The 57671-nt window shown below is 32.2% G+C and carries 52 protein-coding genes (2 of these 52 running past the window's edge); 28 read left to right on the forward strand and 24 right to left on the reverse strand.

Features of this window, described 5'->3' with window-relative positions; genetic code table 11:
- The 8 genes from DK442_RS22195 to DK442_RS22230 form a co-directional block, all read left to right on the forward strand.
- On the forward strand, positions 1-461 hold the 3' portion of the coding sequence (locus DK442_RS22195; RefSeq protein WP_109438107.1) for an LptF/LptG family permease. 610 nt of this gene lie to the left of the window's left edge; only the last 461 of its 1071 coding nucleotides appear in the window; its start codon lies off the left edge, out of view; its stop codon occupies positions 459-461.
- Entirely contained in the window at positions 448-1380 is a 933-nt protein-coding gene (locus DK442_RS22200) for a DMT family transporter (protein ID WP_109438108.1), read from the forward strand. Before DK442_RS22195 ends, DK442_RS22200 begins: the two co-directional genes overlap by 14 nt.
- A gap of 52 nt (positions 1381-1432) precedes the next feature.
- The gene (locus DK442_RS22205; RefSeq protein WP_109438109.1) at positions 1433-2386 is read left to right on the forward strand and encodes an acetyl-CoA carboxylase carboxyltransferase subunit alpha; all 954 of its coding nucleotides are present in this window, start codon (positions 1433-1435) and stop codon (positions 2384-2386) included.
- Positions 2387-2554: 168 nt separating this feature from the next.
- The gene (dnaB, locus tag DK442_RS22210; protein ID WP_109438110.1) at positions 2555-4099 is read left to right on the forward strand and encodes a replicative DNA helicase; all 1545 of its coding nucleotides are present in this window, start codon (positions 2555-2557) and stop codon (positions 4097-4099) included.
- Between the two features lie 118 nt (positions 4100-4217).
- Positions 4218-5402: an asparagine synthetase B gene (locus DK442_RS22215; RefSeq protein ID WP_109438270.1), complete on the forward strand. Its 1185-nt coding sequence runs from the start codon at positions 4218-4220 to the stop codon at positions 5400-5402.
- Between the two features lie 108 nt (positions 5403-5510).
- The gene (locus tag DK442_RS22220; RefSeq protein ID WP_160114298.1) at positions 5511-6512 is read left to right on the forward strand and encodes a DKNYY domain-containing protein; all 1002 of its coding nucleotides are present in this window, start codon (positions 5511-5513) and stop codon (positions 6510-6512) included.
- Between the two features lie 83 nt (positions 6513-6595).
- A complete protein-coding gene (locus DK442_RS22225) occupies positions 6596-7408 on the forward strand; it encodes a hypothetical protein (RefSeq protein WP_109438112.1) in 813 nt (270 codons plus the stop codon).
- 292 nt (positions 7409-7700) lie between these two features.
- Complete coding sequence (locus DK442_RS22230; protein ID WP_109438113.1) at positions 7701-8822, forward strand: alanine--glyoxylate aminotransferase family protein; 1122 nt, start codon at positions 7701-7703, stop codon at positions 8820-8822.
- Positions 8823-8900: 78 nt separating this feature from the next.
- Here the strand turns inward: DK442_RS22230 and DK442_RS22235 are convergent, their stop codons facing one another.
- On the reverse strand, positions 8901-10196 hold the full coding sequence (locus tag DK442_RS22235; protein WP_109438114.1) for an amidohydrolase family protein: 1296 nt from the start codon (positions 10194-10196) through the stop codon (positions 8901-8903).
- Between the two features lie 50 nt (positions 10197-10246).
- Positions 10247-13234, reverse strand: a complete 2988-nt coding sequence (locus tag DK442_RS22240) for an amidohydrolase family protein (RefSeq protein WP_109438115.1) — start codon at positions 13232-13234, stop codon at positions 10247-10249.
- Between the two features lie 152 nt (positions 13235-13386).
- Between DK442_RS22240 and DK442_RS22245 the strand changes: the two genes are divergently transcribed.
- The gene (locus DK442_RS22245) at positions 13387-14085 is read left to right on the forward strand and encodes a hypothetical protein (RefSeq protein ID WP_109438116.1); all 699 of its coding nucleotides are present in this window, start codon (positions 13387-13389) and stop codon (positions 14083-14085) included.
- 2 nt (positions 14086-14087) lie between these two features.
- On the opposite strand, the gene DK442_RS22250 is transcribed toward DK442_RS22245, so the two are convergent.
- The gene (locus tag DK442_RS22250; RefSeq protein WP_109438117.1) at positions 14088-15152 is read right to left on the reverse strand and encodes a DUF3810 domain-containing protein; all 1065 of its coding nucleotides are present in this window, start codon (positions 15150-15152) and stop codon (positions 14088-14090) included.
- Positions 15153-15285: 133 nt separating this feature from the next.
- On the opposite strand from DK442_RS22250, the gene DK442_RS22255 reads away from it, so the two are divergent.
- Positions 15286-16746 carry an aminoacyl-histidine dipeptidase gene (locus DK442_RS22255; RefSeq protein ID WP_109438118.1) on the forward strand — a complete coding sequence of 487 codons (1461 nt, stop codon included), beginning with the start codon at positions 15286-15288 and terminating at the stop codon, positions 16744-16746.
- An 84-nt stretch (positions 16747-16830) separates the two neighbouring features.
- Here the strand turns inward: DK442_RS22255 and DK442_RS22260 are convergent, their stop codons facing one another.
- From DK442_RS22260 to DK442_RS22270, 3 genes are read right to left on the reverse strand one after another with little or no spacing between them, the layout of a single operon-like run.
- Positions 16831-17967, reverse strand: a complete 1137-nt coding sequence (locus DK442_RS22260; RefSeq protein ID WP_109438119.1) for a peptidylprolyl isomerase — start codon at positions 17965-17967, stop codon at positions 16831-16833.
- Positions 17968-17979: 12 nt separating this feature from the next.
- Positions 17980-18531 carry a gliding motility-associated peptidyl-prolyl isomerase GldI gene (gene gldI, locus DK442_RS22265; RefSeq protein ID WP_109438120.1) on the reverse strand — a complete coding sequence of 184 codons (552 nt, stop codon included), beginning with the start codon at positions 18529-18531 and terminating at the stop codon, positions 17980-17982.
- On the reverse strand, positions 18528-19550 hold the full coding sequence (locus tag DK442_RS22270; RefSeq protein ID WP_109438121.1) for a bifunctional oligoribonuclease/PAP phosphatase NrnA: 1023 nt from the start codon (positions 19548-19550) through the stop codon (positions 18528-18530). Before DK442_RS22270 ends, gldI begins: the two co-directional genes overlap by 4 nt.
- Before the next feature lie 79 nt (positions 19551-19629).
- Between DK442_RS22270 and DK442_RS22275 the strand changes: the two genes are divergently transcribed.
- Both DK442_RS22275 and DK442_RS22280 read left to right on the forward strand, forming a co-directional pair.
- The gene (locus tag DK442_RS22275) at positions 19630-20661 is read left to right on the forward strand and encodes an alkaline phosphatase D family protein (protein WP_109438122.1); all 1032 of its coding nucleotides are present in this window, start codon (positions 19630-19632) and stop codon (positions 20659-20661) included.
- A gap of 172 nt (positions 20662-20833) precedes the next feature.
- Complete coding sequence (locus tag DK442_RS22280) at positions 20834-21253, forward strand: nucleoside-diphosphate kinase (protein WP_109438123.1); 420 nt, start codon at positions 20834-20836, stop codon at positions 21251-21253.
- Positions 21254-21359: 106 nt separating this feature from the next.
- On the opposite strand, the gene DK442_RS22285 is transcribed toward DK442_RS22280, so the two are convergent.
- From DK442_RS22285 to DK442_RS22295, 3 genes are all read right to left on the reverse strand, one after another.
- Positions 21360-23915, reverse strand: coding sequence for a TonB-dependent receptor plug domain-containing protein (locus DK442_RS22285; RefSeq protein WP_109438124.1), 2556 nt, complete (start codon positions 23913-23915; stop codon positions 21360-21362).
- Between the two features lie 4 nt (positions 23916-23919).
- Complete coding sequence (locus DK442_RS22290) at positions 23920-24834, reverse strand: FecR family protein (RefSeq protein WP_109438125.1); 915 nt, start codon at positions 24832-24834, stop codon at positions 23920-23922.
- A gap of 139 nt (positions 24835-24973) precedes the next feature.
- Positions 24974-25495, reverse strand: a complete 522-nt coding sequence (locus tag DK442_RS22295) for an RNA polymerase sigma factor (protein WP_109438126.1) — start codon at positions 25493-25495, stop codon at positions 24974-24976.
- Positions 25496-25657: 162 nt separating this feature from the next.
- Between DK442_RS22295 and DK442_RS22300 the strand changes: the two genes are divergently transcribed.
- The 4 genes from DK442_RS22300 to DK442_RS22315 all read left to right on the forward strand — a co-directional run bounded on the left by DK442_RS22300 (position 25658) and on the right by DK442_RS22315 (position 30462).
- Positions 25658-26809: a hypothetical protein gene (locus DK442_RS22300; protein WP_109438127.1), complete on the forward strand. Its 1152-nt coding sequence runs from the start codon at positions 25658-25660 to the stop codon at positions 26807-26809.
- 239 nt (positions 26810-27048) lie between these two features.
- Entirely contained in the window at positions 27049-28209 is a 1161-nt protein-coding gene (locus DK442_RS22305; RefSeq protein ID WP_109438128.1) for a hypothetical protein, read from the forward strand.
- Positions 28210-28445: 236 nt separating this feature from the next.
- Positions 28446-29876 (forward strand): hypothetical protein, encoded by a 1431-nt coding sequence (locus DK442_RS22310; RefSeq protein ID WP_160114299.1) that lies wholly within the window; start codon positions 28446-28448, stop codon positions 29874-29876.
- Between the two features lie 193 nt (positions 29877-30069).
- Positions 30070-30462 carry an acyl-CoA thioesterase gene (locus tag DK442_RS22315; protein WP_109438130.1) on the forward strand — a complete coding sequence of 131 codons (393 nt, stop codon included), beginning with the start codon at positions 30070-30072 and terminating at the stop codon, positions 30460-30462.
- Here the strand turns inward: DK442_RS22315 and DK442_RS22320 are convergent.
- Genes DK442_RS22320 through DK442_RS22330 form a run of 3 tightly spaced genes read right to left on the reverse strand, consistent with a single transcriptional unit; the run spans position 30448 to position 32282 of the window.
- A complete protein-coding gene (locus DK442_RS22320) occupies positions 30448-30744 on the reverse strand; it encodes a DUF721 domain-containing protein (protein WP_109438131.1) in 297 nt (98 codons plus the stop codon). The two genes, DK442_RS22315 and DK442_RS22320, sit on opposite strands and share 15 nt — an antisense overlap.
- The gene (locus DK442_RS22325; protein ID WP_109438132.1) at positions 30744-31169 is read right to left on the reverse strand and encodes a lipocalin family protein; all 426 of its coding nucleotides are present in this window, start codon (positions 31167-31169) and stop codon (positions 30744-30746) included. Before DK442_RS22325 ends, DK442_RS22320 begins: the two co-directional genes overlap by 1 nt.
- A gap of 9 nt (positions 31170-31178) precedes the next feature.
- Complete coding sequence (locus DK442_RS22330; RefSeq protein ID WP_109438133.1) at positions 31179-32282, reverse strand: DNA replication/repair protein RecF; 1104 nt, start codon at positions 32280-32282, stop codon at positions 31179-31181.
- Positions 32283-32418: 136 nt separating this feature from the next.
- On the opposite strand from DK442_RS22330, the gene DK442_RS22335 reads away from it, so the two are divergent.
- The 10 genes from DK442_RS22335 (at position 32419) to DK442_RS22380 (ending at position 41802) form a co-directional block, all read left to right on the forward strand.
- A complete protein-coding gene (locus DK442_RS22335) occupies positions 32419-33189 on the forward strand; it encodes a tetratricopeptide repeat protein (RefSeq protein WP_109438134.1) in 771 nt (256 codons plus the stop codon).
- 62 nt (positions 33190-33251) lie between these two features.
- Positions 33252-33755 carry a 6,7-dimethyl-8-ribityllumazine synthase gene (gene ribH, locus DK442_RS22340; RefSeq protein ID WP_109438135.1) on the forward strand — a complete coding sequence of 168 codons (504 nt, stop codon included), beginning with the start codon at positions 33252-33254 and terminating at the stop codon, positions 33753-33755.
- A gap of 125 nt (positions 33756-33880) precedes the next feature.
- Positions 33881-34177, forward strand: coding sequence for a hypothetical protein (locus DK442_RS22345; RefSeq protein WP_109438271.1), 297 nt, complete (start codon positions 33881-33883; stop codon positions 34175-34177).
- On the forward strand, positions 34178-36067 hold the full coding sequence (gene mutL, locus DK442_RS22350) for a DNA mismatch repair endonuclease MutL (RefSeq protein WP_109438136.1): 1890 nt from the start codon (positions 34178-34180) through the stop codon (positions 36065-36067).
- A gap of 7 nt (positions 36068-36074) precedes the next feature.
- On the forward strand, positions 36075-36827 hold the full coding sequence (locus DK442_RS22355; RefSeq protein ID WP_109438137.1) for a rhomboid family intramembrane serine protease: 753 nt from the start codon (positions 36075-36077) through the stop codon (positions 36825-36827).
- Position 36828: 1 nt separating this feature from the next.
- Positions 36829-37707 (forward strand): rhomboid family intramembrane serine protease, encoded by an 879-nt coding sequence (locus DK442_RS22360; RefSeq protein ID WP_109438138.1) that lies wholly within the window; start codon positions 36829-36831, stop codon positions 37705-37707.
- Between the two features lie 2 nt (positions 37708-37709).
- Entirely contained in the window at positions 37710-38726 is a 1017-nt protein-coding gene (locus tag DK442_RS22365; protein ID WP_109438139.1) for an endonuclease/exonuclease/phosphatase family protein, read from the forward strand.
- Positions 38727-38767: 41 nt separating this feature from the next.
- Complete coding sequence (locus tag DK442_RS22370) at positions 38768-40081, forward strand: ATP-binding protein (RefSeq protein WP_109438140.1); 1314 nt, start codon at positions 38768-38770, stop codon at positions 40079-40081.
- On the forward strand, positions 40082-41311 hold the full coding sequence (locus DK442_RS22375; protein WP_109438141.1) for a tetratricopeptide repeat protein: 1230 nt from the start codon (positions 40082-40084) through the stop codon (positions 41309-41311).
- 281 nt (positions 41312-41592) lie between these two features.
- A complete protein-coding gene (locus tag DK442_RS22380; RefSeq protein WP_109438142.1) occupies positions 41593-41802 on the forward strand; it encodes a hypothetical protein in 210 nt (69 codons plus the stop codon).
- Between the two features lie 109 nt (positions 41803-41911).
- On the opposite strand, the gene DK442_RS22385 is transcribed toward DK442_RS22380, so the two are convergent.
- From DK442_RS22385 to DK442_RS22425, 9 genes are all read right to left on the reverse strand, one after another.
- Positions 41912-42691, reverse strand: a complete 780-nt coding sequence (locus DK442_RS22385; protein ID WP_109438143.1) for a M949_RS01915 family surface polysaccharide biosynthesis protein — start codon at positions 42689-42691, stop codon at positions 41912-41914.
- Positions 42692-42780: 89 nt separating this feature from the next.
- The gene (locus DK442_RS22390; protein ID WP_109438144.1) at positions 42781-43089 is read right to left on the reverse strand and encodes a DUF6122 family protein; all 309 of its coding nucleotides are present in this window, start codon (positions 43087-43089) and stop codon (positions 42781-42783) included.
- Positions 43082-43711: a WbqC family protein gene (locus DK442_RS22395; RefSeq protein ID WP_235011010.1), complete on the reverse strand. Its 630-nt coding sequence runs from the start codon at positions 43709-43711 to the stop codon at positions 43082-43084. The genes DK442_RS22390 and DK442_RS22395 overlap by 8 nt, the downstream gene beginning before the upstream one ends.
- A gap of 16 nt (positions 43712-43727) precedes the next feature.
- Positions 43728-45296, reverse strand: a complete 1569-nt coding sequence (gene lepB, locus DK442_RS22400) for a signal peptidase I (protein WP_109438146.1) — start codon at positions 45294-45296, stop codon at positions 43728-43730.
- Between the two features lie 54 nt (positions 45297-45350).
- A complete protein-coding gene (gene dapB, locus DK442_RS22405; protein WP_109438147.1) occupies positions 45351-46049 on the reverse strand; it encodes a 4-hydroxy-tetrahydrodipicolinate reductase in 699 nt (232 codons plus the stop codon).
- A 50-nt stretch (positions 46050-46099) separates the two neighbouring features.
- Positions 46100-46690 (reverse strand): DUF5683 domain-containing protein, encoded by a 591-nt coding sequence (locus tag DK442_RS22410; protein ID WP_235011011.1) that lies wholly within the window; start codon positions 46688-46690, stop codon positions 46100-46102.
- The gene (locus tag DK442_RS22415) at positions 46680-47597 is read right to left on the reverse strand and encodes a ParB/RepB/Spo0J family partition protein (protein ID WP_109438148.1); all 918 of its coding nucleotides are present in this window, start codon (positions 47595-47597) and stop codon (positions 46680-46682) included. The genes DK442_RS22410 and DK442_RS22415 overlap by 11 nt, the downstream gene beginning before the upstream one ends.
- Before the next feature lie 6 nt (positions 47598-47603).
- Complete coding sequence (locus tag DK442_RS22420; RefSeq protein ID WP_109438149.1) at positions 47604-48368, reverse strand: ParA family protein; 765 nt, start codon at positions 48366-48368, stop codon at positions 47604-47606.
- A 138-nt stretch (positions 48369-48506) separates the two neighbouring features.
- Positions 48507-49388 carry an SDR family oxidoreductase gene (locus DK442_RS22425; RefSeq protein WP_109438150.1) on the reverse strand — a complete coding sequence of 294 codons (882 nt, stop codon included), beginning with the start codon at positions 49386-49388 and terminating at the stop codon, positions 48507-48509.
- Positions 49389-49685: 297 nt separating this feature from the next.
- On the opposite strand from DK442_RS22425, the gene DK442_RS22430 reads away from it, so the two are divergent.
- Together DK442_RS22430 and DK442_RS22435 are read left to right on the forward strand one after the other, a co-directional pair.
- Positions 49686-51437 (forward strand): carboxypeptidase-like regulatory domain-containing protein, encoded by a 1752-nt coding sequence (locus DK442_RS22430; protein WP_160114300.1) that lies wholly within the window; start codon positions 49686-49688, stop codon positions 51435-51437.
- A gap of 657 nt (positions 51438-52094) precedes the next feature.
- On the forward strand, positions 52095-53738 hold the full coding sequence (locus DK442_RS22435; protein ID WP_160114301.1) for a carboxypeptidase-like regulatory domain-containing protein: 1644 nt from the start codon (positions 52095-52097) through the stop codon (positions 53736-53738).
- 53 nt (positions 53739-53791) lie between these two features.
- Here the strand turns inward: DK442_RS22435 and scpA are convergent, their stop codons facing one another.
- From scpA to DK442_RS22450, 3 genes are all read right to left on the reverse strand, one after another.
- Entirely contained in the window at positions 53792-55921 is a 2130-nt protein-coding gene (scpA, locus tag DK442_RS22440; protein WP_109438153.1) for a methylmalonyl-CoA mutase, read from the reverse strand.
- 122 nt (positions 55922-56043) lie between these two features.
- Complete coding sequence (locus DK442_RS22445; protein ID WP_143917924.1) at positions 56044-56673, reverse strand: hypothetical protein; 630 nt, start codon at positions 56671-56673, stop codon at positions 56044-56046.
- A gap of 85 nt (positions 56674-56758) precedes the next feature.
- Positions 56759-57671, reverse strand: partial view of a methylmalonyl-CoA mutase subunit beta gene (locus tag DK442_RS22450; protein ID WP_109438155.1) — the 3' portion only. The gene runs 455 nt beyond the window's last position; the window shows 913 of its 1368 coding nt (coding positions 456-1368); its start codon lies off the right edge, out of view; its stop codon occupies positions 56759-56761.

The raw sequence follows: 57671 nt of genomic DNA on the forward strand, positions 1-57671 counted from the left end.
ATTATGTAAAACGAAGAGTTTTAAAAGATAGAGATATTATCGAGAAAGGTAAGACAAAAGATACAGTCTTACCTTTTAATATTGATGAATTTACATCCGTCTCTTACGTCGCTGAAACTCTTAATTATGCAGAACTTAGTAAGTTTATAGAGAAAGAAAGTAAAAGAGGATCTTCTGACATTAATAGATATAAGGTAGTTGCATATAAAAGATGGAGTTTGCCGATATCAGCATTTATCCTAACCATTATTGGAGTAGCAGTTTCATCTATGAAAAGAAGAGGAGGTATGGGGGTGAACCTTGCTGTAGGTATTTCTTTGGCTTTTGTTTTTATATTTTTTGATAAAGTTTTGGGGACCCTTGCTAATCAGTCTGATTTTCCACCTATTGTAGCGGTCTGGTTTCCCAATATATCCTTCGGAATTTTAGCTATATATTTATTATACAATGCCAAACGCTAAATTTAAAAATTATCTGCATTTACATTTTATAGTATTTGTTTGGGGATTTACCGCAATACTTGGCGAGTTATTATCAATTGAAGCATTGCCACTAGTTTGGTATAGAATGTTATTAGCATCTGGATTTATTCTTGGGTACATCTACTTTAAGAAAATATCGTTAACCATCTCAAGGAAATTGTTTTTTATCCTTTTTTTTGCTGGTATTGTTATTGCGTTACACTGGATTACCTTTTTTGCAGCAATCAAGGTTTCTAATGTTTCTATTACTTTAGCAATGCTATCTACAGGTGCGTTCTTTACATCAATCCTAGAGCCAATCTTTTATAAGAGAAAAGTGATTTGGTATGAAGTACTTTTTGGAGTACTTGTAATTACAGGTTTGTATATTATTTTTCAAGTAGAAGGGGATTATCTTTTAGGAATCATATATGCATTGTGTTCCGCATTTTTATCTTCTGTTTTTTCTTTAATGAATGGAAAAATAGCCCAACAATATAATCCTTCAATGATTTCTTTTTATGAGTTATTAAGTGGTGTAGGGGTAATTACACTTTATTTATTGGGATTAACAATTTTTGGAACATCTACAGAAGGTTTTACAGTTTCTTTTTTTCAACTATCTACTTCTGATTGGGTGTATATGTTGATACTGGCATCTGTTTGTACAGCATATGCTTTTATAGGTTCTGTGAAGGTAATGAAGTATTTAAGTCCTTATACGGTAATGTTAACAATCAACTTAGAACCTGTTTATGGTATACTATTAGCATTTTTAATTTTTGGTGAAACAGAAAAGATGAACCCCCAGTTTTACTACGGAGCAATCATTATTTTGTCTACAGTTGTTTTGAATGGAATATTCAAAAATGCTAAAAAAAGAAAAAGACAGACAACTTTAGGTAACATTACGAAGTAAAGTTTTTATATTTGTCCGCTAACCCTAGTTAATATAAATTATATTCTTAGTTATGGAATATTTAGAATTTGAACTCCCCATTAAAGAGCTTGAAGAACAATTCGAGAAGGCTTGCGCCATAGGTGAAGAGAGTGAAGTTGATGTAACAGACACCTGTAAGCAGATTGAAAAAAAACTGAAAGAAACCAAAAAAGAAATATATAAGAACCTTACTCCATGGCAAAGGGTTCAATTATCTAGACATCCTTCTAGACCTTATACCTTGGATTATATCGATGCAATTTGTGGAGAATCTTTCTTAGAACTGCATGGAGATCGAACTGTTCGTGATGATAAAGCGATGATTGGAGGTTTAGGAAAAATAGGAAACCAAAGTTTTATGTTTATTGGTCAGCAAAAAGGCTATAATACAAAAACAAGACAGTATCGTAATTTTGGAATGGCAAATCCAGAAGGATATCGCAAGGCACTCCGTTTAATGAAAAGTGCAGAGAAATTTAATATCCCTGTAGTTAGTTTTATTGACACACCAGGAGCTTATCCTGGATTAGAAGCAGAAGAACGTGGACAAGGAGAAGCTATTGCTCGCAATATATTAGAAATGACTAGGCTTAAAGTTCCCGTAATTGTAATTATTATTGGTGAAGGAGCAAGTGGAGGAGCATTAGGAATAGGAGTAGGTGATAAAGTACTAATGCTTGAGAATGCATGGTATTCTGTTATTTCACCAGAAAATTGTTCTTCTATTTTATGGAGAAGCTGGGACCAAAAAGAACAAGCTGCAGAAGCACTAAAACTTACTGCAAAAGATAGTGTTAAACTGAAAGTGGTGGATGAAATCGTTAAAGAACCATTAGGAGGAGCTCATAGCGATCGGGAAACTACCTTCAAAACAGTACGAGATAAAATTCTATCATCTTTTGAAGAATTAAAAAACTTATCACCAGAAGTATTGGTTGAAAATCGTATGGAAAAATATGCGAATATGGGAGTCTTTAAAGATTAACCCTTAAAGAATCACTTACTACATAAATCTGAAGTTGTAAGCTTCAGATTTTTTTATGCTTATTAACAATAATATAAACTTATTAACAGTTCTTTTGTTGAAGACCGGTGAACATTCGTATCTTTATATGTAGGTACATCTCTTTACAATTTTTTTACATTCGTAGTCATGGAAAAAGTACAGCAAGCTCAGCAAATAAATTACGGTCGGGGGAACGTAATATCGCTGGAGAAAGGAAAAATACCTCCTCAAGCAGTTGATTTAGAGGAAGTTGTGCTTGGAGCAATGATGATTGATAAAAAAGGGGTTGATGAAATTATTGATATTCTTAATCCAGATGTTTTTTATCGAGAAGCGCATCAATATATATTCGAGGCTATATTTAAACTCTTCGAAAACTCTGAGCCAATCGACTTATTAACGGTTTCTACCCAATTAAAAAAAGACTCAAAGCTAGAACTGGCAGGAGGAGACTATTATTTAATACAATTAACTCAAAAAGTAGCATCTTCTGCCCATATAGAGTTTCATGCTCGTATTATTCTCCAGAAATATATTCAACGTAGTTTGATTAAAATTTCAAATGAGATTATAGAAGAATCATATGATGAAACTACAGACGTTTTTGATCTTTTGGATATGGCAGAATCCAGATTATATGAAGTCACACAAGGAAACATAAAACGATCTACAGAAAGTGCTCAAAATCTTGTAATACAAGCAAAGAAAAAAATACAAGAGATATCAAACAAAGAAGGAATGAGTGGAGTTCCTTCTGGATTCGATAAGCTTGATAAATTAACTTCGGGTTGGCAACCAAGTGATTTAATTATTGTAGCTGCTCGTCCAGGTATGGGTAAAACCGCTTTAACCTTATCGATGGCTAGAAATATGGCCGTAGGAAGTAATATTCCTGTAGCTTTTTTCTCTTTAGAGATGTCTTCAGTACAATTGATTACACGTTTGATCTCTTCAGAAACAGGACTTTCTTCAGAAAAACTACGTACGGGTAAATTAGAAAAACATGAGTGGGAGCAACTTAACGTAAAAGTCAAAGATTTAGAAAAGGCTCCTTTGTTTATTGATGATACGCCTTCTTTATCAATTTTTGATCTTAGAGCTAAGGCGCGACGTCTGGCATCGCAACATGGTATTAGAATGATTGTAATTGACTACCTTCAACTAATGACAGCTGGAGGAAGCGGTAAGAATGGAAACAGGGAACAAGAGATTTCTACAATTTCTCGTAACTTGAAAGCTTTGGCAAAAGAATTAAATATTCCCGTAATAGCCTTATCTCAGCTATCACGTGCAGTAGAAACTCGTGGAGGGAGCAAACGACCACTACTTAGTGACCTGCGTGAATCTGGAGCAATAGAACAGGATGCAGATATTGTTGCTTTTATTTTTAGACCAGAATATTACAAAATTGATGAGTGGGATGATGAAGAAAGATCACCTACTCAAGGGCAAGGAGAGTTCATTGTTGCAAAACACCGTAATGGTGGTTTAGAAAATATTAGGTTAAAATTTATTGGTCACTTAGGTAAATTTGATAACTTAGATGACTTTAGTACTCCTTTCGAATTTCATTCTAAGATGAATGATGGTGGGGAAGAAGAACCTTTTAAAACAGGTAATCTTCCTAGTGCAGATGAAGCTTTTGGGAGTAGCATAAATGATTCTAATGATGATGATGAAGTACCTTTTTAAAATATTTGCGACTCAGAGATCTACTTTTATGATTAAAAGAAGGATGCAATCTTTTGTTGTTTTATTATTTTTATTTCTATTTACATTTCAATCCTATGCTTCTTATGTATTGATACCAATGGATGCAGAAAGCCAGCAAAATCATCTAAAAGCTTATGGGATTACCTATTGGACTTTAAGTAAAGATCTGAAAGTAAAATGGTTGTTAAATTATAGAGGTGGTTCTTTTCTCTTGCCTGATACCGAAAATATAAGAAAAGAATGTACTATCCGAGGAATCTCTTATGAGGTACTTAGTGATGGAGAAACAGAAGAGATTCTTGAAGAAATTAGTAGTCCTTCTCAGAATATGGAAGCTGTAGTATTAGAAAAAGCACCTAAGATAGCTGTGTATTCTCCAAAGGGAAATCAGCCATGGGATGATGCTGTAACTATGGTGTTAACGTTTGCTGAAATTCCTTATGAAACGATATACGATAAAGAAGTTCTAGAAGATAATCTAATATTATATGACTGGTTGCATCTGCATCATGAGGACTTTACAGGACAATATGGTAAATTTTATGCTTCTTATAGAGCTGCACCCTGGTATATTAGAGAAAAAGCTGCAGCAGAAAAACTAGCTTTGGATTTGGGATATCCAAAGGTATCACAAGAAAAACTAGCGGTAGCTTTAAAAATTAGAGACTACGTTGTTGGAGGAGGATTTATGTTTGCAATGTGTAGTGCTACTGATAGTTTTGAGATTGCTTTGGCAGCAGAAGGAGTAGATATTTGTGAGCCTATGTTTGATGGAGATCCTAGCGAACCCGGATATCAGTCTAAAATTGACTATAATAAAACGTTTGCATTTAAAAACTTTACATTAGAACGCAGCCCGAATGTCTATGAGTTTTCTTCTATTGATATGACCAGAAATCGTCGTATCTCTAAAACCACAGATTATTTCACTCTCATGGATTTTTCTGCAAAATGGGACCCAATCCCAACAATGCTTTGCCAAAATCATACAGCCCTAGTAAAAGGTTTTATGGGGCAAACCACTGCATATAATCCAAATGAGATTAAATCCAATGTTCTGGTATTGGGTGAAAATAAGACAAATTCAGAAGCTCGTTATATACACGGAATCAAAGGAAAAGGTTTTTTTACATTTTATGGAGGACATGATCCCGAGGATTATACACATAGGGTGGGAGATCCGAAAACAGAACTGGAGTTGCACCCTAATTCTCCAGGGTATCGATTGATTTTAAATAATGTACTCTTTCCTGCTGCAAAAAAGAAAAAGCAAAAAACCTAAGCCTCAAAGTACTTCACTTATATACATAATTTCACTGTTTATTGGGATAAACTTATGTATTGCTTTTTATAGCTTTGTTTTTGATTCATAATATTGATGAAAAAAGTTATGATAAAAAAAGTATTAATGACATTAGCAGTAATATTTGTAATTATTATTTCATTGGTTGGATATGGAATTTATAGATTTTTTAACCCATTTGGTGAATTGGTTAATGAAGAAGTATCAGACTCCTATTTTTATTCTAGGGATAAAGAGCATATAATATATAGTCCAATGGGAAATTGGTTTTCCCTTGGGAAACATGAAATGGATGTTGATCTTTCTACTTTTAAGGTTCTGGGAAGGGATTATGCAAAAGATCAGCAATATGCTTATTTTAAGTCTAGAGCAATTAATTTTCAAATAGATGTGCCTTCATTTAATGTAAAAGAAGGGTATGTTCCTCTGGATAAAAATCATGTTTATGTTCTTGTAGATGATCTCTATTATTTAGACGATTCTAGGGAAGGTTTTAAGATCCTAGAAGATGCAGATCCAAATACATATGTACAATTAAATTATAATTTTGCAAAGGATAAAAATTTTGTGTTTAGAAATAATGAAAAAATTAAAGAAGTAAATCATGAATCTTTTGAAGTGATTAACGACGAGTTTTGTAAAGATAATAATGGGGTTTATTTTTATAGGTATCAAAAACCGCTACGTATAATAAAGGAAGTAAACCTCTCCGAAGTCGTAGCGTTGACCAATTCTTGTATTCGAGATGATAAGTATATTTATATACATATAGGTAGAAGAAATTATGAAGAAGTTGATGAGGTTATTAATATTCCTTTTAAAGATGTCGAAACGATTAAGTTTTTTGAAGATCATGCTTTTATTAAAGTAGATGACAAAATTTATTATGAAGGAGTTATTTTAGAAGCAGCAGATGCTTTTTCTTTTGAAGAAATTGGTTATGGATATGCTAAAGATGTGAAATATGTTTTTTTTAATGGGAAGGTGATACCGGGTGCAGATTCAAAAACATTTAAATATAATGATATGAAGTATACTTTTTCTGATAAAAATAATACTTACAAAGCAGGAGAAGTTGTAAAGAAATAAAAACTGTGATGATATTTATTGTAAGGTTAAGTTGTTAATACGACTACATCTGCTAAAATTAACTCATATCATACAGTTTAATTATGAAAAAACTAATCCCACTATTACTTTTAATTGTTGCTTTTGTATCCTGTAAGCAGGAAGTAAAAACAGAACAAGAAACTGTTGTTTCAGAACCAGTAAAAGAAGAAACTATTCCAGATCGATCAGGTAATTTTCCTGAAGATATAGCTGCTGTCTTTACAGCCCATGGAGGTATTCAAGCTTTTGACCAAATGAATACTCTAATTTTTGAAATGGTAAAGCCAGAAGGAAACGAAAAACATACTACTGATCTTAAAACACGTCATGCCCGTATCGAAACTGATAAATTTGCTTTAGGATTTGATGGAAATGAAGCTTGGTTAGAACAAGAAGATTCTACATCCTTCAAAGGAAACCCTCGTTTTTATCATAACCTAATGTTCTATTTTTATGCCATGCCCTTTGTGTTAGGAGATGAGGGTATTTCTTATGAAAAAATAGAAGATCTTAAAGTAGAGGATGTTTCATATCCCGGGTATAAAATATCATATGGTGATGGTATTGGAGATTCTCCTAAAGATAATTATTTTGTGTATTATGATGAAGCATCTAAAAAAATGAAGTTTTTAGGATACACAGTTACTTTTTTTAGTAAAGAAAAAAGTGAGAAAATCAATTTAATTGAATACTCTGATTGGAATGATGTAAACGGGCTATTGTTGCCTAAAACTCTTAAGTGGAGAGTATTTGAGAACGGTGTAGTAGGAGAGGTAAGGAGTGAAAGAAATTTTGCAAATGCTAACGCAAGTAAAGAAAAGCCTTCTCCCTCATTATTTAAAAAACCTACTGTAGAAGAAAGTAAAACATTATAAAATAAAAGATTATTTTAAAAAAGATGAACCCGTTACTATAGTAACGGGTTCATCTTTTTTAAACAAAGAAGCTGACTTTTTTTGATAAAAATTCCATGCCTTTTTTAAGAATTATACAAAATACATCTAACTTTTTATTGCCAAAATATAAGATTAGTATTCTTCAATATGATTTTCACTAAAATCAAGTGCATTTCAAAATTTTGGGTTTATAGAATTAGCTAACTTTATATCCTTTATTCAACTTTGATTACGAAAACGATATAGTTGATAACAAGTAAAAATCTAAATCATGTATAGCGAACTTAACACCAGTAATAGAATTTTGATGGGTCCAGGACCTTCTGATGCGCATCCAAGAGTACTTAAAGCAATGTCAACTCCTTTAATAGGACATTTAGATCCACAGTTCGTGACTATTATGGATGAGGTAAAAACAATGGTGCAGGATACGTTTATAACAAAGAATCATTTATCTTTTGTGGTCTCAGCTCCCGGAAGCGCAGGGATGGAAACTTGTTTGGTGAATTTATTAGAACCAGGTGATGATGTTATCATATGCATTAATGGGGTTTTTGGTGGTAGGATGGCTGATATTGCAGAACGATGTGGAGCAATTGTACATAAAGTCGAAGTAGCTTGGGGAACCGTAATATCACCAGAAGACATTAGGAAAGTATTAGACAAGTGTCCAAAACCAAAATTGTTAGCTCTTGTGCATGCAGAAACATCAACAGGTGCCTTACAGCCGATTAAAGAAATTAGTGACCTGATTCATAATGCAGGAGGTTTATTAATGGTTGATGCGGTGACTTCGTATTGCGGTGTAGAACTAAGAGTTGATGATTGGGGTATTGACGCAATATATACAGGAACACAAAAATGTCTTAGTGCTCCTCCAGGACTATCCCCGGTTAGTTTTTCTGATAGAGCGGTTAAGGTACTGGAAAATAGAAAAACTAAGGTGCAAAGCTGGTTTTTAGATCTTAGTTTAGTTAAGAACTACTGGGGTGGTGAAAAACGGGCTTATCATCATACAGCGCCAGTTTCATCTGTATATGCACTGAGAGAATCTTTACGTATCGTTTTAGAAGAAGGTTTGGAAAACAGATGGAAAAGGCATCAGCGGGTTCATGAAGTGCTAAAAACTAAATTAGAAAAATTAGGCTTTAGATATTTGGTAGAAGAACAATATAGGCTGCCAAACCTTAATTCTGTATTCTTACCTGATGGAAATGATGAAAGCGTAATACGTTCTATATTATTGAATGATTATAATATTGAAGTAGGAGGTGGGTTAGGTGCTTTTTCCGGAAAAATATGGAGAATTGGTATTATGGGAGAGAGTTGTACCTTTAATCACGTCAATATGTTGATCAGCGCTCTTGAAGATATGAAAGAATTTAATGCTTAAAATTTAAAATACACCCCGTAGTTTAAAAGACTACGGGGTGTATTGTTTTGATTTTCTTAGATTTACTTAAAAAAGTTGTTACTTAGAATTGTATTTCTTACTATATCGTTTCCAAAGTTTGGTATGATGACTTTCTAAACTAATATCACGTCCTTGAATAAATGCTTTTTCTAATTGATTAGTGCGCATATCTAACGCGTCGCCTTTGCTAATAAATAGGGTAGCGTCTTTACCCACTTCTAGGGTTCCTGCAATGTCATCAATGCCAAGGATTTTTGCACTATTACCAGTAATGAGTTGTAGCGCTTTTTCTTTGTCTAATCCATGTGCGGCAACAGTTCCAGCTTGAAAAGGTAAATTTCGAGCATTGGCACGTTCCATCTGGCCACTATTTTGTATTGCAACTAATACACCAGCATCCATAAGTAATTTTGCATTTTTATATGGTTGATCATAATCATCATCTTCCATAGCAGGAACACTATGAGCTCTGGTACTAAGTACAGAAATATTATTCTGTTTTAATTGTGAAGCTACTTTATGCCCTTCATATGCTCCTACTAAAACTAGTTTTTTGATTTTGTTATTCTTTGCAAAGGAAATGACATCTAGAATACCTTTTTCTGTTTCTACATGCATAAATAACGTTTTAGTGCCATCAAAAAGACCTTTCATTGCATGATGAGGGAGGTTTATTGTTTCCTTATTAGATTGTATCGAGGCTTTAGCTTGCTGAACAAAATCTACTAACTGGGTTACTTGTTTTTCGTATTTTTTGTTTTCTTTAAACCCAGGGTCTTCACCAAGCCACCAACGTCCTCTTGTAAATGTATTTGGCCAATTGATATGAATCCCATCATCAATTTTGATAGCAGCATCTTCCCAATTCCATGCATCTAGTTGTACAATCGATGATGTTCCTGTGATTCTACCTCCTCTTGGGGTTACCTGAGCTATTAAAACACCATTTGGTCTCATGCTTTCTACAATTTTGCTTTCAGCATTATAAGCAATGATACTGCGAATGTGAGGGTTGTAATTTCCAATTTCACTATCATCATCTGTTGCGCGAACAGCACTTATTTCTACTAGCCCCAAAGTAGAGTTAGGGGCTATAAAACCGGGATAAACATGTTTTCCAGAAGCATCAATCACGGTCCCTTTTGAAGCAGAACTTCCTGATGAGCCAACTGCGGTAATCTTTCCATTTTCAAAAATAATTATACTGTTTTGGATCACTTCTCCATTACCGATATGAGCAGTGGCTCCAGTAATAGTAATGGCGGTTTTTTGATTTTTTGCAGGTGTTTGCTGAGCACTTATCTTTCCGTATGAGATGAGACAGAGTGCTATTATGGCAATTATATTTTTCATGTTTTTTATGATTATAGACTTTGGCAAGCTCGGTCTGATAAATGTTTTATTTAGTTAATAGTCTCCAAGGTTTCACATTCAAAATTTTGTTTTTCCTTTTTCTTGGCAGGCTGTGTTTTAAGCCCACTGTTTTTTGCTTTTAGCATCATCGTAGAAAGCTTGTTCTTTTCTTTTGTAATAGATTGTCTCATAGCTTTATCTTTTTCAAGATCAAAATAAATTGCTCCTTCAATTATAGTTTTTTCAGCTTTAGCATATATAGAAAGAGGATGATCGGTCCATAATACTAAATCAGCGTCTTTACCTACTTTAATACTACCTACTCTATCATCTATGCGTAATAGTTTTGCTGGATTTAAAGTCACAAATTTTAAGGCATCTTCTTCGCTAACTCCACCATATTTTACAGATTTTGCAGCTTCTTGATTAAGACGACGAGACATTTCACCATCATCACTGTTAATAGCAGTTATCACACCTTGTTTGTGCATAATAGCAGCGTTATATGGTATTGCATCATTAACTTCATATTTATATGCCCACCAATCAGAAAAAGTAGATCCACCTACACCATGAGCAGCCATTTTATCAGCAACTTTATATCCTTCAAGAATATGAGTGAATGTGTTAATTTTAAAGTTAAACTTTTCAGCAACTTTCATTAGCATGTTGATCTCACTTTGTACATAAGAATGACAACTAATAAAACGTTCGCTATTAAGAATTTCTACTATAGTCTCCATTTCTGTATCCTTACGATAAGGAACCCCACTTTTCTTTAGTTTTTCATATTCTTTTGCTCTAGAAAAGTAATCTACATATAACTGCTCAACTCCCATTCTTGACTGGGGAAAACGGCTAAAACTTTGCCAGTTACTTTGTTTAACATTTTCACCTAAAGCAAATTTGATAAACTTAGGAGCATTAGTGTAAATTAGATGATTTGCATCTTCACCCCATTTTAACTTTATAATGGCAGAACGTCCACCAATAGGGTTTGCAGAACCATGAAGTATCTGAATAGAAGTTACCCCACCGGCAAGATTTCTGTAAATGTTGATATCATCAGGGTCAACAACATCTTCTATGGTAACCTCTGCAGAAGAGTTATGCCCTGCTTCATTAATTGCAGCAGCAGCAATATGAGAATGCTCATCGATAATACCAGCAGTAAGATGCTTTCCTGTAGCATCGATTACTCTAGCATTTCCAGAATTTAGATTTTTACCTATCGCTGAGATTTTACCATTCTTGATGAGAACATCTGTAGTTTGCATGATCCCTTCTACCTCATTAGTCCATACAGTAGCATTTTTAAATAGTATAGTTTCAGATTTTGGTAATTGAGTGTTACCATAAGCTATATTAGGATATACCACTGGAAGAACTTCAGGAGCATCTTTTTTCTTAGCATCTTTTTTAACATCTTTTGTACCTGCAGTATCTTCTGTTTTCTTTTTAACCGAAAAAGAAGTTTGTGCTCCATTAGGAAGTATAGTTTTTCCACTCCAGAAATTTGAGTTGTCTCCGATTTTTGAAATGATTCTGGTATATTGGGTTTTTGTGGTGTCTGGATCAGTAAATGTTATAGTTACCCAATCATTTTTATAATTGATTTTAGTACCTAATTTAGTTTCTCCAAGCTTTAATTCAGCTTTAGGAGAAGAGGTTTTTCCCGAAATCAATAAATCATATGTTTTTCCAGAAACTGATAATTCATATTTTCCGTTAATATCAGTAATATTCATATCATTAATAATATTTTTATGTCCCTGTATCCAGTTTTCATATATAATATTATCCTTTGAAAACAATTCATCTTTTGAAATTAAAAAGTTGGCATACGCTCCTTTTTTAATACTTCCCAAAAGATTACTTTTTCCTAAGATTTCAGCGGGAATGGTGGTTAAAGCGGCAATAGCAGTTTTTTTATCTAAGCCATGCTCAATTGCCTTTGCTATTCTGGTTTTTAGATCAGCTATCTTCTTTAACTTATGTGTTGTCAAAGAAAATGTAATTCCGTTTTTAGATAAAACATATGGATTAGTTGGAGCTTGATTCCAATGACGCATATCACCCAAACTAACCAAATTAGCCATGAAAGGGTCAGATACATCATATGCTTCTGGAAAATCAAGTGGAATGATATATTTTGCATTAGTAGCTTTTACTTTATCTATACGAGCATATTCATCTCCACCACCCACTAATATATATTGTATATTAAACTGATCACCAACTTTATCTGCTCTAAAACCATTAATTCTGCTTCCAACGTCAAAAATTTGAGGAAGGTTTTTATTTCTGTTTAATGCCTCTAATGATAAATCTTTGTTATTAGCATTACCACCTGCATACCAATCAGCATCATAATACATTTGTCTAAGTAAAGCCATACTACCCATTAGAGAAGTGGGATACATTTGCTTGCTTTTATTGCTTTTAGAAAATGATAAAAATTGAGCTGATCGATCACTTAATAGACGTTCTCCTTCTGTTCCTTGATTGTTTAATGCTACTAATAATCCAGTTCCTCTCACTATACCATCTGGCATATGTGTATTTACAACACCAAATCCTTCTTTTATGAATTCGGTAGCTTTTTTTGTGTCATACTTAAAAAGAGTTAGAGCATTAGTTTCGGGACGTATATGGTCATTCCAATAATATCCTTCTCTAGAAGCTTCATATTGTGGATTTCCTCTAAATGGACTACCCCCTTTGCGTTTTGGTTTTTCGATACCAAAGTTGGTAAAAGGATCAATGAAAGAAGCGTAAATATGTTTTCCTTTTAGGTCAATAACAACACTGTTAGTGGGAATGGATAAGGAATTACCTACCTGTACAATCTTTCCTTTTTGGATAATCAGAATTCCATTTTTGATTTCTGTATCAGGTGTAGTGTGAATAATCGCATTTTTAAATACGGTGTAATTAGAATCTGTGGTATTAACTCCATCATTTTTAGGAAAATAATCTTGAGAATGAGAATTTAATATTCCACATGCTATTGCAAGTGATAATAGAAGTTTTTTCATGAGAGTTGCGTAAAGTGTATTGAATCGGTTTTAAAGATAATAGTTGAATCAAAAGGAGTTTGTTAATTAAGGTTTATTTAACAGTTGTAGGTATACTCTTTGATATCTATTTATTTTTTTATTGACTAAATTACCACATAAACATATCCATCATGAAAAATTATCTTTTTATTCTAGCGGCTTTTTTTTGTATTTTAATGAATGCACAACAAACACCTGCAAGCTCACCTGTTGAATTTAATCAAACAACTAATAAAATACTATTGAATCAATTTGTAAGAACAGCATTAAAAAATACTGTCTCTGAAGAATCCATTAATGGTAATAAGTATTATGAAGAAGATTACAGAGTAGCAAATATATTTGTTGATGATGTAGTAATCGGAGAATATCCAGTAAGGTATAATGGTTTTCATGATGAAATAGAAGTTATGGAAGGTAATAAAGTATCAGCTCTTTTACCTAAAAAAAATGTAAAAGTAGTTTTTGATGAGTACATTTATAAAACTTTAAATGATGATGTTGATGCCCGAAAAAAAAGCTATTTTATTGATTTTCAAAACGGTAAAAATGTGTCGTTGATTTTAAAGGCGAGGAAAAAGATTAAAAGGGCAGCTCAACCACATTCTGGTTTAGGAGGAAGTATTCCGGCAAATTTTTATGAAGACTACAAATATTATATAAAAGATAAAAGCGGAGATTTAACAAAGATAAAACTTAAAAAGAAGGAGGTTTTAGCTGTCTTAAAAGATAAAAAAACTGAAATAGAAAAATTTGCTTCTTCAAAAAAATTAAGTTTTAAAAAAAAGGAAGATTTGATTAAAATTATAGACTACTATAATACGTTGTAGTTTTATAATTTGGTCTTGTAATAATTAACTAATAAGGCTACTACATAGCTGTACGTGTCTAATCCATCAGGTTGATCGTTAGCTTTTAGATAACTGTCATAAGTACTTTTAAAGATAGGTTCAAGAGGATTTTCGTAGGATTCCCAAAATTGATTTACCTCTAGATAATTTTTTCGAATTCCCGGACGTAATTTTTCAATAAGACAAATGGCTTTTTCTTCGTTACGAAGATAGAGGTCATTTAAGCAAAACTTTAAAGCAAATGTAACTCCGCTATAATTAAAATAAGAATCATCATAGTTTATTGTGGTTAAGGCGGCTATAAAGTTAGCTTCATTTTCTTTTGCAAACCCCAATTGGTGAGCTTGCTCATGACAACTTGTTGTTGGAGCTTTATAGTTAAGAATTAATCCATTTATTTGTGCTTCATTAGTAATCGGATTTAGGTATCCACTAAAGCCCATGTAGGTAAGAGGAAGACTTAAAAGTGATGTTTTAATACTCTTAGGGTGATACTTTAATGTAGGGAATATGGTATTAAGTTGATCATAGGCAGGGACTGTTTTTTGAAAAACTTCGTCTTTGGTATATGGGATTCGTATTGGCAAAGAGTCGTTGGGTTCTAATTCTAAATGTAGAGAATTAGCTTGTGAAATCAATTTCTCAGAAACCTTAATAAGTTCCACTTCGGTATATTGATCATCAATTTTTAGTATTTCATGTAATGGCAGTCGATAATAATTCATGCCCCATAGGATATGAAAACTAGCATAAATGATAGATAAGGTAGCTCCAATATCGAATAGGACTTCTTTCCAAATTATTTTTTTTCTAAATACCTTTTTGAATAAAAATCGAATTAACAATACAATCAAAATACAATAGACTATATCTCCAAAAGAAAACGGAATCCAGCCAAATACATACCGTAGAATTTTAGAAGTATAAATAAAAATTCCATTACTGTAAAATTGTTCGATAACATCAGGGAAAAAAGAGAGTACTTTAACCAGAATGACCTGAATTGGCAGTAATATCGTGAGATATAGCTTTGTTTTAGATTGCATTGGGTAAATATATTTACAATTCTGAATTTAGGATAACGAATTAAGAGTTTTTTAGTATCAATTAGTTTAACTCATGAAACTTTGATTCTTAATTTTAAATTAAGAATTTCGCAATTCTAAATATAATACACATATGAATTCAGAAATAAGAGTCTTAGAACCCAAAAGACTTTGGAATAAATTTGCAGATCTTAATGAAGTACCAAGACCTTCAAAAAAAGAAGAGCGTGTAATCGCGTTTATGAAAGATTTTGGAGCATCTTTAGGATTGATAACCGAAGTTGATAAAGTTGGCAATGTCCTTATAAAGAAACCAGCTACAGCAGGGCTTGAGAATCGTAAGACTGTGGTAATGCAATCACATTTGGATATGGTTCATCAAAAGAATGCAGATACCGATTTTGACTTTGATACTCAAGGAATAGAAATGTATGTTGACGGAGATTGGGTACGTGCCAACGGAACAACACTTGGTGCTGATAATGGATTAGGAGTAGCAACAATTATGGCAATTCTTGAAGCAACAGATATTGCTCATCCTGCTCTTGAAGCACTTTTTACTATTGATGAAGAAACTGGTATGACAGGGGCTATGGGGTTAGAAGGCGGATGGTTACAAGGGGATATACTTTTAAATCTGGATACAGAAGAAGATGATGAAATCGGAGTAGGCTGTGCTGGTGGAATAGATGTAACTGCCAAAAGAACCTATAGAGAAGAACCTATAGAACAAGGTAAAAAAGCATATGTCATTTCGGTTACAGGGCTTAATGGTGGTCATTCTGGAATGGATATTCATAAAGGATTGGGAAATGCCAATAGAATAATGAATAGACTATTGTTTGATGGTTTTGAAAATTTCGGACTACAAATCAGTGAAATCAAAGGAGGAAGTTTGCGTAACGCTATACCTAGAGAGAGTTTTGCCAATATAGTTGTTGATACTGTTCAAGCTGAAGCTTTTGAGTTTGAGCTCAATGAATTGATAAAAACAATTAAGAATGAACTTAGTACAGTGGATCCAAATCTTAGTATAGAGATTAAGGAAACTAATCTGCCAGAAAAAGTAATGGAATTAGGAGTACAAGAAGGAATGTTAAAAGCGTTATATGCAGCGCATAATGGAGTGTATAAGATGAGTGCGTCGATTTCGGATTTAGTAGAAACCTCTAACAATATATCAAAAGTTACTATAGGAAATGGAGAAATGACTATTGAATGCCTAACCCGAAGTAGCGTAGAATCCTCTAAACAAGATTTGGTTAATAAATTAAGAGCAACTTTTGAATTGATAGGGTGTGAAGTAATTACTGGTGGTGATTATCCTGGTTGGGCACCTAATATGAATTCATCAATTCTAAAAGTATTAGATGAATTATATCAAAAATTAAACGGAGAAAAAGCGCATGTAGCTGCTTGTCACGCTGGTTTAGAATGTGGTATTTTGGGGCAAAATTACCCAAATATGGATATGATATCTTTTGGTCCGACAATTTTAGGAGCACATTCTCCAGACGAAAGAGCAAGCATTTCTTCTGTTCAGAAATATTGGAAGTTTGTTAAAGAAATTTTAGCAAATATTCCGTTGCAATAGATAATAAAAGTAATCGTTCTTTTAGTTACTAAAAAAGCGTCCTGATCAGGACGCTTTTTTTTATATTTCTTCTGTAACTATTTTTTATTTAGCTTCTTCTTTACCTTGGATATTCATAATTTCTAGTTCGAATATCAAATCAGTGTTTGGTGGAATTGTTCTTGCTCCTCTTTCTCCATATGCAAGGTGAGAGGGGATAAAAAGTACAGCTTTGTCTCCTACTTTCATTTTTTGAACTCCTTCTTTAAAACCAGGGATCATTTGAGCATCTGGTGAGTATGGTACTGGAATAGGAGCATATCCTCTAGGATCTGCTGCTCTCTGTTCGTTATATACACCTAATTCTTTAGCTGTCTCTGCAATATTAGTATCAAAAATTCTTCCATCTGTAAAAAAACCAGCGTAGTTTACACCAACGGTATCATCTGATTTTGGTTGTTCACCATCTCCTTGGTTTATAAAATGAATTTCTAAACCGCTTTCTAATTTTGTAGCTTTAGCTTTTAGCTCAACAAATTTTGCAGCAATAGCTTCGCCACGTTCTTTTGCTAATCTTTCTTTTTCAGCTTTTTCTTCTTCAAGAGCTTTTAATTTATCAGTAAATGCAGAATCTGTATCAAATGCCTTTGCGTCTGAACCTTTACGGATAATATTAACTTCTATCATTTTTAGTTCTTCTACTGGTTTGTCTCCTGCTGCGGTCTTAGTAATACCTATACTATCAACAATTTCTTGACCTAGTACAATTTCACCAAAAACAGTATGTTTTCCGTTTAACCATGGAGTTTCTTTTAATGTGATAAAAAACTGACTTCCGTTTGTTCCCGGACCAGAGTTTGCCATAGATAGAATTCCTTTTGATTTGTGAGAAAGTGAATCTACGATTTCATCAGGAAATTTGTATCCAGGACCACCAGTACCAGTACCTAAAGGATCTCCAGTTTGGATCATAAAATCCTTGATTACTCTATGAAATATAATTCCATTGTAATATTTTTTTCCTTTATAAGTGCTATCGACCATAGTGTTAGTACCTTCTGCCAAAGACACAAAGTTTGCAACCGTCATAGGAGTAACATCATGATATAATTTTGCTACCGTAGTTCCTTGATTGGTTATAATTTCTGCATAAATTCCATCTTGTAGATCTGGGTATTTTTCATTACAGCTATTAAGTGTTATTGCAATAATGGCTAGGAATAATAAATTTAATCTTTTCATTTTTGTTGGTAATTAATTTTCTGTTGTTGATTCTTTTGTAATTGTGTTAAGTGTTACTTCTGTTATTAACGGAATATTTGTGCCAATCTTATTATCATCACCATAATATCCATAAGCTTGATAAGAAGGGAAAAGAAAAGTAACCATTTCTCCTTGTTTCATGAGTTTTAAACCTTCTCTTAAACCAAGAAAAAGTTCTTCTTTATCAATACGATATGTTATAGTATCTAATTCTTGTTGTGTGTAAATTACATTGCCGTTTAAATCTGTTACATTATAATTAAATGTAACTATATCCCCAAATTTTGGAGTTGTACCTGATATAGTGTCTTTTTTAGTGTAAAAATACCAGAAACCGGTTTGTGATGCCAGATAATTATGAGCAGAGTCGTTATTAATTATTTTTTGAATTCGAGCTTCTTCCTTAGCTGCAAGTTCTTTATTACGACTTATAGATTCATCTATGAAAGACCCTGATTTAATATTTATAGGTCTCCTGGCTTCAGGTGTTTTACAAGATGATAAGAAGAAGACAAGACAAAGTATGTGAAGTACTAACCTCATTGATTTAGGACGTTTTTATAAGCAGGTAAGATACTAATAAATTTCTCAACAGTATCAGATAATGAAAGATTACTTCTTCCACCGGCAGCATTATGATGACCCCCTCCTTCAAAATGACTTCTTGAGAATTCATTTACAGAAAAATCTCCTTTAGAACGTAAAGAAATTTTAATGATTCCTTCTCCTTTGTTTTCAATAAAAATTAAGGCAAACTTAATATCTTTTATAGAGAGTCCTAAATTGACAAAACCTTCGGTATCTCCTTTTTTGAAATGATGATCATCTAATTCTTTTTGAGATAAAGTGATATAAGCAGTTTTGTATTCTGGAATAACTTTTAAATTGTTTAAAGCAACACCTTGTAATTGAATCCTGGATAAAGTATTCATATCGTAGATACTTTCATGAATACCAGTGTTATCAGCACCATGATCAATCAAATTTGCAATTACCTTGTGCGTGATACTTGTTGTTGATCTAAATCTAAAAGATCCCGTATCTGTCATTATTCCAACATAAATGCAAGTTGCAATTTCTGGAGTAATACGATCTAAATCATCAAGTTTTTCTATAAAGTGATAAATCATTTGACAGGTAGAACTCATCCCTGTATCACTATAGGTATATGCCGCGTAAGTATCGGGTTGTTGATGATGATCGATCATGATAAAAGTGGTTTTAGTTTTAGCCAAAACATTTTCCATGTCACCACTCCTGGATAAGTGATTAAAATCTAAAGTGAAAATAAGATCAGCTTCCTCAATTTTTGATATAGCTTTTTTAGTTTCACTATCGTATTTAAGAATTGTATCTTGTCCTGGAATCCATTTTAAAAAATCCGGATAATCATTAGGAGTAATAACAGTAACGTTATGATTACTTTCTAATGCAGTAAGATAATGATATAAGCCTAAACTAGAACCAACAGCATCACCATCTGGATTTTTATGAGTTACAATAACAATTTTTTTTGAAGAGGATAATAATCCTTTTATTTCGATTATTTCATTAGTATTCATAGGTCAGCGAAGATACAATAAATAATATTTTGGTAATATTAGAACTACTACTTTTATATGTACTTTATATGCTCTAATAATGAAAAGAAAATATACATACCTCGTATTGTATGTCGCTGTCGTACAGTTTTGTTTTAGTCAGAAAAAAATCGAAGTTAATAATACCGATTTTACTATTGCTTTTGGAAGTTGTAATAAACAAAACAATCCGCAACCTTTTTGGAATGAAATATTAAAAAACACCCCTAATGTGTTCATTTGGGGAGGAGATAATATCTATGCGGATTCTGAAGATGTATTAAAAATAAAAAATGATTATGCTCTTCAGAATAGTAATTCTGGGTATATGAAGCTAAAACAATCTGTACCAGTAATGGGAACATGGGATGATCATGATTATGGTAAAAATGATGCAGGAATAGAGTGGAGTAAGAAAAAAGAAAGTCAGCAGTTGTTTTTAGATTTTTTGGAAGTATCAAAAGATAGCCCCAGAAGAACACAGCGTGGAGTATACACGTCCCGAATATTTGAAATAGACAAAGGAAATATAAAGGTAATTGTTTTGGATACTCGATATTTTAGATCTCAGTTAAAGAAAAGTGCTAATGGTAATGGTCGCTATGAACCTTATGATAATAATGAGGGTACAATTTTGGGAGAAGAACAATGGAAATGGCTTGAAAAAGAATTAGAGAATAATTATTCTGATTTTGTTGTTATTGTCACCAGTATTCAGTTTTTGTCTTCTGAACATGGTTTTGAAACCTGGGGTAATTTTCCTCATGAAGTAGCACGTCTTAAAGAGATACTATTAAATAAGAAGGTTAGAAATGCAATTTTACTAAGTGGAGACAGACATATTTCTGAATTTTCGATAACTAAGATACCAAGTCTAAAATATCCATTAATAGATTTTACATCAAGTGGATTAACACATTCGTATTCTGCATATAGAGGAGAATCTAATAAATATAGAATAGGTAATGTTGTTTCTATTCCGAGTTTTGGAGTTCTAAAATTTGATTTTGATTCTTATGAAGTAACTATGCAAATTCGGGGAAAGAATAATGTTGTACTTCAAGAATTTAAGCAGCAATATCCCAAAGATTAATCTTTTTTTGTATAATCTTCAAGAAGGTTACATATTCCTAATAATAATTCTTGTTTTTGAAGCTTTTATATATATTTTTGCACAAAAATTAAAAAATCGGGTTGTAATATACCTAAATAATAATCTGAAATACTTTTAGATAAAGAAGTATATAGAAAGTAAAAAAAATACCATGGCAACAAACAGAACTTTTACGATGCTTAAACCGGATGCGGTAAGAAAAGGATACATCGGAGCAATTCTTGAGCAGATTAACGCTTCAGGATTTAGAATTGTAGCAATGAAATTAACACAACTTACTACTGACGATGCAAAAGCGTTTTATGCAGTACATAGCGAACGTCCTTTTTATGGTGAGCTTGTAGAATATATGACCAGCGGTCCTATTGTTGCTGCTATTTTAGAAAAAGAAAATGCAGTAGAAGATTTTAGAACTCTTATTGGAGCAACTAATCCAGAGGAAGCAGCAGAAGGTACTATACGTAAGAAATATGCAACTTCTATTAGTGAAAATGCAGTACACGGAAGTGATAGTGATGAAAATGCCGCTATCGAAGGAGCTTTTCATTTTTCTGGAAGAGAGCAATTCTAAAGATAAAATATTCAGAATTTTTTTAAAACCATTTCGTTTTCGGAATGGTTTTTTTGTTTATCATCTTCAAAAAATACGAAGTAATGTGATAAAAAATAATTTTTATTTACCAAAAGACTCTGAAGCTAATATTGGGTGTAATTCCTAGAGAAAGGATGTCAGAGTTTATGAATTGATTATTTAGAGAATTTGTTGTTCTAAATTCTCGGTTTAGCAAATTCTTCATATTATACAAATTAAGAATTGAAAGCCCAACACGATATTTGAAATTAGAATGTGATCTTAACTTAAAATCATAAATAGCAGAAAAATCTAACCTATGATATTCGGGTAATGTATTACTATTAATTTCTCCAAATTCTAAGATTACAATTTCACCACTATCGTCAACTCCAGATACATTAGTGAAAGACTTACCAGTATGCCATATCCAACCTAGAGAAAACTGAAAATTATTGATTTTGTAGAATTGAGACCATTTTACTGTATGTTCAATATTCCAATTACCAGGAAAAGATTCGTTATTGTTGATGTCCTCAAATGTATTGCGTGTATTAATATAGGAATAACTCACCCATGTTTTATAGTTTTTGAATCTCTTTTTAAGAAAAAGATCAATTCCAAAGACTCGACTTTCTCCTACATGATATGTGTTATCAATAGGATTAATAAACCCTGCGGTTAATGTTGTAATGTCCTCGATTTGTTTATAGTAACTATCAATGTCAATAAACCATTTATTTTTTCTAAAACTACTCCCGAATGTGTATTGATAACTTGTGACTATAGGAAATTGATCATCATTAGCTAATGTCCAAACCTGATTTTCTAAAGATAGATCACTGACCACAGATTCTTGTATCTGACTTGTTGCCTGACTACGGTATTCTGCACTGGTATTGATTTCCCAATTTTTGGTAATGTGTTTTTGTAGAAAAACTCTGGGTTCAATAAAGGTTTTATCTAGTTCTGCGTAAAAATTAAAACGTAATCCGGTAGAAATAAAAAAGTTTTTTGGGTTTTCGAGTTTATATTCAGCGTATGCGGCATGGGTATTTAAAAAACGATCATCCTGATCCAAGACTAATTCATAACTGGGAGTAGCAGTTACAAACGCGTATTTGATTGTATTGTTTGAAAACTGATATCCTCCCGAAACACTCTGGTAATCTGATATTTTGTAGTCCAATTCAAATTCTGCTCCAAAATCTGCGACATTATTTTTTTTACTTTCAATTTCTGTTATTGCACCTAGATCTCTGGTAATGAATTGATAATTTAATAGATATTTGGTATAATATCCACTTACATTTTGAGAAAGATTTTTCGAATATGATTGATTCCAGCTAAAGTTATATCCCTCATTTTCGGTAACGAGGTTATCATTAAATGACTCTACATCATCACTTCTTCTAAAATCCAAATCATTTTTACTGTAAATAGTATTGAATTCTATTTTGTGATCATCAGATGGTTTTATGATTAGATTTGCATTATAATCTGCATAGAAAAAATCATTAACTTCATCATTAAGCTCTACCGTTTCTGCAATTTTTGTATTCTGAAAAACGCGATCTGATAACTGTTTGTATGTAAAAGTTTCTAATACATCGGTATATGATCTTCTCCCAGATAACTGAAGAGATACTTTGTCTTTTATGATTGGTATATGCGCAACAGCATCTACGTTAATCATATTAAAACCAGCTCCGCCCGTAAAACGATTAGAAACTTCATTTTCAGACTTAATATCCACTACACCGGCGATTCGATCTCCATATTTTGCGCTAACACCACTTTTTGAAAAATTTACCTCTTTAGCAACATAGGGATTGAAAGCTGATAGCATACCAAAAAGATGTCCTTGATGATATGTTTTTATACCGTTCCATAACACTAGGTTTTGATTTGGAGTACTACCTCTTACAAAAAGACCAGAAGCTGTTTCAAAAGGGTTGTTAACTCCCGGGGTTAGTTGTATGCTCTGTAAAATATCAGGTTCAGTTCGACCAGGTAATACTTCAACATTGTCTAAGTCAATATTGATTATCTTTTTGTTTTGTGTAATTCCTTTAGCCAAATATTCCTGAATAAAAACTTCATCAAGAATTTCTTCCTGAGCTGCATGTATAAGGCGTATTTTGATACATTCTCCTGTTATAAATTGTTTGGTGTTTAAGACTCGTTGACGAAATCCGGGAGCACTAATCAAAATAACAGAATTAAACGATACTTCGTTCTTTTTAAAATATCCATTTTGGTCTGTTGTGATATTGGTGCGATCAGATTTAAAGAATATCCTAATATCTTTCAGAGGCTTGTTTTCTTCATCTAAAATATATCCACAAATTGAAAGCTTATCTTTTTGGTTGAAAGAACTAATAGTAACAAAGTTATTTCCTGTAATAGTAAATTGTAATTGTGTCTGTTTTTGTAGTTCTTGGGTAAGGTTTTCTATGGATATCTCTGGGTTAATGGTAATTGAAACTTTTTTGTTATCAATTAAGTTATCGATATAGGAAAATTTAAGATTGTAGAGATTTTCTATAATCGTAATGGTCTCTAATAGCGATTTGTTTTCTACAGTTATCCCTTTTGTTTCTTCCTGAGAAAAAACAGATATATACCATAAAAAAAAACATACACATAAAAGTCTTGTCATGCTATTACTTTTCTAATACCACGGTCTTGCCATCTTGCGATACGCTATACTCCATGCCTAAGGTACTAAAAACTGTTTTAAGAGCCACTTCCTTATTGTTATTAGGAAAAGTTCCTGTGTATATAGTTTTGAGATTTATGTTTTTTGTATTAATATCTAAATTATATTGTTCTTCTAACTCATCGAATACATACTTTATAGGTGTACTTCTAAATGAGCTTGTATTTGTAAGCCATGAAGGTTCATTAGACTCAAAAGTCCATTGTTCAGGATTACTATTATTTAAATTTCTATATCCTTTTCCTGCCGTAAGAATTTCTTCGTTTTTAAGATTGCTTACACTAACCTTACCTTCATAACAAGCAACTTCGAAGAAATTGTTTTGTGATTGTACATTAAATTGTGTTCCTAATACAGATACTTCTCCATTTTTGGTTGAAACAGTAAATTTACTTCCTTTTTTAACTTTGAAATATGCTTCTCCTTTTAATGTTACTGTTCTGTTTTCATTCCAGCTATCACTGTCAAAATTTGCAGTAGATTTAGCATTAAGAATCATTTCGGATCCATCAGGTAAAGTAACCGCTAATTGTTCTCCGTAATCAGATGAGAAAGAATCATTAGAGTTAAATAAAAATAACCCTAAAATAATTGCGATTGAAGCTGCTACGGCTGTGTATGGCCATAATTTTATAACTAAACCAGAGTTCTTATTCGTCGTGCTATTTCGTTTAGATTTTAAAGTGTGAAGTTCTTCTTCAACATCATAATCTTTTAGATCCAAAGCATCTGCACCCGCCATTATCTTTACATAATATTCATATTCAGGATGAGACTTAAATTCACGAAGTTCCTCTTCAGAAAGCTCTCCGCTAATCCATCTGGATAAGAAAATATCGTCTTTTTTATCGTCTAACATAACTTCGGTTATATATATGTGAACGTTTCATTTGCTAATTACCCTACCTTTTATTTGTAAAAAGATTGAATTTTTAATTTTTACTACCATAAAAAACTATTTTTAAGTATTTTATGTTGCGACATCTTTGTATTTAATATTAAATATTTCCTATTTTTTTTCGTAAGGCTAATAATGCCTTATGCATTAATTTCTCTATAGCTTTTACAGATACATCTGATAATTCTGCAATTTCTTTATAAGTCTTTTTGTCTATCCTACTCAAAAGAAATACTTCTCTTTGTCGTTCTGGTAAATCAGCGATCGCACTTTTTAGTTTCTCCATATATTCTTTTTCTAAGATGACAAATTCTGGAGATTCATGGTTAATATCGGTTTTACGCTGTACTATATAATCTTTGTACTTGAATTTTACTTTTTGATGACGTGTATTGCTAATGCCTAAGTTAGTAGCAATAGTATAGACATAACTTTTTGCTTTGTCAATAGGTACTTTAGAGCAATTATTCCACAGTTTGATAAATGCATCCTGAACGATATCTTCTGCTTGCTCCATATCTCCAAATTTATAATAGATATAGTTTCTCAAAGATTTAGAGTGGTTTTTAAAAAACCTGTCAAAAGCATTTTCGTTACATGTAGAATTTTTATTGTCAGACATTGGGGAGGTAAAATATATTTTTCAAATCTAGATTTTTTTTTCAAGCTATCAAAAATAAAAAAATTAAAGTATGCTAGGGTAGGGTGTTCTTTTTTTGAGTCGTTTCATTTTAGAGAAGTAGAAAAGGACTTCTAAAATTAATAACTCAAAAAATTACACACAATGAAAAAAATTGGTATTTGGTATTTTTTAATACTTTCACTTTTATTAGGGTTTACATCTTGTGATGATGAAACAGAAGATTTTGATAATGATCCAAAAGTAGAGATTGTTATCGACAATAAAGAAGGAAGCGCGGTCTATAGTTTTGAAGCTAAAACAACCGGTATTGATGATAATGCACAAGTGATTTGGTCTGTGGATGGAAAAGACATAGAAGGAGAAGATCAACAAAATATCATTAACCAAATCTTAGATTATTTATTTAAACCAGGAAAACATACAATCTGTGTTAGGGTAATAACAGAACAACGAACAATAGAAGCTTGTGCAGAGATTAATGTAGATGTGGATCAAAACAACCCATGTCCAGATTTATTTTTTAAAGCTAAGCGTTATCAAGGGCCGTTTACATATAAGTTTATAGCAGATTTTGAAGGAGTTGAAAATGCATCCTATGAATGGTCTGTTAATGGAGAATTGGTTCAGGAAGCTTCACAAAATGATAATCAATATCTTATTTATAATTTTGAGCAGGCTGGAGAATACGAGGTGTGTATCATGACCGAAACACCAGATTGTCCTCAAGGAGTGTCCTACTGTAAAGTCATTGAGGTAAAAGACGATAATAATGGATTATGCCCAGAGTTATCTTTTATTACTGAAGGGAATTTGTTGTTTGCTAATTTTCCTGAAATGGAAGAATTGGAAGCTTATGAATGGTTTGTAGATGGTCAATTAGTAGAAACTGAATCTCTTCAGAATCAAGATCGTGATGATTTACTTAATTTAGAATCTTACAATCCAGGAACATATACGGTTTGTATTAAAGCAGAAACACCAGATTGCCCTAATGGGATAGAATTTTGTAAAGAAGTTGTTATACCAGAACCTAAGCCAATAGATTGTTCTGTATTTGATTTGGTAAACTTTAAAGATAAAGCAGCTGTAGCAGGTGCTATATCTATTACAGATATTGATCCTAATTCTGTGGTTTGGACCATCGATGGCACAGTAATTACTCCAATAACACCTAGAGTTGCCCGACTTACGGATCATGTTACTCAACCGGGAAAATACGAGATTTGCTATAAAGCTGTTTCTCCAACATGTGGGACTCTCGAGAAATGTATCGAAATTGATTATAAAGGGTAATGTGTAGAAAATCATAGTGATTTTTCTATATAATATATTATTTATATAAAATCAAAAGAAGGTTATGTATATATATATGTAACCTTCTTTTTTATTGATTATCAATTAATTATATAGGTTTTGTCTGTTTTTTTTAATAAGGTGGTAGGGGAATTCCCCCTTGATGCGTTTCATAAATGTACGGCAAATAGAAAGCCAATTTTAAATTAATAATTGAATAACCCCTAAAATCAAATACAATGAAAAAACTTAGAATTTGGTATACATTGATGCTTTCGCTTTTATTGGGATTTATTTCTTGTGAACAAACAGAAGATTTTGATAACGAACCCAAAGTAGAGATTGTTATAGATAATCAGGAAGGGAGCGGAGTGTATAGCTTCGAAGCTAAAACCATAGGTATGAGTGATAATGCGCAAGTCATTTGGTCTGTGGATGGGAAAGAAATTGAAGGAGAAGATCAAGAAAATATTATCAATCAGATTTTGGATTATTTATTTAAGCCAGGTAGTCATACCATTTGTGTTAAAGTAATAACCGATCAACGAACAATAGAAGCTTGTACAGAAATAGAGGTTGAGGTTGATGAAAATGACCCTTGTCCAGACCTGTTTTTTAAGACTAGACAATATGAAAGGCCATCTACATATAAGTTTATTGCAGATTTTGATGGTGTAGAAGAAGCTTCTTATGAATGGTTTATTAATGGTGATTTAGTAAAAGATACTTCAGAGAATGGAAATAACTATTTGATTTGGAACTTCAAAGAAGCAGGAAGATATGAAGTATGTATGAAGACTGAGACTCCAGATTGTCCTCTAGGAACATCATATTGTAAAGTGATTGAAATTGAGGAATCTGATTTAGTGTGTCCAGAAGTTTCTTTTACAAAAGAAATGGAGCCAGGGACTTTTGGCACCTATACTTTTGAAGCGCAAATAGAAAGTAATGATGATGTGGCAGAAATTAAGTGGTATGTAAATGGTGATCTTGTAGAATCTCCTACAGACCCGCAAGTAGGAAATAGAACGCTATATTACCAGTTTGGTTCTGGAGCTCATGAAGTATGTCTTAAGGTAACTACTCAAAATTGTCCAGAAGGGATTAAATATTGCAAAGAAATTAGAGTAGGAGATTGTCCGGATCTTTTCTTTGAGCCAGAAAGAGATGGAGATAAGAATGCATATTATTTTTACCCTAGAGCTTTTGATGGTATAGATGATGTTGTTCTAGAATGGTTTGTCGATGAGCAATACGTAGGAAGATCTCCAGAGTTTCCACACAACAATCCGTATTATTATGAGTTTGATGGACCTGGTAGATACGAAGTGTGTTTAATGATCGAAACTCCAGAATGTCCAAATGGAACTTCATTCTGTAAAGTAATAGAATTTGAATAATAAAAATATATAATTAATTAAGTTGTTTAGGTTAGATTAATTAGGTTGATTTCCCTGAAAGTATGGCCATTACTTTCGGGGAATTTCATTATTGAATTCTACTTTTGAAGGTATAATCTTATATGTTTTTTTGATTGTGATTATATTTTTATACTTTCATGACCTATTGATTATCTTAAAAATAAGAGGTAGGGTAAATATGTTTTTAAACGTTGTATATATAAGAACCAGTCATATTGAATAAAATTTACACATATTATACTGTTTTTATACTAATGATAGCCTTATTGGTATCTTCATGTGTGAGCGATGATGGTTCCTTTCCTGAAGATCCTGGTAATGAAATTACATCAACCCCAGCAATCGTTACTATTCTTAATGATTTAAATGCTAAAGGAGATACTTTTTCAGAAGATCAACTATGCTTTAGATTTCAATATCCATTGACTTTGGGATATAATACAGATTCTAATATAAGAATTGATAGTTATCAAGGTTTATTGGATGTGATTTCAGGTCAAAGTTCTAATTTTAATATTACAGGAATTCAGTTTCCGGTCGAAATTATATACAACGGAAATACAACGACAAACGTTATAGGGAATGAGGCCGCCTTATTTGAGGTAATTCGAGAATGTCAATTAACTACATTTAGAGATATCTTCAATAAACTTTTTAAGCAATGCTTCAAGTTTGATTATCCAGTGATACTTAAGAACGGAAATAAGGAAGAAACTACTATTGATGGCGATGAAGGTTTTATTCGTTTTTTAAGTGCTCAAGGAGAAAATTATCAACCAGATTTTACATTCCCCGTAAATATTTTAGTCGTTCCAAATTTTGAAGCCAATAGGATATCAACCTATTATGAGTTCTATCAAATTTTGAATTCATGTGTAGGATGTCCGGATATTAGATTCGATATCGTACCATTACAGGATAATATATATCAGTTTACTCCAAATTTTGAAATAGGAAATGGATATGAATTGTCTTTTAAGGTAAATGAAGAGGTTATTCCTGATGTTATTATAGATGGAAACGTGTTTACAAGACAGTTTAGTCCGGGGACATATGAAGTTTGTATAAAAGCAATAACACCAGATTGTCTCGAAGGTAAGAGTGTTTGTAAAGAAATAATTGTAGAGCCAATTTGTCCGGATTTATTATTTGATTTTGTACAGCAACCCGGTAGTCTATCGTATAATTTTACGGCAGATTTTGTTGGGATAGATGACATATCTTATGATTGGATAATTGATAATGAAGTTATAGAAAGTGATGGAGGGGCTAATGGAGATAATATGTTTACTTTTGATTTTACTCCAGGAACTCATAAAGCATGTATAAAAGCTGAGACGCCATCATGCCCAAATGGGATCGAGCTTTGTAGAGACATTATAGTTTGTCCAGAATTATCTTTTACTTCAATGCAGCAGGGAGTAACAAGTACATATGACTTTGTCGCAAATTTTCCGGGAAAAGAAGATATATCATATCAATGGCTCATTAATGATAATATTCAGGAAGAAGATGGAGGAGCAGTAAATGGAGACAATGAATTTACATTCAATTTTACTCCGGGTACTTATGAAGTTTGTATTGTTACCGAAATTGAAGGATGTACAGATGGAGTGAGATTTTGTATGAGCATAAGTATCCCATAATTTTTTTCTAACTATCTTTTATTGGTTTGCAATATTATCTTATTATGATTATAGCAAAATATAAGGATTATAATTTTTAATTTGCTAACGTACGGCTTTTTCAATTTTTAAACTCATAATTCGTTTTAGAAGAGCTATAAAATGTGTCCTCTCAGGGATGTTTTTCATAATTTTGTTGAAAACAAAGAAGGCTATGAGGTACCATACAAGAAAAATTGTAAAACCAGGAGATTTAAATCCTAATGAGACGTTGTTTGGAGGTAGGTTATTAGAGTGGATAGATGAAGAAGCGGCATTATATGCTGTTATACAATTAGAAAGTAAGAGAGTAGTAACAAAGTTTATATCTGAAATCAATTTTGTTAGTTCTGCTGTACAAGGTGATATTGTCGAGATAGGAATGGATGTGGTAAAATTTGGAAACTCTTCTTTAATACTTAAATGTGAGGTAAGGAATAAGCTAACACGTAAAACGATAATTCAAGTCGAGAATATCACTATGGTCAATCTTGATGAAAACGGAAAGCCTAAGGCGCATGGTAAAACTAAAATAGAGTATGTAAAAGATAGATTATCTCATAACTAATTTTTTAATCAATATTTTACCTAATTCGGTATTAATATTATCGATTATTTTCTGTTTACCATAGCTCAATTCTTCTCTTAATACAGATGAAGTAAGTTCAACAAATAATGTTTCTCTTTCGAGTTTAATATTCCTGGTGTATTTGGTAATGGCAGGCCCCATGATTTTTTCCCAAACATCACGAACTTCAACTTTATCCAGACCTTTTTGTAGATTATTGTCAGAAACAAAGTTTTTTAAAACCTCTTCCAGGCTTTGATGTTCTTGATTGCGTTTTGCCATTATAATTTAATCTTCTGATATCGGTTGTAAAAGTAAACATTTCCCGTCTCATTTTGGATCACCATTTGGTTTTCTTTTACAGAAATAATCGTTTCTGTCCAAGTGGCTAATGAAGTTTTATAATGTATTCTTAGACTATCATTTTTGATTGCTAATGAGAATGTTTCACTATCCTTGGTGATGATGAATCCCCCATCAAGTTTAGGTTGTACTTTTTTGCGAATCCCTACAGAATCGTTCACTTCAAAAAAATCAATGCTTTGATTGAAATTATATTCTTTTTCACTACCATCTTTTAATTGCACTTTCTTGATTTCCCAATACCCATTAATGTGTTGGATGTTTTCTTTTGGATTTGTTGTTGTGCATGAAGCAACGATCCATAGAATGGTTAGCATTAATGTATATGTTAGACCTTTTTTCATATGATAAATTTAAAGGTTTTCAGGCTCATGATCTCCTAATTTGATGATCTTATAGGATTGTGATATTTTTTTTACTACTTCTTCAGTTCTATCAGCGTGCGTATCGCTTATAAATAATTGTCCAAAATTTTGATCATCTACTAATTTTATGATGTGCTCTACTCTTTTTTCATCGAGTTTGTCAAAAATATCGTCGAGAAGGAGCAAAGGATTTACTTTACTTTGCCTTTTAATAAAATCAAATTGAGCAAGTTTTAAAGCAATTAGAAATGATTTTTGTTGCCCCTGACTCCCAAATTTCTTGATCGGATATCCTTCAATTTCAAATAGTAAATCATCTTTGTGGATTCCTACACTAGTATATTGTAACATTCTATCTTTGTCAAGATTCTGCTGTAGAAGTGTTAGTAAACTTGTTTCAGAAAGTTTACTCTGGTAGGTTAAAGAAACTTTTTCATGTCCAGAGCTAATGGTATGGTATCTACTGATGAATATAGGAATAAAGATTTCAAGAAAAGCTGCTCTTTTTTCGTGTATAATAGAGCCGTATTCATTAAGTTGCTGATTGTACACTTCTAATGTAGTGGCATCAAATGTATTATTAACAGTAAAGTATTTTAATAAAGAATTACGTTGTGCGACTATTTTTGAATATTTTAATAATGCGGTAAGATATTTTTGATCACTTTGAGAAATTACGCCATCAATAAACTTACGTCTGGTATCACTTCCTTCTGTAATTAAATCTCGATCTGCAGGAGATATGATTACAAGAGGCAAAAAACCAATATGCTGACTAAAAGTGTCATATGTCTTTCCATTGCGCTTGATTACTTTTTTTTGTCCTCTTTTTGCGCTAATAACAACTTTCTCATCCCGTTCTTCTTTTGTATAAAGCCCGTCGATGACAAAAAAATCAGTATTATGTTTAATATTTTGACTTGTAATTGGATTAAAATAACTTTTACCAAAAGATAAATGATAAATAGCGTCGAGAACATTCGTTTTTCCGACTCCATTGTTTCCAACAAAACAGTTTATCTTGTCATCAAATTCAAAATTGATCGATTCAAAATTTTTATAATTGAGTAAAGAAAGCGATTTTAAAATCATAAAACACTGATCGTCAAGGAGTCTTAACTTTAATGAAATTCTTAGTTATCCGCTGCAAAATATTGAAAAATAATAAATAGTTGTGCTTTTAATTATGAATAAAAATTTTATTTTTGCCGTTCATTAAAGCAAACTTATGGCAACTTATAAGAAACGAGGACACAAACCAAAAAATAAAGCTGAAGAAGTTGAGCATGTTGAAGAGAATTCAACAACAGCAGAAGTATTTAATACTCTAGATGAAGGAGCTTCGAGAACCGAAGAATGGGTTGCGGCGAATCAAAAATATATACTTGGTACAGTTGGAGTAGTAGCACTTGTTATATTAGGGTATCTTGGATTTCAGAAATTTATTCAGGAGCCAAAAGAACAAGAAGCAGCAAATGAGATGTTTAAAGCTCAACAATATTTTGATAATGCTGTTAATGGTAACTCAACAGTGAGTGATTCGTTATATACTTTAGCTCTTAATGGAGGAGAAGGAAAATACGGTTTTCTAGAGATTATTGAGAATTATGGAAGTACAAACGCGGCTAATCTTGCGACGTACTATGCTGGATTTTCTTATTTAAATATGAATAAGTATCAAGAAGCAATTGATTATCTTGATAAGTTTAAAAGCGATGATGAGATGCTTGGACCTCTTGCTCTTGGAGGTATTGGTGATGCATTTTCTCAACTGGATCAAACAGAAGAAGCTTTAGGATATTATGAAAAAGCGGCGAAAGCAAAAACTAACGATTTTACAACTCCGAAGTTTTTATTAAAAGCAGCAATTACAGCAATATCTCTTAATAAACCACAAGTAGCAATACCATACTTAGAACGAATTAAGGAAGAATTTCCTAAAAGTGTAGAAGCTAATCAAGTTGATGTACATCTTGGTCAGGCTCAAGCAATGAAGTAATTTGTAGTTCAGGTTTTAAGGTATTTCCTTGGTCTGAATAACAAAAACTTTAAATCAACACCATGGCTACAGAAAATAAAAATTTATCACAATACGATAAAAACACAATCCCAAATGCGAAAGATTTTCGATTTGGGATTGTTGTTTCAGAGTGGAATGAAAATATTACTGAAGGACTATTTCAAGGAGCGTTTGATGCTTTTATTGATTGTGGAGCGATAAAAGAAAATATTGTACGTTGGAATGTGCCCGGTAGTTTCGAATTGATCTATGGTTGCAAGAAAATGCAAGAGTCTTTTGATATGCTTGACGCTGTTATAGCTATAGGATCTGTTATTCAGGGAGAAACCAAACATTTTGATTTTGTATGTGAAGGAGTTACTCAAGGTATCAAAGATTTAAATATTAATTCTGATATTCCAGTAATCTTCTGCGTTCTTACAGATAATACACTACAACAATCTATTGATAGATCAGGAGGGAAGCATGGTAACAAAGGAACAGAGGCGGCAATTGCAGCTATCAAAATGGCACAATTACGCAAAGATGCTACCTTTTATAAATAGATTTTTAGACTTTTATTACTAAGCGGCATAATCCTTGCTGTTTATATTTTGATGTTATTGTAATGCTAAAAGCTTTAGATTGCAATGCATTTTGAGTATATTTGGATAATCTAAAGATAGAACAGATTTTGAAGTTAAGTATTCCAAAGAGAAGGAAAAACCGAAGATTCAACTACACGCCTAGATACTATGAAGGTAAAAGTGAAGGTAATATCTATGATTTTGAAAATAGAATTACGAAATATCGGGATACCACAAATGATATAGATTTTGGTGCTCATTGGGCAGAAGCCCGTACTTCGAGTCGCAATCGAGGTAATCGTGAAATCAATAGAAGGGTAATTTACGTAGCAATAATCTTGATTTTTATCTTTTTGTATATAATAGATTTTGATTTATCCATATTTACTGCACGACGTTAAATGTCTGACATTATTCAACTTTTACCAGATCACGTAGCTAATCAAATTGCTGCTGGAGAGGTGGTTCAGAGACCAGCTTCAGTAGTAAAAGAATTGTTAGAAAATGCTATTGATGCCAAAGCGACATATATAAAACTGATCATTAAAGAGGCAGGAAAAACTTTAATTCAGGTTATTGATGATGGTTCAGGGATGAGTGTTACCGATGCCAGATTAAGTTTTGAGCGACATGCTACTTCAAAAATAAAAACTGCAGAAGATCTTTTTCAATTAGATACAAAAGGGTTTAGAGGAGAAGCTCTTGCTTCTATAGCCGCTATTGCACATGTAGAGTTAAAGACGAAACAAGAAGAAGATGAAGTAGGTACAGAAATAAAAATTGAAGGCAGTGAAGTTACATCTCAAGAGGTTTGTGTAACTCCAAAGGGAACTTCAATAAGCGTTAAAAACTTATTTTATAATATTCCTGCACGTAGAAATTTCCTAAAATCAAATGCGGTAGAACTAAGACATATCATTGATGAGTTTCATAGAGTGGCAATGGCACATTCTACTATAAAATTTGATATGTATCATAATGGAGCAGAGGTTTTTAATTTGCCAAGCTCTAATGATCGCCAGCGTATTGTAAATATCTTTGGTGGAAAGACAAATGAAAAATTGGTTCCGGTTACTGAAGAAACAGATTTGGTTACTATAAATGGTTTTGTTGGAAAACCACAATATGCTAAAAGAACAAGAGGAGAACAGTTTTTCTTTGTGAATAATAGATTTATAAAAAGTCCATATTTAAATCATGCTGTTAATGCAGCATTTGAAGGGTTACTGAAAGATAAAGCACATCCAAGTTATTTTTTATACCTTACTGTTGATCCTATTTCGATAGATATCAATATTCATCCTACAAAAACTGAAATCAAATTTGAAGATGAACATGCTTTATATGCTATGTTACGCTCTTCTATAAAACATAGTTTAGGGCAATTTAATGTAGCTCCGGTGTTAGATTTTGATAGAGATTCTTCGATGGATACTCCTTATGAGTATAACAGTAAAGCGGCCCAAACACCAACGATAGAAGTAGATAGAAGTTTTAATCCATTTAAAGATGAGAAAATATCAGGAGGAAGTGCTTCTGGAGGTTCTTCATCTTTAGATAAAAGTTATACTCCTTTTAAGAAGGAACCGGCAGGAAGTTGGGAAAACCTTTATGTTGGGCTTGATTCAGAAGTAGCTCCTGTAAAAACGGTAGAGAATGACTTTTCTTCGGTAGAATTCGAAAGTACAGAGGTTACAGGTTCTTTATTTGAATCAGATGAGAAGAAAATAGGACATCATACTACATATCAGCTTCGAAAAAAATATATAGTGACCACTATTAAAAGTGGAATGGTGATTGTTAATCAACACCGCGCTCATGAAAGAATAGTATACGAGGAATTATTGCGCAATATCACAATGGCTAGCGCAGTAAGTCAACAATTATTATTTCCGCTTACTCTTTCTTTTTCTAAAAAAGAGATAGCACTTCTTGAAACAGTAAAAGAACAGTTAGAAAATATGGGATTTGTTTTTGCAGAACAATCACTAAGCGAAATTGAAATTACCGCAATACCATCGGTAACTTCAGAAAAAGAGGTTTCCTTATTGTTAGAGCAATTGATTCATGACCTTGAAAACGAAGTGCCAGATAGTGGTTTTTCACAAACAGATCTATTAGCTCGATCTATAGCAAAAAGTATAGCGGTACGAACAGGAGTAGAATTAGCACAAGAACAACAACAATATATGGTAAATAGTTTGTTTGCATGTACAGAACCTACGATTACACCAGATAATAAGCCGACTTTCATCACGTTAACTGTAGATGAAATCGATAAGAAATTTTAAATAATACATGGGAAGAATTACAGAAACAGTAAAAGTTCTATTAATTACTAATGTAATCTTTTTTCTAGGTTCTCTCACGCTAGAGGGAGCGGCATTTAGATTATTTGCATTTTGGTTTCCTTACAATGACAATTTTTATTTTTGGCAAATCATAACCTATATGTTTATGCATAGTCATGAAGGTATAAGTCATATTTTATTTAATATGCTATTGTTATTTATGTTGGGTAGCAGTTTGGAAGATGTTATTGGGCAAAAAAGGTTTTTATTTCTTTATTTTTCAGCTGGATTTGGCGCTTTAGGTTTACAGTTACTTTTTTATTATTTTAAATTTCAACCGGGATATCAAGCTTTTTTAGAAGCAGGTTTTGTGAAAAGTGAAATTTTAGAATTTATGCGTACAGGACAATATTCTAGTTTGGTTTTGCAATATACAGCTGAAGGGAATATAAACGAAATGTACAGGGCGTATTTAAGCCATATGGTAGGAGCTTCTGGAGCTGTGTCGGGTATTATTGCTGCTTTTGGAATTATGTATTGGAACAGGCCTTTGCAATTACTTTTTATCCCTTTTCCAATTAAAGCAAAGTATTTAATGGCCTTTTATTTTATTCCTGATTTAATAGGAGGTATTACAGGTCAAAGCCTTTATGGGACTACAAATATTGCGCATTGGGCACATATCGGAGGTGCGATAATTGGTTTTGTCACCATGTGGTATTGGAAAAAGAATTCGTTTAACGATAAACGGTGGTATTAGTATGGCTAGTAATAATCTAACATATCAATTTAAAACAGCTAATATTATTATTAAGCTGATTGTGATTAATGTGGTATTGTTTTTATTTGCCACATTAGGTTCCTGGATGTTTAAAACAAGTTCTGGAGCTTTAATGGAGTGGTTTGTATTGCCTGTTGCTCCTGAGAGCTTATTAGTACAACCATGGAGTATACTTACATATAGTTTTTTACATTTTGATTTCTGGCATATCTTCTGGAATATGTTAGTATTATATTGGTTTGGACAATATGTACTTAATTTATTTACAGAAAAAAGGTTTCTTACCATTTACCTCTTAGGGGCTATTTGTGGAGGATTGTTATTTGTATTAGCATATAACGTCTTTCCTGTATTAAATGGAACATTAGCCTATCTTATTGGGGCTTCAGCGGCAGTTCGTGCTATTATGATTTTTATTGCGGCATATACTCCAAATTCTGAAATGCGAATATTCTTTTTTAACATTAAGTTATGGCAAATAGGAGTATTTGTGGTGTTATCTGACCTTATTCAAATACCAACCTCTGGTAATGCTGGTGGTTTAATTGCACATTTAGGCGGAGCAGTTTTTGGTTATCTATATGCGGTTCAGCTTAAAAAAGGAAATGATATAGGAGCGTGGTTTGAAAGACTAATGGACGGATTAACCAATATGTTTAAACCTAAAAAGAAAAGCCCTTTAAAAACGGTACATAAATCAAAGACTGGTAAAACAACCCCAAATAGAACTACAGTTTCTTCAACCAAAAGCCCAAACCAGAAGCAAATAGATGCTATTCTGGACAAGATCAGTAAAAGTGGATATGATAGCCTAACCAAAGAAGAAAAAGACTTTTTGTTTAAAGCAGGTAAGGAGTAATTATGAGGAAAATAATTAACAAGATTGTCTTTGTGATGAATTCTATCGCAGCCTTTGCATTGTTGTTATCTTATCTATTGCCCTATGTTTCCCCAAAAACATTTCCTCTATTGTCGGTATTAAGTTTAACAGTACCTGTTTTTATTGTGATTAATCTATTTTTTTTATTGTATTGGGTGATATTGCTTAATAAGAAAATGATACTTCCGCTTACGGTATTGCTTTTGGGGGTTTCTCACGTTTCTTCTTTATATAAATTAAGAGGTAAATCTTCAGAGGATACGGCTGGTAGTATTTCGCTGTTAAGCTATAACGTACATAGTTTTAATCGATTTAAGTGGATTGATTCAGATTCAATCCCCCAGGATATTTCTTCGTTGATACGAGAACAGGATGTGGATATTTTCTGTGCTCAGGAGTTTTACAATAATCCTGATATTAACTTTAGTCAATATAAATATAAATACGAATATTTTAATCATAATAGTAGGGAGCTAGCATTAGTTATTTTCTCTAAGTTTCCTTTTATCAATAAAGGATCTTTAAATTTTGAGAAAACTGCTAATAATGTGATTTTTGCTGATGTTGTAATACGTAAAGACACTGTTAGGATCTATAATATTCATTTACAGTCTCATAGGATAAGCTCCAAAACAGATGAATTGGCCAAGGCTGATTCTCAAAAATTATTAAAACGTATTGGAGTTTCTTTTAAAAAACAACAGAGTCAGGCTGAGCAACTTATAGCGCATATGAAATCTTCACCTTATAAGAACATTATAATGGGAGATTTTAATAATACAGCGTATTCATATGTGTATAATAAAATTAAGTCTGAAAACCTTCAGGATAGTTTTAAAAAGGCAGGGAAGGGGTTTGGGAAAACTTTTAAATTTGAATTATTTCCTGCAAGAATTGATTTTATATTGGTACCTGAAGAATTTGAAGTGTTGAATTTTAAAAGTTATGACCTTGAGTTATCGGATCATTATCCTATATTTTCAAGAGTTAAATTTTAGTATTTTTATTATGATAATATACAATATAAATAAATAAGCTTATGAGTAGTGATTTTATAAATGATTTGTTGGAAGCACTTTCATTCTCTCCTGATAATATTCCACTAAGACTTAGAATAGCAAAATCATATTTTGCTAAGAGTGATTTTATAAATTCAGAGAAACACTATTCAGATGTTGTTAGAAGACAACCTGATAATATTGAAGCAAAGTTTGGGTTGGCAAATTGTTTTTACAAATTAAATAAAGTGTCCGCTACAGAGATTATATTAGAAGAATTAATTCATGAAGATGACAAGAATATTTCTTATTTAGAATTATTGTGTTATTGTCAAATTCGAGAAAATAATTTATCAGAAGCAAAGGAAACGTATCAGTTATTGTTAAAAATAGATAAATTGTATCAAAATGAAGATTTTGATAACAAGTTAAAAGTTAGTGGTATAGTTGGTTTGGATAACGATTTTGTAGATGAAGATGCTAAAAAATTTCTAAAGAAGCCTACTGTTAATTTTGCTAGTGTAGGAGGGATGGAAGAGATAAAGAATCAAATTTCTTTAAAAATAATAAAACCTTTAGAACATAAAGATTTATATAAAGCATATGGTAAAAAGATTGGAGGAGGAATATTGCTTTACGGACCTCCAGGGTGTGGTAAAACTCATCTTGCAAGAGCTACTGCAGGAGAGATTAATGCAAATTTTATTAGTGTAGGTATAAATGATATACTTGATATGTGGATTGGTAGTAGTGAACATAATCTTCATGAAATCTTTGAGACTGCTAGAAAAAATACACCTTGTGTAATCTTTATAGATGAAATAGATGCATTAGGAGCTAATAGAAGCGATATGAGTAAATCTGCTGGTAGAAATGTTATTAATCAATTCTTAGCAGAATTGGATGGTATAGATAGTAATAATGATGGTATTTTGATATTAGGAGCTACAAATACGCCATGGCATTTGGATCCAGCTTTTCGTAGACCGGGTAGATTTGATCGCATTATTTTTGTGTCACCTCCCGATTTTAAAGCAAAATCTTCTATCTATGAGATTATGTTAAAAGACAAACCGATTGATAATATTGATTATGACTTATTAGCAAAAAAATCTAAAGAATTTTCTGGAGCAGATATACAAGCAACAATTGATATTGCAATAGAGAAAAAATTGTTAGAATCATTTGATGATGGTATTCCTAAGCCATTATCAACAAAAGATATTCTAAAAGCAATTAAAGTGGTTAAACCAAGTACTAAAGAATGGTTTGTTACATCGAAAAATTATGCCCTTTATGCAAATGATTCTGGATTATATGATGAAATATTGTCGTACTTGAAAATAACAAAATAAATGGAAGAAGCACTTTTCGAAAGAGGGTATCAACTTTTTCAAGTAAAAAAATATAAAGAAGCTATAAAGTCGTTACAAGAGGGGCTGCAAAGACATCCAGAAGATTATTTTGCAAAAAGCCTTTTGGTTAGATGTTATCTTGAATTGGAAGATTATTCTAAAGCAAAGAAATTAAATGAATTATTGATTTCTCAGCATCCGAATGAAGATGAATTGTTCTATAATAAGGCTGCAATATTTTGGGAAAACAAAAATAAAATCGAAGCTTTAGAAGCTATTAATCAAGCAATATCGTTGAATCCGTATTATTCTGATTACTTTGGCTTTAAAGGGTTGGTTCTCCTTGAATCCAAAGATTATGAAGAAAGTCTTTCCTGTGCAAATGAAGGTTTAGAACTTAATCCTAATAGTATTTTGTGCCTTAATGTTAGAGCACAAGCATTGACAAAATTAAAAAGAAAAAAGGAGGCAAAAGAAACAATTAACAGTACATTGAATAAAGACCCTGAAGGTAGTTTTTCACATGCTAACGTTGGATGGGTTAAGTTAGAACATGGAGATTATAAAAGTGCTATGGAACATTTTAAGGAATCCTTAAAAAATGACCCTAATTCAAGATATGCTCAGGATGGAATGTTAGAAGCTATTAAAGCAAAAAATGTTGTTTATCGAGGATATCTTAAATATGCTTTCTGGATATCCAATATGAAAACTAAAAACCAATGGATTTTTATTATTGGAATCTACCTTTTGTACCGATTTTTGTTAAAAACAATCGAATTTTCAAGTTATCCTTACTTAGTGTTCTTGATTATTATTCCCTACTTATTGTTTGCTCTGGGGGGATGGATTATCGGTCCATTGTCTAGTATGATTTTGCTTTTTCACTCATATGGAAAATATTTGCTTGATAAAAATGATAGAACGTCGGGGATAATATTTTTTTTATGTTTACTTTTTTCTTTAATAAGTACAATTCTATTTGTAGGAATTGGTAAGAATTTGTTTTTGTTAAGCGCAATTTCATTTTTGTGTTCTATTATTCCATTAACTAAAGGAGCTCTTTATCAAAATAAAATTTCAAGATTACTTAGTTTTGTGATTGGAAGTGTAATTATTTTAGCTGGATTAATAGGTCCACTTTTTATCTCTGATTTAGTTTTTCTGGGTACAATATCTGTTTTAGGAATGGTTGGATATACTTGGGTAGGTAATTTTTTAAAATCATAAATATTTACCTAATAATATTATTGAGAATACGTCTTATGTTTAGGATATTGGATAATCAAAGTTTATCTAAAGTATTTAGCTTTTGTTATTTTTTGATATGTAATACATTCAAAATAATTTCCTTTCAGATATCTAGTCATATTCAACAAATATATATTACTGTTCTATAGAAACATTGCATAATACTATATTTACTTTATCAATAAAATTGAAAGATTCAAAAAAAACTATTTGCTAATGAGTTTAGTAAATTAACTTGTTTTTTAAAAATACCGAATAATATGAGTATTATACTTTTTTTTATAATAGTAGCTGTAATAGGAATATTTCCTGTAAAATGGGTACTTAAAAAACTAGGAGTTCATAATAATACAACAAAATGGATTTTAGGAATTCCTTTAGCATTAATATTAAGTGTATTGCTTTATATGCTGCTATTAATTATACTATATAGCTATGAAGAAGGAACTGGTAACATGGATTTGTTTTAAAGATAAAGTTGAGTCATTAGAGCTTAGCTTTAAAATTAATACAGAGTTTGAGTCTACCTCAAAATGATGAAGGTTTTAAATAGAAAAAACAAACTCAATTGTTTATTAACTAATCCTGCAGATCAGTGGCTTCTTTTGCCATTCTTTGTTCCCAACCTTTAGAAAAAATAGCATGTTTGTTGGCTGTCATTAGTTTCATTTTTTCTTTAACGGCTTTTTGTATCTCTAGAGGTAACCCATAAAATTGTCCATTGATTTTCGTTAATCTTCCACCATATTCACTGTTTTGATGTCTAATTGTTATCCTTCTTTTATTGTGATATATCATGATTTTCATCCTACCGTCTGCATACATATCTTGACCAGTAGTTCCGTAAACTAGTATAAGATCAACTAATCCATCTTTGTCTAAGTCTGAAAATTCTGAGTACTTATTCCAAAACGAAATCGAGCTTTCCCAATCTTTATCTATTTCGTCACTGATACTGGATTTCTTTTTGAGTCGATTGTCTTTATTGGTCAGATAAAGAGATTGTAACTTGTCGTTTAGCGTGTCATTTTTTCCATCTGTTTCTAGAATATATTCTGATAAGGATAATACCAAATAATATTTACCTGATTCATCGGTATATGAATATGCCTGATGAATAGGGTGTTCAATATCAAATCGCATTCTTACTCTCTTGTTGAAAATTGATTTGATCTCTTTTTCAGAAAGTTTATTTCCCCATTTTGGATCAATAGATATAGAATCAAGTTTTTTTAATTCTATTTTAGGGATAGTATCTTGTTCTATTGTTTTTTGATCAGAATTATTTTTGGATTCTTTTGATTTTTCCTGGCAAGAAAATAGGGCTAAAAGTATAACGAAAAATAGAAATCTATTCATAGATAAGAGGTTAGATTAAACAAGAAACATTAACATAGTTTCATAATAAATGTAATAAATATTTTATAAATGCATAGATATATCCATATTTACATCATCCAACAATCCAATTGATCTGTTATTATATGCCATATCAATGCTAATCCAATAATTCTTGTTCTTGTAAAAAACAGAGATATACAATATACTGCAATTGCATAATAGCTATGTAGAGGATGAAAACCGACGCTACATCGATTTGGATCAAAAATAGGATTGGCAAGAAGATGATCAAGATCAATTAGCATACTTCCTAAAAAAATAAGGTATACCTTTTTCCATTGTTTAGGAAAGAAGAGTAGTGCGATAATTAGGGGAATTATAAAATGAAAGCTATAGTGCAGGATTGGTCTAATCATCGATAATAGATTGATTCTCGAGGTAGGTCAAAGTATTAGTTCCTTCGTTAAAGAGTAAATCCAGAATAGAAAGATTAGGAATAAACCCTTGTTTTTCTGCAAAAACCTGGATGTAAGATTCTAAAGGATAAGGTTTTTGCTTTTTAGCATTTATAAGCGTTCTTAAATCTATATGTTCTTCAGGGCTTTTGATATATTCACTAGTTTTTGTATATGAAGTGTCTAGTTGTAAGCAATCATATACTGCCTGCATGCATTCATAATTGAAATCTAAAAGAAACTTTTTTGGTTTTTCGAAAAGATGTACAAATTCATCTTCATAATACTCAAAAAAAGGTGATGTTCTATATGCTGTTTCAAGTGATTTCCAATGTAATGACTGCCAGGGGAAATCATTTTCTATACGAACATCTTTATATAGTTGTCTCCCTTTATTTCCGATATGTTTTATAGGAATACTAAGAAGTAATTTTCCATTAGCACCATAAATATAAGTACGATTACGATAGGTCTGTTTTTGGTAATTGTCTTCGTTTTCAAAAACAACAGATGTTGCTTTCGCCATTACTACATATTGTGCAATAGTTCCAAAATACATTGGATGTAATAAGGGGGTATTCAATTTAATCGACTATGTATTAAGCGCTTTTTTTCTTTTTACGATATTGACCATAAATAATCCATCCAGCTAAAACAATTAAAAAGTACTTAAAATAAGAAACTGGATTTCCGCTTCCACCAACGGTGGTAAACATACGTTCCCATCTTATTTTATTAAACAGCCCTTTGGCATTAGTATCCCAACTAAACCATACAAATACAGGTTTTCCAACAATATGATTGGCAGGGACATAACCCCATACACGACTGTCTTCACTATTGTGACGATTATCACCCATCATCCAATAATAATCTTGTTTGAATGTATATGTATCAATAGGTTTTCCATTAAGTAAAACTTGCGTACCATTTACGGTAAGTTTATTATCTATACCTAATTCAGAGCCTTCATAAACTTCAATAATTCTTCTATATAATGAAAAACTTTTAAGATCCATTTTAACAGTTTTTCCGGCTTCAGGAATATAAATTGCTCCAAAATTGTCAGAGTTCCAGTTTACTTTGCCGTTATTAGGAAAAATACTAGGGTCTTTAAGTCCCTTTGGCATTATATTTCTTTCAATACCAGCAACGTTGGGGTGGTTTTTAAATCGGGTCGCAGCATCAGTAGTCATTCCCTGAGCATTAAATTGAGTATTGTTGTATCCAAACTCATTTGGTTTAATGCGATAACGATCATATAAGTTTGGTAGATTGAAATTACTGCCTTTTGTAGTTCCACTATATGAAAACTGCACTTGCGCACGTTCTGGTAGCTTATTCTGCTTTCCATTAATGTATACATATCCATCAACTACTGATAAAGAATCTCCAGGAATACCTACACATCTTTTTACATAATTAGATTTCTTATCAATAGGTTTGTAGTAACTTAATTTTGATCGATCTCTAAAATATCTAACAGTATCTATTGGCCAACTAAAAACAACAATGTCATTACGTTTGATATTCTGAAATCCGGGTAATCTAAAATATGGATATTGCGGTTTGCTAGAGTATGATTTTGTTCTTACTAACGGTATAGTGTCATGTACCATAGGAAAAGATACTGCGGTCATAGGTGTTCGTGCACCATAATGAAATTTACTTACAAATAAGAAATCCCCAACAAGTAATGTTCTTTCTAAGGAACCTGTAGGGATAGTGTACGGTTGCATAAAATAAGTGTGTACAATAGTTGCAGCAACTACGGCAAAAAGAATAGAGCTTATCCACTCTCCAGCAGCTGTTTTTGGCTTTAAATCACGATTTTCTATATAAGTCACATCAAGCATATAGTTAATGTAATATATATAGAACCCTAAAGTAACTACTACAAGAACAGTATCAGTAGTAGAGTTTTTACCAAAACTCCTAATGGTCTCCACCCAGATAACGGGGAGCATGATTACATTAATTACAGGAATAAATAATAATATTACCCACCACCAAGGGCGATTTATAATTTTCATTAAAACGACGGCATTATACACCGGGATAATTGCTTCCCATGCTTTTCGTCCTGCTTTAGTGTATAGTTTCCAGGTTCCTAAGAAATGAATTGCCTGTAATATCAGGAAAAAAATAAACCATTCTGTAAGTATCATCTTTAAATATATTTTTTAGTATAAGTACATCTTATTAACCAAGCGTTACACTTTTTATAGCCCTAATACATCTTTCATACTGAAAACTCCTGTTTTATCAGTTAACCACTCAGCAGCTACAACTGCTCCTAGTGCAAAACCATTTCGATTGTGTGCCGTATGTTTAATCTCGATGTCATCTACTTCTGAAGTGTAGTTGACGGTATGTGTTCCAGGTACTTTATCAATTCTTTTCGCTATTATAGGGATAATGTTTTTGCCTCCATTATCTAATTGCCATTCAGTTTTATCTGTGTTTTCGATAATACCCTCTGCAAGAGTAATAGCAGTACCACTTGGAGCATCTAATTTTTCTGTATGATGGATTTCTTCCATTGCAATATTATAGCCCTCTAGCGGTGCCATCATTTTTGCTAACTTTCTATTAAGTTCAAAAAACAAATTAACACCAAGACTATAGTTTGAGGCATAGATAAACCCTCCTTTTTTTTCTTTGCATAGGGCGACCATGTCTTCATAATGATCTAACCATCCCGTAGTGCCAGAAACAACAGGTACTCCTGCATTAAAGCAATTCGTTATATTATTCACAGCCGCAGTCGGAATACTAAAATCGATGGCTACATCTGCTTCTGAAAGATCATATGTGGTATCTTCTTTGTCTACTTTAAGTATAATAGTATGACCTCTTTCTGTGGCAATTTTTTCTATTGTTTTCCCCATTTTGCCATATCCCAGCAGCGCAATTTTCATATCTTGGTTGGTGTTATTTTTATGTTTTATAAAAAGGAATCAATCTTTTTTTAAAAACTATAATTGAGTGATACTCCATAATTTGGTCTGGTATCAAACTCATTAAAATTTATTTTTGGTTTGAAAGAAAGATCATCTGTTATATTATATTGTTGTAAATGTGCAGTTACATTGGCATCTACAATATTTAGGAGATAAATCCCTACAGTAACTAATAATGATAACTCCTTATCACGTCGAAAACGTTCTTGCAACGATATTAATTGATCATTGGTTATGTTTGGAAACTCATCATCGGTAAAACCAGCGAGTCTACGTTTAAAAATATCACGAAAGCGATTATAGTTATTATTATTGTCAATATAAAAGTATACTCCTGTTCCTAATGCTGCGTATACGATAGGGACTTTCCAGTACTTTCCTGTATATGCTTGGCCTAACCCAGGGAGTACCGCAGAATAAAAAGCGGCTCTTGCGGGAGCTAAAGGTTCATATGGTCGAATCTTTCTCTCTCTCTTTTTCTTCTTCTTTTTTACAGGCACTTCTTCTGTAGTAACTTTTAATTCTTCATTTTCTTGAGCAAGAATATGTTGAACAGAAAGTAGTGCAAAAAAGATAATATAAAAGAATTTAATCTTCACTATTAATAAGTTTCTTTATGCGTTTAAAATCTTCTTCGGAAGAAAAAGGTATAATTAACTTTCCACTTCCTTTATTGGAAACTTTTACATCAATTTTTGCGCCAAAGTAATCAGAAAAATCTTTTACTCCTTTTGCAATATGTTTTGGTAATAAATTTGTTGCAGAACTACTATTTGCAGAAGAATTAGTACTATCTGTTTTTTCATTTAGAGATCGTACCATTTTTTCTGTATCACGTACAGATAGTGACTTTCCGATGATAGTTTCATAAATATCAAGTTGTTGTTGTTGATCATCAATATTTATGAGTGCTCGACCATGACCCATAGATATAAATCCGTCTCTCATTCCTGTTTGAACAATAGGATCTAATTTTAGAAGTCTAAGATAATTTGCAATAGTTGACCGTTTTTTACCCACTCTATCACTCAATTGTTCTTGAGTGAGGCTAATCTCATCTATAAGTCGCTGGTATGAAAGTGCAATTTCGATCGGATCTAAATCCTGGCGTTGAATATTTTCGACCAATGCCATTGTTAATGATTCCTGATCATTAGCAATACGAATATATGCAGGAATAGACTTTAATCCGGCTAATTTTGAAGCACGAAAACGACGCTCTCCACTAACTAGTTGATAATTGTTAAAATCTAATTTACGAACAGTAATAGGTTGAATTACACCGACCTCTTTTATAGAAGTAGCAAGCTCACGTAATGTTTCATCATTAAAACTAGTACGAGGTTGAAAAGGGTTAACATCGATACTTTCCAATTCTAACTCGATAATATTGCCAACTACTTTATCAGCACCTTTATCTTCTACTGATTTTATATCATTATCAGGATCTTTTAACAGAGCTGATAATCCTCTTCCTAATGCTTGTTTTTTGGTTGCCTTCGCCATGAATCCTTAGCTGTTTTTCTTAATAATTTCCTGTGCCAAACTTAAATAATTACTAGCACCTTTACTAGAAGCATCATAATTAATTATACTTTCACCATAACTGGGTGCTTCACTCAAACGAATATTTCTCTGAATGATTGTTTTAAATACCATTTCATTAAAATGCTTTTGTACTTCTTCTACTACTTGATTGGATAGTCTTAACCTAGAATCATACATAGTAAGTAATAGTCCTTCTATATCTAAATTTTGATTATGAACTTTTTGCACACTTTTAATTGTATTCAAAAGCTTGCCCAATCCCTCTAAAGCAAAATATTCACATTGGATTGGTATCATTACAGAGTCTGCAGCAGTCAATGCATTTAGTGTCAATAAACCTAGAGATGGTGCACAATCAATAAGAATATAATCATATTGAGATTTTAATCCTTCAATGGCTTTTTTAAGCATATATTCTCTTGAATCTTTATCTACAAGTTCAATTTCTATGGCTACCAGATCAATATGTGCAGGTATGATATGCACATTTGGAGAACTGGTTTCCAAAACTGCTTCTTCTGGTTTGATAGTATGTTCCAGGATTTGATATGTTCCTTTTTCTATGGTATCCACATCCAATCCAAGTCCAGAAGTAGCATTCGCTTGGGGATCAGCATCGATTAATAATACTTTTTTCTCTAATACGCCTAGAGAGGCTGCTAAATTTACTGAGGTAGTAGTTTTACCTACACCACCTTTTTGATTGGCAATCGCTATAATTTTACCCATGAGGGGAGGTTTGGATTTAAGAGGTAAAAATACAATTTATTATATATTATAAAAATGAAAAATGTTAACAGTAGGATATAAAAAAGACCATCCCCCTTTAGAGATGGTCTAGTGTACTATTTTATTGTTAATAAAAACTTATTTATTCTTTTTTGAACGTATCATTGCCTCAAGTTGATCCCACATTTCTTCAGGGACCTGTTCAAGAAGATTAAATTGTCCGGCTCCTTTAATCCATTCTCCGCCATCAATGGTAATTACTTCCCCATTTACATAAGCAGAAAAATCTGACACCAAATATGCAGCAAGGTTAGCAAGCTCTTGATGCTCACCGGTACGACTTAATGGTACACGTTTTGAAAAATCTAACTTTTCTGCTAAATCTCCAGGAACTAATCTATCCCAAGCTCCTTTTGTAGGGAATGGCCCTGGAGCAATTGCATTAAAACGCATTCCGTATTTTGCCCACTCCACTGCTAATGATCGTGTCATAGCCAAGACTCCTGCTTTTGCGCTCGCACTTGGTACTACATAAGCAGAGCCAGTCCATGCATAAGTGGTTACAATATTAAGAACAGTAGTGTTTTTGTATTTGGTATCGATCCAATGTTTTCCAAAAGCTAATGTGCAGTTTTTGGTTCCCTTAAGTACAATATCAATTATAGTATCAAAAGCATTTGCCGATAGACGTTCTGTGGGAGATATAAAATTACCAGCGGCATTGTTAAGTAAGATGTCAATAGAACCAAAAGCTTCAATAGCTTGATCTCGCATTGCTTCAACCTCACTGTAATGACGAACATCACACTGTAAAGGTAAACAAGTACCTCCGGTTTCAGCTTCGAGTTCTTTAGCTGTATTTTGTAACTTCTCTATGTTACGAGAGGTTATAGCTACTTTTGCTCCAAGTTCAAGAAAATATTTGGTCATTGATTTCCCTAATCCACTACCACCACCAGTGACTACAATATTTTTACCTTCTAGCGCTCCATCGCGAAGCATTTTGTTTGTATAATTCATAATTTTTGTATCGATATTTTGCTAATATAACAAGTTATAGTTAAAAAACTATGCATGCATAGTTTTTTATTGCCTGTTTGAGTATTTAACAAAAATACTATTATTTATAAAGCTTGCAGTGATGTGTAGGTAAAAACATTTATTATTTGCAATTGTGCAACTTTCTATAAGAAGTGAAAATATATATGTTGATTAACAGAAGTAAATAACTTTTACCTATTTTTATAATGTGCTATCAACCAGTTTATTTGGAGAAAGAAATTATATTTTAAGTATCATAAGGAAAACAAAATGCTTTTGAAAAAACAAATACTGTTTAAGTTCTTACTATTAACCATTGTTGTTGGGAATTCTACTCACTCTTTTGGTCAATCAAAACCGAGATTAAATAAAATTTCAGGTTATGTAACATACAACGAATTTCCACTAGAATTGGTAAAGGTCGAAATAAAAGATAGTAAGGTGAAAACAACTACCAATAGGAAAGGATATTATCGTATTGAAGCGCCCGAAAAAGCTGTAATTCAATTTTCTTTTAAAGGTATGAAACCTGTTGAAGTTATTGTAGAAGACATTACGAAATACCTAAATATAGGAATGGTTGATGAAGTGAATGATCTGGAAACAGTAGTTATAAAGACAAATAATAAAAAGAATAAGTTTAGAGATGAGGATGAAGAAGACGATCAAAATATTGAAACTGCTTATGGAACCATTAATAAGAAAAGTGTTTCTTATGGTAAGATGAAAACTATCAAAAGTAATAGCCTTAATATTCAGGGGAGTGATTTAATTGAAACCTTAAGTGGTTTAATAAACTACCAAGGTGTAGAGTACGATAGTCGAAGGATTAAAAGAGTGAGATTAGTTCCTAATTTATCTATTTCTAATCCAGAAGAAAGTCTGGCTATATGGGATATCGACGGAAGCATTTATGATGACCCACCTAATTTAAGAGTAGGGGAGATTGATAAAGTTACCGTAATTAGATCTGTATCGGGAACAACAAAATATGGAATGAGAGGATCTGGTGGAGTAATTGTGGTTAGAACAAAAGGAGCTAAGTTAAAAAAGAAAAAAGGAGGTAAAAATAAGGCTAATAAAAATATTTATACAACGGGAAGTGTTCCTTATTCAACAATAAAATTGACTCCTTCTTATTTTTCGATATTAGATACAGTTACTAATGATAAGGAAGCTTATAAATCTTATAGTGCCTTAGCCGAAAAAAACAAAAACTCACCTAGTTTTTTTATGGATATGGCAAGGTATTTCAAAACAGAAAAACAACTGGATACACTTTCATTAAAAGTCCTTTCTGAAGCAGAAGTATTGTTTAAAGATGATCCAGAAGCATTAAAAGCTATCGCATATATTTATCAAGAACGTGGACTACATCAAAAAGCTATAGGTTTATATACAATGCTTATAGAATTAAGACCTTCTTATTCACAATCATTTAGAGATTTGGCTAATGCGTATGCGGCTAATAAAGAATACAAAAAGGCTTGGAATACATATTTACAATATTTACAGGCAGGTAATTATGTACTAGAAGACGGTATTGAAAAAATGGTACATAGTGAAATGTCATTCTTGTATTTGAAAAAAAAGAATGCTTCAGGAATTCGTGAAAATGCTGAGATTAAAAACTTAAACCTAGAGAATGCAGAAAGTGATATTCGAGTTGTTTTTGAATGGAATACTACAGAAGCTGAGTTTGCAATAGAATTTGTAGATCCAGAATCCCGTTCTTTTGCATTCGAACATTCTCAAGAAAAAAATAACGATCGTATTGTAGATGAAAAATTAAGAGGATACTCTTCAAATGAGTTTTATTTATATGATCTGGCAAAAGGAAATTGGTTTATTAATATCACCTATCAAGGAAATAAAAAATATGAACCTACCTATCTAAAAGCTACTGTGTATAGAAATTGGGGGAGAATCAATCAAACTCAGGAAATAAAGGTATTCAAACTTCAAAGAAAAGAATATAAGATGGGGTTGTTAAAATTTAATTCAAAACTCTCTACTGCAGGATATTAATCAATAATACTTTCTTCAATCATTAGATTCTAGTATATATTCTTAATAAAATCATAAAAATTATAAATAAAAATTTTTATGACACAATGTGGCAAAATATTTGATGCATTAAAACTAATAGGTTTTTTGCTAATTATCTAATTATGTGCGCAATACCATTGAGGAGATATTTAGTTTTTAAGCTAATACTAATTATTATATATGATTTGGAAGAAAGAGACTGGTCGGTTAATATAACTTATTAAGGAAACAAAAAGTATGAACCTACCTATCTTAAAGCTTCAATATATAAGAATTTAAGACAAGCAAATTTACCCTAAGAGAAAAAACTTTTTAAGCTATGCAATCAAAATTATAAGATGAGATTGCTAAAACTTAATGGCGGTTTTCTTAACTAGAATAAGTAGGTATCATTTTGCTAGCCAGTAAATTAGGAGGCGAAAACGAAGTGCGATTTAATGGCTTCATAAAATTAGTTAATTAACATTTCTATATTATAATCTGAGGGATTTCTTCAGTAAATTTAATAGGAATGTAACATATCATAACCTTCAAAATTCAACTAAAATGTTATTACAAAAAAACAGTATTACCAAAATCCTTATAGGGCTAACTTTATTTTTAAATTATTCACTTTCTTTTGGACAACCTTCCTCGATGAATAAAATAACCGGATATGTAACTCATGATAATGTACCATTAAATAATGTGAATATTTTCGTAAAAGGAACAGATAGAAAAGCTATCACTAATAAAAAGGGGCAATATTCTCTTCAGGCATCAGAAAAAGAAGTTATTCAATATTCCTTTGTTGGAATGAAACCCGTCGAGATAGTGGTAGAAGATGTGACTGATTTTTTAAATGTAAAAATGGCCAAAGTAGTAAGTGATTTAGAAGAAGTTTTGGTAGAAGGAGATGAAAATGTGAAGAGTTTTGGCACAAAAAAACAAAAAAGACCAAAAGTTTCAACGGCTTACGGGGATATTGATAGACGAAGTTTTTCAAATGCTGTTCAGATTATAGAGGGTAAAGATTTGTGGTTAGGTTCTGGAAATATTGCCCAGTCTTTGCAAAATCAGTTAGCTTTGAGTGGATATGGAAGTTTTGGAATACGACCTACAGGTACTTTCTCTGGCAGAAAAACTGCGTTATGGGATATTGATGGGATGATTTTTGAAAATAATCCTCCGCATGTAGATCTGGTTGATGTAGATTATGTTGCTGTCCTTAGATCTGTGGCTTCAACCACTTTATATGGGATGCGAGGCGCTTCAGGAGTAATTGTTGTAAGAACAAAAGGAGCCTCAAAATCTGAAGTATTAAAACAGCAATTGGGTTTTAGAAATCAATCTAAATATAAAAATGATGCATTGCCATATAGAGACTTTTCATTTAATACTGAATATTTGAAAAAATTGGAGCGTGTACCAAATCAAGAATTATATGATTCTTATAAAGATTTATCTGCTCAGTATAAGAATTCACCTAGTTTTTATTTAGATGTTTCTAATTTCTTTAGAATCGAGAAAAGAAATAAAAAAATGTCTTTGGCAGTGTTAGAAGATATGGAAGAAGCATTTGATCAAAATCCTGAGGCATTAAAAGCTTTGGCATATACGTATCAAGAGTTAGGAGAGAAGTCGAAAGCAATAAAAGTATATTATAAAATTGCTTTTTTAAGATCATCTTACACACAATCTTTTAGAGATCTTGCAAATGCTTATATAAAAAACAAGCAATATAAAGAAGGTTGGGATATGTATCTTAGATATTTACAAAGAGGTAATAAGCTACAGGATAAAGGTATAGAGCAGATTGTTTATAATGAGATGAAATCTTTGTATTTACAAAAAAAGAAGGTTGCCAAAATAAAAGAAGTTTTCATTCCTAAGGATAAAAAAAATAATCCAGAAAGTGATTTAAGAGTGGTTTTTGAGTGGAATACTTCTGAAGCAGAATTTAAATTTGAATTTGTTGATCCAAAATTAAATTCATTTGTTTATGAACATTCTATGGAAAAGAATAGCGAACGTGTTGCAGATCAAAAAGCAAAAGGATATTCTTCTGAAGAGTTTTTTATATATGATATGAATAGTGGAGATTGGCTTATTAATATGACATATTTGGGAAATAAAAAATATGATCCAACTTATTTGAAAGCGACAGTTTACAAGAATTGGGGACGAAAAAACCAAAAAGAAGAAACAAAAGTATTTAAGTTAAGTGATCTTAATAATAAAGTACAGCTTTTTAAATTTAATTCTACGATACCGGTATCATCCGCTGTATCTTCAAATTAGAGGAGCATCAATATATCCAATTATTATCTTAATCTCGACTTTTTAGGAAACTACTAGAAAGTCGAGATTAAAATTTCTAATATGGTGATAGCAGCATCACTAATCTTGGTTCCAGGTCCAAATATAGCTACTGCTCCTGCTTCAAAAAGAAAATCATAATCGTCGGGAGGAATTACACCTCCAACGATAACCATGATATCTTCTCTTCCGTATTTTTTGAGTTCCTCAACAATCTGCGGAACTAAAGTTTTATGTCCTCCAGCTAGAGAAGATACACCTACAATGTGTACATCATTTTCTACAGCTTGTTTTGCAGCTTCTACCGGAGTTTGAAATAAAGGTCCGATATCAACATCAAAACCTACATCAGCATAACTGGTTGCAACTACTTTGGCACCACGATCATGGCCATCTTGTCCCATTTTAGCAATCATGATTCGAGGTCTTCGTCCTTCTAATTCTGCATATTGATTTGCTAGTTCTCTGGCCTTGTTAAAGGAATCATCATTTTTTATTTCTTTAGCATACACTCCTGTAAATGATTTTATTTCTGCTTTAAATCTTCCAAATTCTTTTTCTAAAGCATCACTAATTTCTCCCAAAGTAGCTCTTAATTTTGCTGCTTCTACAGCTAAAGCTAGTAAATTTTGATTATCATCTGCTGCAGCCACAGTTAAATTATTCAATGCCTCTTGTACTGCTTTTTCATTTCTTGAAGCTTTTACTTTCTCAAGCCCTTCTATTTGTTGAGCTCTTACTGCTTGATTATCAACTTTGAGGGTGCTTATAGCTTCTTCTTCCTCTAGCTTATATTTATTAACTCCTATGATAACATCTTGCTCACTATCAATTCTGGCTTGCTTTCTGGCGGCGGCTTCTTCAATTCTCATTTTTGGAATACCTGCTTCAATAGCTTTGGTCATTCCTCCCAGTTCTTCTACTTCTTCAATTAGTTTCCAAGCCTTTTCAGCAATATCATTGGTTAGAGATTCTACATAATAACTTCCTGCCCAAGGATCTACTGTACGAGTAATGTATGTCTCTTCTTGTAAGTAGATCTGAGTATTTCTGGCAATTCTTGCAGAAAAATCTGTTGGGAGTGCAATAGCTTCATCAAGAGCATTAGTATGCAAACTTTGTGTGCCTCCAAAAGCTGCAGCACTTGCTTCTATACAAGTACGTGCAACGTTATTAAATGGATCTTGCGCAGTAAGACTCCATCCGCTAGTCTGACAATGGGTACGTAGCATTAAGGATTTTGGATTTTTTGGATTAAACTGTTTAATTAGTTTAGCCCAAAGCATACGTGCTGCTCGCATTTTTGCAATTTCCATAAAATGATTCATTCCTATAGCCCAAAAGAAAGAGAGGCGAGGAGCAAAAGAATCCACATCCATTCCAGTTTCAATTCCTTTCCTTATGTATTCTAAACCATCAGCCAATGTATACGCTAGTTCGATATCACAAGTAGCACCGGCTTCTTGCATATGGTATCCAGAAATACTTATAGGATTAAATTTGGGCATATGCGTAGAACAATATTTAAAGATATCTCCAATAATTCGCATTGAAGGAGTAGGAGGGTAAACATAAGTGTTACGCACCATAAATTCTTTAAGAATATCATTTTGAATTGTTCCCGAAAGAAGATTTTTAGCTACTCCTTGTTCTTCTGCCGCTACAATATAAAAGGCCATAATAGGTAAAACAGCCCCGTTCATAGTCATAGAAACAGACATTTTATCGAGGGGTATCTGATCGAATAACACTTTCATGTCTTCAACAGTGTCTATTGCTACACCTGCCATTCCAACATCACCAAATACACGTTCATGATCACTATCATATCCACGATGTGTCGCAAGGTCAAAAGCTACTGATAACCCTTTTTGGCCAGCAGCAAGATTCCTGCGATAAAAGGCATTACTCTCTTCTGCTGTAGAAAAACCAGCATACTGTCGTATGGTCCATGGCCTTCTAACATACATTGTAGAATATGGTCCACGTAAATATGGAGGTATTCCAGCAGAAAAATTGAGATGGTCTAAAGTATCAATATCATCTTCAGTATAGGAGGATTTTATGTTAACTCCTTCTGAGGTAGTACATGTAGAAATCTCTTCCTGTCTTGTAGGAATTACTTTTTTTTGTAATTGGATGTGTTGTACGTCTTTTCTATTCATTATTCAACGCCTCATTTTTGGAAATGATAAATTAACAAGGCCATAAAATTAAGGTTTTAAAAATGATTTTTATTATAAAAAATCAATTCTACCTCAGGTTTTTAGAGAATAATGCAAAAAAATTACTTAAACGCTTTTTCAATAACCATTAAAATAGAATAATAGATATCAAAAGCGATAAAGTTTTTTATTTCAACAGCACAAAACTCTTTATCAGGAATGTAATAAATTCTTTGAGAGATCAATGAAGTACTAACATTTCCATCCTTTTCAAGCGTATCGATAATTTCTTTAAAATCATCACTGTCACTCGTGTTTTTAAGACATTGAATAAATCCACCTCTGTAATTAAATATTAAAACTTCTTCTTCATTTTTTTTGCTATTAGTAGAAGGAGAAGATTTCTTTACAGCTTCTTGATTTTCATACTCACTTAATCTGATCCAAAGTGAATTTTTATTATCCGCTATTTTCTTAAACTCACGGGCTAATTGAATAGAGTTACTAGAAGGAAGTTTTCTAAGATCTAGAGATAAACTTGCAACTTCTGCAAGGAAAGTTCTGTAGGTCTTAATAGAATCGTTACCAAATTTATAATAATCGAATAGGTCATTTTCGAAAGAATCGAATGCTTTTTTGATAATTCCTGTTTCATCTACACGATGACAATTAATACCATTTTGAGCATAAGTCATATTCAGAATTAATGATAAAGAAACGACTATGATTCTAGATCTAATCTTTAGGGGCATTGATTTAGATTTAGTACTGTTAGTATATAAGCTAAGTTTTATAATTAGCTCGAAAGTTAACAATAAATTAGATAATATTAACGTTTTATTGTGTTTTTTTCTCGACTATCTCACTTAATCTATGTTTTGTGATAGGTTGAAGTAGTGTTTTTCTTACATTTTTATCTGGAAAAACAGATTTTTGAAAAGGAGGTAAAACTTCCTCAGAGTTTACATATTTGTTAGCTCCGGTTAGTATAATGGCTTGATTGTCGAATAATTCTTGCTCTTTTTTAGCACTTTCTTTTATTTTCTTTTGTAGGATTCCAGATTTTAATTGGTTTAAAAAACCACCACCTTCTTCAATATTTTTAAATAATGATAATCCTTTTTCTGCTAATTGATCTGTCAGACTTTCTATGTAATAAGATCCTGAAGCTGGGTTAGTAACCAAATCAAAATAACTTTCGTTTTTTAATATAAGAAGTTGGTTGAGAGATATCCTTGTTCCAAAATCATTTTCGAGATTATAAATATCATCATAAGGAAGATTCTGAACCGTATTTGCTCCGCCTAGTATAGCACTCATACATTCTGTAGTTGTACGAAGCATATTTACATTATAATCCATGATTGTCTTATTACGGTGTGAAGGATATGCCAAAATATAGCATTCTTCTAGGATGTCATACTCAGAGGCTAACGAACGCCATAATATTCTTAGTGCTCGTAGTTTTGCAATCTCAAAAAAATAATTACTACCCACCGCTACCTTAAAAAGTATTGGGGTTTTTGTAAATGAAGAGAGCGTTATATCCTTAAAATGATTTAGATATTCATTAACATGGGCTAATGCATATGCCAATTGTTGGACCATTGTAGCACCCGCATTTTGATATAAACCTACGTCAATACTAATTGTACTTTTAAGGTGTTTGCTCTGCTTAATAATATCTTGTAATATTTGATGATCATCTTTTAGGCTTGTAAACCAATTACCCGTACTTGCCAAATTACCA

The sequence above is a fragment of the Aquimarina sp. AU119 genome, from assembly GCF_900312735.1.
Taxonomy (GTDB): Bacteria; Bacteroidota; Bacteroidia; order Flavobacteriales; family Flavobacteriaceae; genus Aquimarina; species Aquimarina algiphila.

Excerpts from the sequence above, each read along its gene's own strand:
- DK442_RS22385 (WP_109438143.1), bottom strand. The coding sequence starts at position 42,691 with ATGAATAGATTTCTATTTTTCGTTATACTTTTAGCCCTATTTTCTTGC.
- DK442_RS22200 (WP_109438108.1), top strand. The coding sequence starts at position 448 with ATGCCAAACGCTAAATTTAAAAATTATCTGCATTTACATTTTATAGTA.
- DK442_RS22315 (WP_109438130.1), top strand. The coding sequence starts at position 30,070 with ATGAGGTACCATACAAGAAAAATTGTAAAACCAGGAGATTTAAATCCT.
- DK442_RS22295 (WP_109438126.1), bottom strand. The coding sequence starts at position 25,495 with ATGTCTGACAATAAAAATTCTACATGTAACGAAAATGCTTTTGACAGG.
- dapB (WP_109438147.1), bottom strand. The coding sequence starts at position 46,049 with ATGAAAATTGCGCTGCTGGGATATGGCAAAATGGGGAAAACAATAGAA.
- DK442_RS22305 (WP_109438128.1), top strand. The coding sequence starts at position 27,049 with ATGAAAAAACTTAGAATTTGGTATACATTGATGCTTTCGCTTTTATTG.
- DK442_RS22215 (WP_109438270.1), top strand. The coding sequence starts at position 4,218 with ATGGATGCAGAAAGCCAGCAAAATCATCTAAAAGCTTATGGGATTACC.
- DK442_RS22420 (WP_109438149.1), bottom strand. The coding sequence starts at position 48,368 with ATGGGTAAAATTATAGCGATTGCCAATCAAAAAGGTGGTGTAGGTAAA.
- DK442_RS22415 (WP_109438148.1), bottom strand. The coding sequence starts at position 47,597 with ATGGCGAAGGCAACCAAAAAACAAGCATTAGGAAGAGGATTATCAGCT.
- DK442_RS22205 (WP_109438109.1), top strand. The coding sequence starts at position 1,433 with ATGGAATATTTAGAATTTGAACTCCCCATTAAAGAGCTTGAAGAACAA.
- DK442_RS22300 (WP_109438127.1), top strand. The coding sequence starts at position 25,658 with ATGAAAAAAATTGGTATTTGGTATTTTTTAATACTTTCACTTTTATTA.
- DK442_RS22335 (WP_109438134.1), top strand. The coding sequence starts at position 32,419 with ATGGCAACTTATAAGAAACGAGGACACAAACCAAAAAATAAAGCTGAA.
- scpA (WP_109438153.1), bottom strand. The coding sequence starts at position 55,921 with ATGAATAGAAAAGACGTACAACACATCCAATTACAAAAAAAAGTAATT.
- DK442_RS22370 (WP_109438140.1), top strand. The coding sequence starts at position 38,768 with ATGAGTAGTGATTTTATAAATGATTTGTTGGAAGCACTTTCATTCTCT.
- DK442_RS22425 (WP_109438150.1), bottom strand. The coding sequence starts at position 49,388 with ATGAATTATACAAACAAAATGCTTCGCGATGGAGCGCTAGAAGGTAAA.
- DK442_RS22365 (WP_109438139.1), top strand. The coding sequence starts at position 37,710 with ATGAGGAAAATAATTAACAAGATTGTCTTTGTGATGAATTCTATCGCA.
- DK442_RS22220 (WP_160114298.1), top strand. The coding sequence starts at position 5,511 with ATGATAAAAAAAGTATTAATGACATTAGCAGTAATATTTGTAATTATT.
- DK442_RS22355 (WP_109438137.1), top strand. The coding sequence starts at position 36,075 with ATGGGAAGAATTACAGAAACAGTAAAAGTTCTATTAATTACTAATGTA.
- DK442_RS22255 (WP_109438118.1), top strand. The coding sequence starts at position 15,286 with ATGAATTCAGAAATAAGAGTCTTAGAACCCAAAAGACTTTGGAATAAA.
- DK442_RS22240 (WP_109438115.1), bottom strand. The coding sequence starts at position 13,234 with ATGAAAAAACTTCTATTATCACTTGCAATAGCATGTGGAATATTAAAT.
- DK442_RS22320 (WP_109438131.1), bottom strand. The coding sequence starts at position 30,744 with ATGGCAAAACGCAATCAAGAACATCAAAGCCTGGAAGAGGTTTTAAAA.
- DK442_RS22290 (WP_109438125.1), bottom strand. The coding sequence starts at position 24,834 with ATGTTAGACGATAAAAAAGACGATATTTTCTTATCCAGATGGATTAGC.
- DK442_RS22250 (WP_109438117.1), bottom strand. The coding sequence starts at position 15,152 with ATGCAATCTAAAACAAAGCTATATCTCACGATATTACTGCCAATTCAG.
- DK442_RS22245 (WP_109438116.1), top strand. The coding sequence starts at position 13,387 with ATGAAAAATTATCTTTTTATTCTAGCGGCTTTTTTTTGTATTTTAATG.
- DK442_RS22380 (WP_109438142.1), top strand. The coding sequence starts at position 41,593 with ATGAGTATTATACTTTTTTTTATAATAGTAGCTGTAATAGGAATATTT.
- DK442_RS22260 (WP_109438119.1), bottom strand. The coding sequence starts at position 17,967 with ATGAAAAGATTAAATTTATTATTCCTAGCCATTATTGCAATAACACTT.
- DK442_RS22360 (WP_109438138.1), top strand. The coding sequence starts at position 36,829 with ATGGCTAGTAATAATCTAACATATCAATTTAAAACAGCTAATATTATT.
- DK442_RS22435 (WP_160114301.1), top strand. The coding sequence starts at position 52,095 with ATGAATAAAATAACCGGATATGTAACTCATGATAATGTACCATTAAAT.
- mutL (WP_109438136.1), top strand. The coding sequence starts at position 34,178 with ATGTCTGACATTATTCAACTTTTACCAGATCACGTAGCTAATCAAATT.
- DK442_RS22390 (WP_109438144.1), bottom strand. The coding sequence starts at position 43,089 with ATGATTAGACCAATCCTGCACTATAGCTTTCATTTTATAATTCCCCTA.
- dnaB (WP_109438110.1), top strand. The coding sequence starts at position 2,555 with ATGGAAAAAGTACAGCAAGCTCAGCAAATAAATTACGGTCGGGGGAAC.
- DK442_RS22285 (WP_109438124.1), bottom strand. The coding sequence starts at position 23,915 with ATGACAAGACTTTTATGTGTATGTTTTTTTTTATGGTATATATCTGTT.
- DK442_RS22325 (WP_109438132.1), bottom strand. The coding sequence starts at position 31,169 with ATGAAAAAAGGTCTAACATATACATTAATGCTAACCATTCTATGGATC.
- DK442_RS22375 (WP_109438141.1), top strand. The coding sequence starts at position 40,082 with ATGGAAGAAGCACTTTTCGAAAGAGGGTATCAACTTTTTCAAGTAAAA.
- DK442_RS22275 (WP_109438122.1), top strand. The coding sequence starts at position 19,630 with ATGAAAAGAAAATATACATACCTCGTATTGTATGTCGCTGTCGTACAG.
- DK442_RS22270 (WP_109438121.1), bottom strand. The coding sequence starts at position 19,550 with ATGAATACTAATGAAATAATCGAAATAAAAGGATTATTATCCTCTTCA.
- DK442_RS22235 (WP_109438114.1), bottom strand. The coding sequence starts at position 10,196 with ATGAAAAATATAATTGCCATAATAGCACTCTGTCTCATCTCATACGGA.
- gldI (WP_109438120.1), bottom strand. The coding sequence starts at position 18,531 with ATGAGGTTAGTACTTCACATACTTTGTCTTGTCTTCTTCTTATCATCT.
- DK442_RS22225 (WP_109438112.1), top strand. The coding sequence starts at position 6,596 with ATGAAAAAACTAATCCCACTATTACTTTTAATTGTTGCTTTTGTATCC.
- DK442_RS22330 (WP_109438133.1), bottom strand. The coding sequence starts at position 32,282 with ATGATTTTAAAATCGCTTTCTTTACTCAATTATAAAAATTTTGAATCG.
- DK442_RS22280 (WP_109438123.1), top strand. The coding sequence starts at position 20,834 with ATGGCAACAAACAGAACTTTTACGATGCTTAAACCGGATGCGGTAAGA.
- lepB (WP_109438146.1), bottom strand. The coding sequence starts at position 45,296 with ATGATACTTACAGAATGGTTTATTTTTTTCCTGATATTACAGGCAATT.
- ribH (WP_109438135.1), top strand. The coding sequence starts at position 33,252 with ATGGCTACAGAAAATAAAAATTTATCACAATACGATAAAAACACAATC.
- DK442_RS22230 (WP_109438113.1), top strand. The coding sequence starts at position 7,701 with ATGTATAGCGAACTTAACACCAGTAATAGAATTTTGATGGGTCCAGGA.
- DK442_RS22445 (WP_143917924.1), bottom strand. The coding sequence starts at position 56,673 with ATGCCCCTAAAGATTAGATCTAGAATCATAGTCGTTTCTTTATCATTA.